Annotated in this window: 65 protein-coding genes and 1 pseudogene (2 of these 66 only partly in view); 32 read left to right on the top strand and 34 right to left on the bottom strand. The window is 59.1% G+C overall.

Going from position 1 to position 53743, the window contains the following annotated elements:
- The 3 genes from ACVILI_RS27685 to ACVILI_RS27675 all read right to left on the bottom strand — a co-directional run.
- Nucleotides 1-550: the start of a sugar ABC transporter ATP-binding protein gene (locus tag ACVILI_RS27685; protein ID WP_202358448.1), read on the bottom strand. It extends 1016 nt beyond the left edge of the window; 550 of the gene's 1566 nt are visible here — the first part of the coding sequence; the start codon lies at nucleotides 548-550; its stop codon lies beyond the left edge, outside the window.
- Between the two features lie 130 nt (nucleotides 551-680).
- Nucleotides 681-1805 (bottom strand): substrate-binding domain-containing protein, encoded by a 1125-nt coding sequence (locus ACVILI_RS27680; protein ID WP_096450523.1) that lies wholly within the window; start codon nucleotides 1803-1805, stop codon nucleotides 681-683.
- A gap of 79 nt (nucleotides 1806-1884) precedes the next feature.
- Nucleotides 1885-2718, bottom strand: coding sequence for a sugar phosphate isomerase/epimerase family protein (locus tag ACVILI_RS27675; RefSeq protein ID WP_202358449.1), 834 nt, complete (start codon nucleotides 2716-2718; stop codon nucleotides 1885-1887).
- Nucleotides 2719-2851: 133 nt separating this feature from the next.
- On the opposite strand from ACVILI_RS27675, the gene ACVILI_RS27670 reads away from it, so the two are divergent.
- Both ACVILI_RS27670 and ACVILI_RS27665 read left to right on the top strand, forming a co-directional pair.
- Nucleotides 2852-4255: an ROK family transcriptional regulator gene (locus tag ACVILI_RS27670; RefSeq protein ID WP_202358450.1), complete on the top strand. Its 1404-nt coding sequence runs from the start codon at nucleotides 2852-2854 to the stop codon at nucleotides 4253-4255.
- Nucleotides 4256-4554: 299 nt separating this feature from the next.
- Nucleotides 4555-5424, top strand: a complete 870-nt coding sequence (locus tag ACVILI_RS27665) for a substrate-binding domain-containing protein (protein ID WP_202358451.1) — start codon at nucleotides 4555-4557, stop codon at nucleotides 5422-5424.
- Nucleotides 5425-6296: 872 nt separating this feature from the next.
- Here the strand turns inward: ACVILI_RS27665 and ACVILI_RS27660 are convergent.
- The gene (locus ACVILI_RS27660) at nucleotides 6297-7739 is read right to left on the bottom strand and encodes a LuxR C-terminal-related transcriptional regulator (RefSeq protein WP_019859696.1); all 1443 of its coding nucleotides are present in this window, start codon (nucleotides 7737-7739) and stop codon (nucleotides 6297-6299) included.
- Nucleotides 7740-7936: 197 nt separating this feature from the next.
- Here ACVILI_RS27660 and ACVILI_RS27655 point away from each other — a divergent pair, with 197 nt between their 5' ends.
- Entirely contained in the window at nucleotides 7937-8311 is a 375-nt protein-coding gene (locus tag ACVILI_RS27655) for a hypothetical protein (RefSeq protein WP_019859697.1), read from the top strand.
- Between the two features lie 452 nt (nucleotides 8312-8763).
- Nucleotides 8764-9042 (top strand): DUF6538 domain-containing protein, encoded by a 279-nt coding sequence (locus ACVILI_RS27650; RefSeq protein WP_420871206.1) that lies wholly within the window; start codon nucleotides 8764-8766, stop codon nucleotides 9040-9042.
- Here ACVILI_RS27650 and ACVILI_RS27645 read toward each other — a convergent pair.
- The 5 genes from ACVILI_RS27645 to groES form a co-directional block, all read right to left on the bottom strand.
- On the bottom strand, nucleotides 9037-9285 hold the full coding sequence (locus tag ACVILI_RS27645) for a DUF982 domain-containing protein (protein WP_081295965.1): 249 nt from the start codon (nucleotides 9283-9285) through the stop codon (nucleotides 9037-9039). The two genes, ACVILI_RS27650 and ACVILI_RS27645, sit on opposite strands and share 6 nt — an antisense overlap.
- Before the next feature lie 25 nt (nucleotides 9286-9310).
- Nucleotides 9311-9631, bottom strand: a complete 321-nt coding sequence (locus ACVILI_RS27640) for a DUF982 domain-containing protein (RefSeq protein WP_019859970.1) — start codon at nucleotides 9629-9631, stop codon at nucleotides 9311-9313.
- An 84-nt stretch (nucleotides 9632-9715) separates the two neighbouring features.
- Complete coding sequence (locus tag ACVILI_RS27635; protein WP_019859969.1) at nucleotides 9716-9946, bottom strand: hypothetical protein; 231 nt, start codon at nucleotides 9944-9946, stop codon at nucleotides 9716-9718.
- Between the two features lie 58 nt (nucleotides 9947-10004).
- On the bottom strand, nucleotides 10005-11633 hold the full coding sequence (groL, locus tag ACVILI_RS27630; protein WP_064982207.1) for a chaperonin GroEL: 1629 nt from the start codon (nucleotides 11631-11633) through the stop codon (nucleotides 10005-10007).
- A 55-nt stretch (nucleotides 11634-11688) separates the two neighbouring features.
- Nucleotides 11689-12003 carry a co-chaperone GroES gene (gene groES, locus ACVILI_RS27625; RefSeq protein WP_027047173.1) on the bottom strand — a complete coding sequence of 105 codons (315 nt, stop codon included), beginning with the start codon at nucleotides 12001-12003 and terminating at the stop codon, nucleotides 11689-11691.
- A 340-nt stretch (nucleotides 12004-12343) separates the two neighbouring features.
- Here groES and ACVILI_RS27620 point away from each other — a divergent pair, with 340 nt between their 5' ends.
- The 4 genes from ACVILI_RS27620 (at nucleotide 12344) to ACVILI_RS27605 (ending at nucleotide 14359) form a co-directional block, all read left to right on the top strand.
- Nucleotides 12344-12688 (top strand): hypothetical protein, encoded by a 345-nt coding sequence (locus ACVILI_RS27620; RefSeq protein ID WP_020628966.1) that lies wholly within the window; start codon nucleotides 12344-12346, stop codon nucleotides 12686-12688.
- Between the two features lie 23 nt (nucleotides 12689-12711).
- Nucleotides 12712-12981, top strand: coding sequence for an usg protein (locus tag ACVILI_RS27615; RefSeq protein WP_240565520.1), 270 nt, complete (start codon nucleotides 12712-12714; stop codon nucleotides 12979-12981).
- A 223-nt stretch (nucleotides 12982-13204) separates the two neighbouring features.
- Nucleotides 13205-13513 (top strand): DUF982 domain-containing protein, encoded by a 309-nt coding sequence (locus ACVILI_RS27610; protein ID WP_019859961.1) that lies wholly within the window; start codon nucleotides 13205-13207, stop codon nucleotides 13511-13513.
- 624 nt (nucleotides 13514-14137) lie between these two features.
- Nucleotides 14138-14359, top strand: a complete 222-nt coding sequence (locus ACVILI_RS27605; RefSeq protein ID WP_064982205.1) for a hypothetical protein — start codon at nucleotides 14138-14140, stop codon at nucleotides 14357-14359.
- Between the two features lie 244 nt (nucleotides 14360-14603).
- Here the strand turns inward: ACVILI_RS27605 and ACVILI_RS27600 are convergent, their stop codons facing one another.
- Nucleotides 14604-14855 (bottom strand): hypothetical protein, encoded by a 252-nt coding sequence (locus tag ACVILI_RS27600; RefSeq protein ID WP_120145507.1) that lies wholly within the window; start codon nucleotides 14853-14855, stop codon nucleotides 14604-14606.
- Between the two features lie 238 nt (nucleotides 14856-15093).
- Here ACVILI_RS27600 and ACVILI_RS27595 point away from each other — a divergent pair, with 238 nt between their 5' ends.
- The 4 genes from ACVILI_RS27595 (at nucleotide 15094) to ACVILI_RS27580 (ending at nucleotide 18314) form a co-directional block, all read left to right on the top strand.
- Nucleotides 15094-15561: an Hsp20 family protein gene (locus ACVILI_RS27595; protein ID WP_240565540.1), complete on the top strand. Its 468-nt coding sequence runs from the start codon at nucleotides 15094-15096 to the stop codon at nucleotides 15559-15561.
- Between the two features lie 79 nt (nucleotides 15562-15640).
- The gene (locus tag ACVILI_RS27590; RefSeq protein WP_064982201.1) at nucleotides 15641-16150 is read left to right on the top strand and encodes an Hsp20/alpha crystallin family protein; all 510 of its coding nucleotides are present in this window, start codon (nucleotides 15641-15643) and stop codon (nucleotides 16148-16150) included.
- A gap of 139 nt (nucleotides 16151-16289) precedes the next feature.
- Complete coding sequence (locus tag ACVILI_RS27585; RefSeq protein ID WP_240565472.1) at nucleotides 16290-16589, top strand: DUF982 domain-containing protein; 300 nt, start codon at nucleotides 16290-16292, stop codon at nucleotides 16587-16589.
- 1314 nt (nucleotides 16590-17903) lie between these two features.
- Complete coding sequence (locus ACVILI_RS27580; RefSeq protein ID WP_202361908.1) at nucleotides 17904-18314, top strand: hypothetical protein; 411 nt, start codon at nucleotides 17904-17906, stop codon at nucleotides 18312-18314.
- A gap of 209 nt (nucleotides 18315-18523) precedes the next feature.
- Here the strand turns inward: ACVILI_RS27580 and ACVILI_RS27575 are convergent, their stop codons facing one another.
- Nucleotides 18524-18688 carry a hypothetical protein gene (locus ACVILI_RS27575; RefSeq protein ID WP_019859952.1) on the bottom strand — a complete coding sequence of 55 codons (165 nt, stop codon included), beginning with the start codon at nucleotides 18686-18688 and terminating at the stop codon, nucleotides 18524-18526.
- Here ACVILI_RS27575 and ACVILI_RS27570 point away from each other — a divergent pair.
- The 4 genes from ACVILI_RS27570 (at nucleotide 18687) to ACVILI_RS27555 (ending at nucleotide 20507) form a co-directional block, all read left to right on the top strand.
- A complete protein-coding gene (locus ACVILI_RS27570) occupies nucleotides 18687-18992 on the top strand; it encodes a hypothetical protein (RefSeq protein WP_240565470.1) in 306 nt (101 codons plus the stop codon). The two genes, ACVILI_RS27575 and ACVILI_RS27570, sit on opposite strands and share 2 nt — an antisense overlap.
- Before the next feature lie 108 nt (nucleotides 18993-19100).
- Entirely contained in the window at nucleotides 19101-19916 is an 816-nt protein-coding gene (locus ACVILI_RS27565) for a class I SAM-dependent DNA methyltransferase (protein ID WP_457102662.1), read from the top strand.
- A gap of 69 nt (nucleotides 19917-19985) precedes the next feature.
- Nucleotides 19986-20207, top strand: coding sequence for a DUF768 domain-containing protein (locus ACVILI_RS27560; protein ID WP_038648766.1), 222 nt, complete (start codon nucleotides 19986-19988; stop codon nucleotides 20205-20207).
- Nucleotides 20208-20282: 75 nt separating this feature from the next.
- Nucleotides 20283-20507, top strand: a complete 225-nt coding sequence (locus tag ACVILI_RS27555) for a hypothetical protein (RefSeq protein WP_019859949.1) — start codon at nucleotides 20283-20285, stop codon at nucleotides 20505-20507.
- Nucleotides 20508-21140: 633 nt separating this feature from the next.
- Here ACVILI_RS27555 and ACVILI_RS27550 read toward each other — a convergent pair.
- Nucleotides 21141-21332, bottom strand: a complete 192-nt coding sequence (locus ACVILI_RS27550; protein WP_027047172.1) for a hypothetical protein — start codon at nucleotides 21330-21332, stop codon at nucleotides 21141-21143.
- A 526-nt stretch (nucleotides 21333-21858) separates the two neighbouring features.
- Between ACVILI_RS27550 and ACVILI_RS27545 the strand changes: the two genes are divergently transcribed.
- Entirely contained in the window at nucleotides 21859-22140 is a 282-nt protein-coding gene (locus ACVILI_RS27545) for a hypothetical protein (protein WP_019859945.1), read from the top strand.
- Nucleotides 22141-23182: 1042 nt separating this feature from the next.
- Here the strand turns inward: ACVILI_RS27545 and ACVILI_RS27540 are convergent.
- The 3 genes from ACVILI_RS27540 to ACVILI_RS27530 form a co-directional block, all read right to left on the bottom strand.
- A complete protein-coding gene (locus ACVILI_RS27540; protein WP_457102661.1) occupies nucleotides 23183-23404 on the bottom strand; it encodes a hypothetical protein in 222 nt (73 codons plus the stop codon).
- Between the two features lie 331 nt (nucleotides 23405-23735).
- Nucleotides 23736-23951: a hypothetical protein gene (locus ACVILI_RS27535; protein WP_038653168.1), complete on the bottom strand. Its 216-nt coding sequence runs from the start codon at nucleotides 23949-23951 to the stop codon at nucleotides 23736-23738.
- 319 nt (nucleotides 23952-24270) lie between these two features.
- Complete coding sequence (locus ACVILI_RS27530; protein ID WP_457102660.1) at nucleotides 24271-24666, bottom strand: SOS response-associated peptidase family protein; 396 nt, start codon at nucleotides 24664-24666, stop codon at nucleotides 24271-24273.
- 99 nt (nucleotides 24667-24765) lie between these two features.
- On the opposite strand from ACVILI_RS27530, the gene ACVILI_RS27525 reads away from it, so the two are divergent.
- A complete protein-coding gene (locus ACVILI_RS27525) occupies nucleotides 24766-24897 on the top strand; it encodes a hypothetical protein (protein ID WP_020628965.1) in 132 nt (43 codons plus the stop codon).
- Between the two features lie 27 nt (nucleotides 24898-24924).
- Here the strand turns inward: ACVILI_RS27525 and ACVILI_RS27520 are convergent, their stop codons facing one another.
- Together ACVILI_RS27520 and ACVILI_RS27515 are read right to left on the bottom strand one after the other, a co-directional pair.
- Nucleotides 24925-25941 (bottom strand): ATP-dependent DNA ligase, encoded by a 1017-nt coding sequence (locus tag ACVILI_RS27520; protein ID WP_038648763.1) that lies wholly within the window; start codon nucleotides 25939-25941, stop codon nucleotides 24925-24927.
- A 126-nt stretch (nucleotides 25942-26067) separates the two neighbouring features.
- Nucleotides 26068-26700 (bottom strand): outer-membrane lipoprotein carrier protein LolA, encoded by a 633-nt coding sequence (locus tag ACVILI_RS27515; protein WP_038648762.1) that lies wholly within the window; start codon nucleotides 26698-26700, stop codon nucleotides 26068-26070.
- Nucleotides 26701-27110: 410 nt separating this feature from the next.
- Between ACVILI_RS27515 and ACVILI_RS27510 the strand changes: the two genes are divergently transcribed.
- Nucleotides 27111-27335, top strand: coding sequence for a hypothetical protein (locus ACVILI_RS27510; protein ID WP_027047171.1), 225 nt, complete (start codon nucleotides 27111-27113; stop codon nucleotides 27333-27335).
- Between the two features lie 371 nt (nucleotides 27336-27706).
- Here ACVILI_RS27510 and ACVILI_RS27505 read toward each other — a convergent pair whose 3' ends face one another.
- From ACVILI_RS27505 to ACVILI_RS27485, 5 genes are all read right to left on the bottom strand, one after another.
- A complete protein-coding gene (locus tag ACVILI_RS27505) occupies nucleotides 27707-27868 on the bottom strand; it encodes a hypothetical protein (protein ID WP_240565271.1) in 162 nt (53 codons plus the stop codon).
- 48 nt (nucleotides 27869-27916) lie between these two features.
- Nucleotides 27917-31126 carry a GAF domain-containing protein gene (locus tag ACVILI_RS27500; protein WP_038653165.1) on the bottom strand — a complete coding sequence of 1070 codons (3210 nt, stop codon included), beginning with the start codon at nucleotides 31124-31126 and terminating at the stop codon, nucleotides 27917-27919.
- Between the two features lie 1058 nt (nucleotides 31127-32184).
- Nucleotides 32185-33246 (bottom strand): YihY/virulence factor BrkB family protein, encoded by a 1062-nt coding sequence (locus ACVILI_RS27495; RefSeq protein WP_038648759.1) that lies wholly within the window; start codon nucleotides 33244-33246, stop codon nucleotides 32185-32187.
- Nucleotides 33247-33389: 143 nt separating this feature from the next.
- The gene (locus ACVILI_RS27490; protein WP_148307415.1) at nucleotides 33390-33575 is read right to left on the bottom strand and encodes a hypothetical protein; all 186 of its coding nucleotides are present in this window, start codon (nucleotides 33573-33575) and stop codon (nucleotides 33390-33392) included.
- Nucleotides 33576-33601: 26 nt separating this feature from the next.
- Nucleotides 33602-33784, bottom strand: a complete 183-nt coding sequence (locus ACVILI_RS27485) for a hypothetical protein (protein ID WP_010915337.1) — start codon at nucleotides 33782-33784, stop codon at nucleotides 33602-33604.
- Between the two features lie 661 nt (nucleotides 33785-34445).
- On the opposite strand from ACVILI_RS27485, the gene ACVILI_RS27480 reads away from it, so the two are divergent.
- The 3 genes from ACVILI_RS27480 to ACVILI_RS27470 all read left to right on the top strand — a co-directional run bounded on the left by ACVILI_RS27480 (nucleotide 34446) and on the right by ACVILI_RS27470 (nucleotide 35322).
- Nucleotides 34446-34655, top strand: a complete 210-nt coding sequence (locus tag ACVILI_RS27480) for a hypothetical protein (RefSeq protein ID WP_027047169.1) — start codon at nucleotides 34446-34448, stop codon at nucleotides 34653-34655.
- A gap of 43 nt (nucleotides 34656-34698) precedes the next feature.
- Nucleotides 34699-34920, top strand: coding sequence for a DUF768 domain-containing protein (locus ACVILI_RS27475; RefSeq protein WP_038648757.1), 222 nt, complete (start codon nucleotides 34699-34701; stop codon nucleotides 34918-34920).
- A 192-nt stretch (nucleotides 34921-35112) separates the two neighbouring features.
- Nucleotides 35113-35322, top strand: a complete 210-nt coding sequence (locus ACVILI_RS27470) for a hypothetical protein (RefSeq protein ID WP_019859928.1) — start codon at nucleotides 35113-35115, stop codon at nucleotides 35320-35322.
- Nucleotides 35323-35375: 53 nt separating this feature from the next.
- Here the strand turns inward: ACVILI_RS27470 and ACVILI_RS27465 are convergent, their stop codons facing one another.
- The 3 genes and pseudogenes from ACVILI_RS27465 to ACVILI_RS27455 all read right to left on the bottom strand — a co-directional run bounded on the left by ACVILI_RS27465 (nucleotide 35376) and on the right by ACVILI_RS27455 (nucleotide 38142).
- The gene (locus tag ACVILI_RS27465; protein ID WP_027047168.1) at nucleotides 35376-35579 is read right to left on the bottom strand and encodes a hypothetical protein; all 204 of its coding nucleotides are present in this window, start codon (nucleotides 35577-35579) and stop codon (nucleotides 35376-35378) included.
- 305 nt (nucleotides 35580-35884) lie between these two features.
- On the bottom strand, nucleotides 35885-36184 hold the full coding sequence (locus tag ACVILI_RS27460) for a DUF1236 domain-containing protein (RefSeq protein WP_038648754.1): 300 nt from the start codon (nucleotides 36182-36184) through the stop codon (nucleotides 35885-35887).
- 687 nt (nucleotides 36185-36871) lie between these two features.
- Nucleotides 36872-38142: pseudogene (locus tag ACVILI_RS27455) on the bottom strand (IS256 family transposase).
- Between the two features lie 128 nt (nucleotides 38143-38270).
- Between ACVILI_RS27455 and ACVILI_RS27450 the strand changes: the two are divergent.
- Nucleotides 38271-38555, top strand: a complete 285-nt coding sequence (locus tag ACVILI_RS27450) for a low affinity iron permease family protein (protein WP_457102659.1) — start codon at nucleotides 38271-38273, stop codon at nucleotides 38553-38555.
- A gap of 123 nt (nucleotides 38556-38678) precedes the next feature.
- A complete protein-coding gene (locus tag ACVILI_RS27445; protein WP_038648751.1) occupies nucleotides 38679-40079 on the top strand; it encodes a phospholipase D family protein in 1401 nt (466 codons plus the stop codon).
- Nucleotides 40080-40128: 49 nt separating this feature from the next.
- Here the strand turns inward: ACVILI_RS27445 and ACVILI_RS27440 are convergent, their stop codons facing one another.
- Genes ACVILI_RS27440 through ACVILI_RS27430 form a run of 3 tightly spaced genes read right to left on the bottom strand, consistent with a single transcriptional unit; the run spans nucleotide 40129 to nucleotide 42589 of the window.
- A complete protein-coding gene (locus ACVILI_RS27440; RefSeq protein ID WP_038648749.1) occupies nucleotides 40129-40938 on the bottom strand; it encodes a metallophosphoesterase family protein in 810 nt (269 codons plus the stop codon).
- Nucleotides 40939-40953: 15 nt separating this feature from the next.
- Entirely contained in the window at nucleotides 40954-41871 is a 918-nt protein-coding gene (locus tag ACVILI_RS27435) for a diacylglycerol/lipid kinase family protein (RefSeq protein WP_457102747.1), read from the bottom strand.
- 13 nt (nucleotides 41872-41884) lie between these two features.
- Nucleotides 41885-42589: a phosphatase PAP2 family protein gene (locus ACVILI_RS27430; RefSeq protein WP_240565270.1), complete on the bottom strand. Its 705-nt coding sequence runs from the start codon at nucleotides 42587-42589 to the stop codon at nucleotides 41885-41887.
- 214 nt (nucleotides 42590-42803) lie between these two features.
- Here ACVILI_RS27430 and ACVILI_RS27425 point away from each other — a divergent pair, with 214 nt between their 5' ends.
- The 3 genes from ACVILI_RS27425 to ACVILI_RS27415 all read left to right on the top strand — a co-directional run bounded on the left by ACVILI_RS27425 (nucleotide 42804) and on the right by ACVILI_RS27415 (nucleotide 46492).
- On the top strand, nucleotides 42804-44291 hold the full coding sequence (locus tag ACVILI_RS27425) for an ATPase domain-containing protein (RefSeq protein ID WP_457102746.1): 1488 nt from the start codon (nucleotides 42804-42806) through the stop codon (nucleotides 44289-44291).
- Nucleotides 44288-45328: a sensor histidine kinase gene (locus ACVILI_RS27420; protein ID WP_457102658.1), complete on the top strand. Its 1041-nt coding sequence runs from the start codon at nucleotides 44288-44290 to the stop codon at nucleotides 45326-45328. The genes ACVILI_RS27425 and ACVILI_RS27420 overlap by 4 nt, the downstream gene beginning before the upstream one ends.
- An 87-nt stretch (nucleotides 45329-45415) precedes the next feature.
- The gene (locus tag ACVILI_RS27415; protein ID WP_038648744.1) at nucleotides 45416-46492 is read left to right on the top strand and encodes a histidine kinase dimerization/phosphoacceptor domain -containing protein; all 1077 of its coding nucleotides are present in this window, start codon (nucleotides 45416-45418) and stop codon (nucleotides 46490-46492) included.
- Nucleotides 46493-46653: 161 nt separating this feature from the next.
- Here the strand turns inward: ACVILI_RS27415 and ACVILI_RS27410 are convergent, their stop codons facing one another.
- The 4 genes from ACVILI_RS27410 to ACVILI_RS27395 form a co-directional block, all read right to left on the bottom strand.
- Complete coding sequence (locus ACVILI_RS27410) at nucleotides 46654-46842, bottom strand: baeRF12 domain-containing protein (protein WP_084791644.1); 189 nt, start codon at nucleotides 46840-46842, stop codon at nucleotides 46654-46656.
- Nucleotides 46800-47024, bottom strand: coding sequence for a hypothetical protein (locus ACVILI_RS27405; RefSeq protein ID WP_038648741.1), 225 nt, complete (start codon nucleotides 47022-47024; stop codon nucleotides 46800-46802). Before ACVILI_RS27405 ends, ACVILI_RS27410 begins: the two co-directional genes overlap by 43 nt.
- 193 nt (nucleotides 47025-47217) lie before the next feature.
- Nucleotides 47218-48036: a DUF1365 domain-containing protein gene (locus tag ACVILI_RS27400; RefSeq protein WP_083246848.1), complete on the bottom strand. Its 819-nt coding sequence runs from the start codon at nucleotides 48034-48036 to the stop codon at nucleotides 47218-47220.
- The gene (locus tag ACVILI_RS27395; protein ID WP_019859911.1) at nucleotides 48033-49379 is read right to left on the bottom strand and encodes an NAD(P)/FAD-dependent oxidoreductase; all 1347 of its coding nucleotides are present in this window, start codon (nucleotides 49377-49379) and stop codon (nucleotides 48033-48035) included. The genes ACVILI_RS27400 and ACVILI_RS27395 overlap by 4 nt, the downstream gene beginning before the upstream one ends.
- A 145-nt stretch (nucleotides 49380-49524) precedes the next feature.
- Between ACVILI_RS27395 and ACVILI_RS27390 the strand changes: the two genes are divergently transcribed.
- The 5 genes from ACVILI_RS27390 (at nucleotide 49525) to ACVILI_RS27370 (ending at nucleotide 53282) form a co-directional block, all read left to right on the top strand.
- Nucleotides 49525-50175 (top strand): sigma-70 family RNA polymerase sigma factor, encoded by a 651-nt coding sequence (locus tag ACVILI_RS27390; protein ID WP_120145501.1) that lies wholly within the window; start codon nucleotides 49525-49527, stop codon nucleotides 50173-50175.
- Nucleotides 50172-50825: a ChrR family anti-sigma-E factor gene (locus ACVILI_RS27385; protein ID WP_038648739.1), complete on the top strand. Its 654-nt coding sequence runs from the start codon at nucleotides 50172-50174 to the stop codon at nucleotides 50823-50825. Before ACVILI_RS27390 ends, ACVILI_RS27385 begins: the two co-directional genes overlap by 4 nt.
- A 9-nt stretch (nucleotides 50826-50834) precedes the next feature.
- The gene (locus ACVILI_RS27380) at nucleotides 50835-51659 is read left to right on the top strand and encodes a DUF1295 domain-containing protein (protein ID WP_038648736.1); all 825 of its coding nucleotides are present in this window, start codon (nucleotides 50835-50837) and stop codon (nucleotides 51657-51659) included.
- 2 nt (nucleotides 51660-51661) lie between these two features.
- Entirely contained in the window at nucleotides 51662-52690 is a 1029-nt protein-coding gene (locus ACVILI_RS27375; protein ID WP_038648734.1) for an SAM-dependent methyltransferase, read from the top strand.
- A 61-nt stretch (nucleotides 52691-52751) separates the two neighbouring features.
- Nucleotides 52752-53282, top strand: coding sequence for a hypothetical protein (locus ACVILI_RS27370; RefSeq protein ID WP_240565269.1), 531 nt, complete (start codon nucleotides 52752-52754; stop codon nucleotides 53280-53282).
- Here ACVILI_RS27370 and ACVILI_RS27365 read toward each other — a convergent pair.
- Nucleotides 53264-53674: a DUF2177 family protein gene (locus ACVILI_RS27365; RefSeq protein ID WP_019859902.1), complete on the bottom strand. Its 411-nt coding sequence runs from the start codon at nucleotides 53672-53674 to the stop codon at nucleotides 53264-53266. The two genes, ACVILI_RS27370 and ACVILI_RS27365, sit on opposite strands and share 19 nt — an antisense overlap.
- A 33-nt stretch (nucleotides 53675-53707) precedes the next feature.
- Nucleotides 53708-53743, bottom strand: partial view of a cryptochrome/photolyase family protein gene (locus tag ACVILI_RS27360; RefSeq protein WP_038648730.1) — the 3' portion only. Its footprint extends 1398 nt past the window's final position; the window shows 36 of its 1434 coding nt (coding positions 1399-1434); its start codon lies off the right edge, out of view; it ends in the stop codon at nucleotides 53708-53710.

The raw sequence follows: 53743 nt of genomic DNA, 5'->3' as shown, positions 1-53743 counted from the left end.
GCTCGACTTCGTTCTGCGACAGCGCAGTGGTTGGCTCGTCCAACACCAACACCTTGCACGGTTGCGAGGTCGCCTTGACGATCTCGGTAAGCTGTCGGTGTCCAGCCGGAATGTCGGAGACCTTGGCGTTGGGGTCGATCTCGACGCCCATGCGCGCGAAAAGCTTTCGCGATTCGGCCGCCGCGGTTCTGTCGTCGATGAGCCCGGAGTTGGTCCTGATCTCACGGTTGAGGAAGACATTCTGCGCCACCGTCAGCGTCGGAATCAGGCTCATTTCCTGGAACGCCATAGCGACACCGGCATTGCGCGCTGCCTCGGCGGTGAAGGTGGCTAGCGGCACGCCGCCGATCTCGACCGTGCCGGAGCTTGGCGGTTGCACGCCGCGCAGAATCTTCAGGATTGTCGACTTGCCGGCGCCGTTCTCACCGAGCAGTGCGTGCACTTCGCCCGGGCTAACGTCGAGATGAACGTCGTCAAGCGCCCGGACACCGCCGAAACGCATGCTGACATTTCGCATTCGGACGGCTTCGGCTGCGTTGGCAGTGTTCATGACAACACCCTAGGGCAAAACAAAGGTTGCGTCGGGTGGGACGAATGGTTCGGCCTGCCGGACAGAAACGTTGCGCTTCTGCTCGAACTCGGCCGAACCCATCTCCACCGGGAGGACCTGTCTGCGAAGCCTACTGCATGCTTTGCTTGATCTTGTCGGTGACCGGCTTGTGGTAGACCTGCTGCCAGGCATCGGCGAGATTGGCCTTGGTTACCGGCAGTGCCGGCAGCGCGACATAGGCCGGCGCCTGCTTGCCAAGCAAACCGTAGCCGGCCAGCATTGCCTCGGTCACGCCCTGGTCGTAGGGCCGCTGCGCTGACAGGCCCTTAACCGGACCGCCGCTCGCCATGTTGATGGCGACGTTTTCGCCGAGGTCGCAATTGACAATTACCAGGTCGTCCCGGCCATTGGTGAGAGCGGCGGAGATGACGCCTTCTGCGGGCACATCCCACACTGCCCAGATACCCTTGATGCTGGGGTTGGCGACGAGCAGGGCGCCTGCCGCCTTCTCGGCATCGCCTGAGAAGTCGGGACCGCCGATGCCTTGCTCGGCTACGACGTGGATGTCCGGATAGTTCTCGGCCAGCGTCTTCTTGACGGCGTCGTAGCGCTGCTTGGTGACGAAGAAATCGGCTGCATGGAAGATCAGTCCGACATCGCCCTTGCCGCCAAGAGCCTGTGCCAGCAGGTGCGCGGTGGCGACGCCGTTGCCGTAGTTGTCAGCCGAGACGGAGCTGACGTAGTCCTTGCCGGCTACGAAGCCTTTCGGCACGTTGTCCATGAAGACGAGCTTGGCGCCTGCGTCGGCCGCCGCTTTGTAGGCCGCTGCGGTCGCGACCGGGTCGGTCGGAATCGACACGATGATATTGGGCTTCTGGGCCATTACGGTCTCGAGGTCGGACACCTGCTTGTCGGGCTTGAAGCCCGCGTCGGTAACGGCGACGACTTCGATACCCATGGTAGCGAACTGCGCCTTTAGGCCTTCGATTTGCGCCTGCGACCAGTCGTTGCCGGCATAGTGCATGACAATGGCGGCCTTTGCGTGCATGTCCTTGATCTTGGCGAGTTCCTCATCGGTGAGCTTCACGCTCGAGGCGGCTTCCGGCTTCTCGCCGTTAGGTCCGAGGCTCATCACATGCTGGCCGATCTCAGTCAGCGCCTGGGCAGGATCGATGGCATAGGCGGCGTTCGAGGCGAGGCCCAGGCCGAGCGTCAGACAGATTGCCGTCGACCGAAGCAAGGTTTTCATGCGCATGGTGTTTTCTCCCTGATATTGTTTGGTTTTCGTTATTGCAGTTACAGACGCCTCCCGGCGGCAACGCCGGTCGGCAAATTCAGACTTTCGCCAGTTCCGCTTGCACAAAGGCGTGGCTTTCCCGCGCTCCGGCGGCAGGATCGGCCCAGGCGTCGAGTTCGTTGCAGATCCAACCCGTGTAACTGATGTCCTTCAGGGCCCGGATCACGGCGCCATTGTCGCAATCGCCCCGGCCGACCGGCACGAAGGCGAACGGGTCGCGCTGCCATCCCTTGAGGTGGACGTAGGAAATGCGTGACGCGTGCTCGCGCACCATAGCTGCCACGTCGCCTCCGGCAGCGGCCAGATGCGCGGTATCCGGACAGAACCCGATCGCGGTCTTGCCGAAGATCGTCCGAACCTCGTCCGGGTTCTCGACGATGGTGGAAAGGTGGGGGTGGTAGTGAGCTTTCAGGCCGTGCTGCGCAGCGATTGCCATCACCTTGTCGAGCGCCGATGCCAAAGCATCGTAGTCGCTTTGGCGCGTCCCGTCGTGGCGCCGCGCGCCGCCGCCAACAACCAAATGCTCGGCGCCGAGCGCCCGCGCTGCGTCCGCCGCCTTGGTGACGCGCGCCAGTTCTTCGTCAAGGATGTCCGTGAAGATGAAGTTGCCGCCGGCATAGATCGAGACAAGCGACAGGCCGGTGTCGGCGAGGATATTGCGCATGGCGGCGTAATCGTCGCCTTCGTTTTCGACGACATTGCCGTCGAAGAACTCAATACCATCATAGCCCGCTGCTGCAATATCGCGCGCGGCCTCTGCCATGTCCCCGAACGTCCGGTAGGCCAAACGGTTGATGGAGGTCACACCAACGGCGTCGCCCCCAAGCGGACCCCAGCAATTGGCGTGATAGGCCAGCTTCCAAGCAGTCATGGCGTCTCCTCCCGACACGGCCCAAATGCTTTTGTATTTGCAAACGTATCTTTAGTTGATAAAATGCAAAAGTCAATTAAGTTTTCTGTGTCAGCGACAAAATAGGCATTGCGTCTTCCGAAAACGCTCGTCCATGGTGGACAAGAAGGAGCAATCGGCCGTGGCAAGGACTGGTTTGGGAGGCACCGCAGTTGCGGATGCAGATCGATCCGGGGAGACTGGTTCTCCAGCGGCGGCCGACCGCGTGAGGGCCCTTGAAGCCGAACGCCAGAGTCTTGTTTCGCTTCTTAACATTCTGCGCTCCAGTGAACCTTGCACGCGTCTCGACCTCGAACGAGAGGCCCGGCTCGGCCGCGCCGTGGTCACGGACCGGCTGTCGACGCTTGCTGCCTTCGGCCTTGTTGACGAAGGCGGTGTCGGGCGCTCAATAGGCGGGCGCGCGCCGCGTCTGGTGCGGTTCCGATCGGAGGCCGCGCGCATTCTGGTCGCCAACATCGACGGCGACACCATCGGCCTTGGTCTCGCCGATCTGGACGGGCGGCTCATCCTTGAGCACTACGAGGATTTCGACGCCGCTTCCCCAGCGCAGGCACTGTTCGATCGGCTCGAGGCGCTGTTCAACTGGTCGCTCGGCAAGGATGGTGCTCCGCTGTGGGCGATTGGTCTGGGAGTGCCGGGCGCGGTAGAGCAGAAGGACTCGAACAGCCTCGCGATCCCTAAGCTTGGCGCTATGCCTGCGTGGGACGAGGCGAAGCTTCTGGAGCGTTTGATACAGAGGTTTCAAGCGCCAGTCTGGGTGCGGGGCGCCGTGCAGATGGAGACAATGGGGGAACTAAGCGCCCTGTCAGCGGAATCCGGGCGCGACATGCTCTATGTCGACCTTGGCTCGGATATCACCGCCGGCATCGTCGTCGACGGCCGCCTGCATCGTGGCGCGCAAGGCATAGCCGGACAGATAGGGCATGTTTACGCCGGCGAGCCGCACAAACGCATTTGCGGTTGCGGCAATGTTGGCTGCCTGCAAACCGTCGCCGGCTGCGATGCCATTGCTCAGGCCGGCCTGCTAGCGGCAGAACAGGGGCAAAGTCGCCTTCTCGGTGAAACGCTCGCCGCTACCGGGACGGTGACGGCTGCCGACATTGGCACAGCGGCGCGCCTTGGCGACCCGTTCTCGGCCGATCTGTTGGCGCAATCCGGACGGCTGATCGGCACCGTCCTGGCGACGCTGGCCAATATCCTCAACCCGTCGATGATCGTTCTTGGCGGCGAACTGTCCCAGACGGGAGACATCTGCCTGGCTGCGATCCGCGAGGGAATATACGGGCACGCGCAGCCTCTCATCAGCCGCGATATCCGTATTGTCCATTCGCGCATGGGGCGGTCGGCTGGACTTGTCGGCGCCGCAGCTGTCGCCGTGACTGAACTGTTCGCCCCCGCGTTCCTCGGTGAATGGATCGTATCGGGCACGCCGCTAGCCCACGCCGGAGTCACCAACTTGCTGGCTGCTGTCGAGAAGACGGCGACAACAGGCAGTTGAGCGTGCAGCCCACCCGACTGGCTGTCGCGCGGTCGCCGCGATCAGCCGCGGCGCTTGCAAACCCCAACCACCTGCGGTAGGTTGATTCAATACAGCTGCCCGCAGAGGTGGCGGGCGGGAGGAGCAACGGGATGCTGAGAACTGATGTGGCAATGCCACCCGGATGTGTGTTGCCGGTTTCGTCCATCGCGCGTCCGCTGGTGGCAGGCCTGGGGCCACATGGCGAACGGCCGGCATCTCCCGAATTGCTGCGCCTGTCTGCCGACATGCTGGAGCGCGCCAGGGAAAGAGCCTTCCGCGTGGCGATCGTGCTGCATACGACCGCTTCGGACTGGGCCCAGCGTCAGATCGCGGGCATCAAGGCAGGCTTGGAGCAGGCGGGCGCCATCGTCGTCGACATCGTCGATTGCGGCTACGACGCGGCCGCCCAGATCGCAGCGATCGAACGGCTGGTGCAATCGAAGCCCGATGCCGTGATCAGCATCCCCGTCGGAAGCACGGCCGTGGCCGCAGCTTTCCGCAAACTGGCGGCTGCCGGGATCAAGCTCGTCCTACTCGACAACGCGCCCTCCGGCCTGCTTCAGGAGACCGACTATGTAAGCGTCATATCGTCGGACAATTTCGGCCTCGGCCAGATCGCCGCCAGTCTGATTTCGCCACACATCCGGCGTAACGGCACAGTCTGCGTGGTCGCCTACAATGAAGACTTCTTCGCGACGGCGCAGCGCGAGATCGCTTTCGGCAAGTGGATGCGGCACGAGCGCCCGGACATCACGCTGACGCAGCTGAAATTCGAGGTGCCGGCAAATGCCGGAAGCGCAGTCGGCCCGTACCTCGATGCCAATCCCGATCTTGACGGAATGTTCGTCGTCTGGGACGAGCCAGCAGTTGCATCGCTACCGGCTTTTTCTGGCCGCTCCCGGATCCCGGTCATGACCACGGTTGATCTCGGTAGCGCGATCGCTGAGGCCCTTCTCGGAGGAAAGATCGTCAAGGGAGTTGCCGCGCAACGCCCTTTCGAACAGGGCGAGATCGCGGCCATGGCCGCGATTGTCGGGCTCAGCGGCAATGCTGTGCCGCCGTGGATTGTGCTGCCGGGGGTAGCCGTGACCTCTGGTAATGTCGCGGAAGTCTACAAGCATGTTGGCGGCGCTCCCAATTTCTATTGAGCCGACGTTACGAGAGGTTAAACGAACGCCTCATGCAAGCCTGTCGATGGCCTGAAAGATCATATCGATGCAGGCGCGGTTGAATGGTTTTCGACGTCTGGCACTTCGTCGGGAGCAAATCCGACCTTGGGTGTCGAGAACAATTTCACGGCACTGGATCCATTCCGGCCACCTACGACGGGCCGCTTGAACTCCAGCCTAGTGTACCCGTCAAGGCAAGTTGCTATGATCGCAAGTTCCCCGGTGACGGCGAGTTCCCGAACGCACGTTTCCGTACTGGCGCCCAATAATGGCCTGAACCAGATCAGGCACGAGGTCTTCTCGGCCATACTAGCGGATGAGTGCGGAACAGGTCAGCCGCATCAGTGCGGGCTACTCTGAGCGCCGCTGGCCCTAATATGCCCGCGATGGCATTGCCATGACCACTATCCGCGCCGATGCGCGATTGGGGTAGCTGCGCTTCTGTTGGCGGTGCCTGGCATCCGCTGTGCCGCTGTCGTAATTGCAAGGGAAGCGTGCATCAGGGCGGCGAGGTCTCGGTAGCAGCGCATGGTTCCAAAAACCCTTGTGAAACTTTTGCGGTCATTGAGTCGGATGAGATCGGATATTTGAGAAGGGCGCGGTCTGGATGGCGGCTTTCTAAGCGACCTAGCCAAAAGCCGTCCGTCTGAAGTCGGCCCCAAAGCTGCCCGTCAGGAAAGCGCCTCAAGTCGGTCTTAAAGGTGAACTCGTCTCCGCCCAGAAGCAGACGTCGTGGATGGCCATGCTGTCGGTAGTAGCCGCGCCATCAGCGGACATTCGACTTGAGGCAACAAATGTTGGATCTAGGCCCGAGCGAGCTATCACGCGTCCAGTGTTGACCAGGAATGAAGCTACGCCAAACCAGCGCGACGGGCGCCTTCTCTGATCGCAGCAATGGCGACAGGATTGGTAACCGGATAGGTGCTGATGAACACCTCAGCCGTGAAGGTCGGGAATTCGTCCTTTAATCGCGCATTGATCCTGGCGACCTGACGCGTTTCATTGAGCATTGCATGAGCCATTGCCAGAAATAGAAGTGTGGCGGGTGAGTCTGGCGCAGATTGACGTAACGCGACCAGCGATTCCCGGTGAAGGCCAAGAACGTAGCTGCATCGCGCAAGCATTCCATAATACCAGGGAACATAGGGATTTAGCCGGACCGCTCGCTTGGCCAATTCGTAGCCCCGCTTCGGATCGCTTCCAACAAGAGCAAGGCTACCTGCAAGAAAGGCAAGTGAGTCAGCGTCATTCGGAGCCGCCGCCAACACTCGGTCATGCTCTTCGACGGCAGCTTCGATATCGCCCTGCAATGCGCGAAGATCAGCAAGCATTATGCGGGCGTAGATATCGGCCGGATCGAGCGCCAGCGCTTGCTTGACACATTTGCTCCAGCTCTCGATCGAGCCGGAAACGTCGTCGGTAAACCCGTTGATGGCGTCCACAGCATGCGCAAGTGCCAACGCGGTCCAGGCTCTTGCAAGACCCGGATCGAGTTCGATTGCGCGCGCCAGCAGTCGTATCGCCTCCTTGTTCGACTCACGGGTGAAAAGGTGTTTCTGCTCGAGCCCAAGCAGGTAGCAATCATAAGCCTGCAAACTTGCTGGTGGCTTCCGCCGAGCCGCATCGCGTCGCAGATTTGCGAGCTGACCGTGACAAGTTGCAAGGACATTGATGACGTTCTCGGTCACGCTGTCCAGCATCGCAAACAGGTTGTTCGCGGACCGATCGTAACGCACGGTCCAGACATCGACCCCTGTGTGGGCGTCGACGAGTTGGACGCGGATGCGCACCATCTGCCCGTCCACTTGAAAACTTCCCTCGATCACATAGTCCGCATTCAACTCTCGTCCGAGGTCTCGCACGTCAACATGCCTTCCCTTGTAGGAAAGCATTGTCTGACGGGCGATCACCGCAAGGTCGCGGTAACGGGCGAGATCAACTATGAGGTCCGCCGACAAACCATCGGCGATACGGGTCCAGCGTTCTTCTCCACTTAGATTGTCGAACGGGAGAACCGCGACGACTGGTGGGCCTGACTCGTCCGTCGAAAGGCTTCCGGGTAGTGCCTGGCTGAGGTCCTGCTGGCGGTGATCGGCAAGGAACGCAGCAAGCGTCACTTTGCTGCGAACATCGAGCTTCCGATAAACGGCCGAGAGATGGGTCCGGACCGTGGTCGGCGCTATGAACAGCGTTTCACCGATTTCGCGATAGGTCATTCCCTCCGCGAACTTTGCCGCGACCACCAACTCCCGATCCGACAAGCCGGCGAGAGGATTGCCTACGGCGCGAAGCATCGTTCCAATTTCCTTCCGCTGCCGACCTGCGGCCAGAACCCGATGACCTTACGTCAGGGTGAAAATACTACAGATGCGACATCGAAAATACTGCATTTGCACGATTCCATCCGACGGGTCAGCATCCTAGCCTCCGCAGGTCGGCAGGATGAGGTCGCTTGGCAGGCCTTGGTCGATTTCAGAACACGGAGTCCTCCATGACAAAGTTGTCTGTCTTGACCGCAGTACTGGTGCTGTCGGTGTCGGCGAGGCCATGCTTGTCCGAAGGCACCCAAACTAACGGCAAACTGATCTCCGAAGAAGCGGTGAAAGCTGCTAGCGCTGAACTGTATTCCGACATCCTCGTGCGAGCATGCAGGAACGGATGGCGGTATCCGCGCAGCTATATCGAAATCGGATTCAGCCGCCACCTGGCGGAGCTGAAACTGCAGCTTGTCGATCAGGGTTACACTGTCGTACCCGACATGACCGCGAATGATCCGCAGGTCTACGGAACGATATCGGGGGCCAAACGCCGTCTGGTTGGCTCGCGCCAATTCAGCTGTTCCCACCCATATTGGCGCGATGAATGACCTTCCCACCCGACGATATGGAATCCGAAAGGCTGGTTTCAGTCCGTAGACCGTCATGGAGCGAACGTCCGAATCCGGTCAGATCCTGACGATGCCCACGCCGCCCATTAATGTCCGCTCACGAAAATTCGCAGCCTGAAGCTGCCAGTCCGCAACCGGCCCCATTTCGGTCATTCACTACTAGGGAGTTCCTGGCGACCTGCGGCTACATCGGCGATATCTCGAGCCTGAATTACTCGCGGTCATCATCCTTAGGTTCGCCAGACCATACGAGAGAATACGAAGGAAACGGCCTGGCGAACCATCCGCTAACGTATTGATTTTCTGTAAAAAACGCTGACCCTCCGGGCCCACCATCGTCCTCTAGACCCTGTGTAAATCCTACAAACTGCTGTTTCCAAAGCGCTTTCCGCCCTGTATGGTTCCAACATCGGCTCCAACATTTTGGTGGTTTGCGTGGCAAAGTCGCTGGTCTTGTACGAAAGAAAAGCGCCTATTTTTACGTGCGCAGGATACCCGAAGAGGTCCGCTCGCTGCTTGGCGGCAAGCAACAGGTAACCCGGAGCCTCAACACCACGGACTTTCGTGTCGCTTCCGATAGGGCGAGGAGGAAGGCAGCGGAAACGGACAAGGTTTTCGCTGATGCGCGTCTGGGCAAAGCGCCAAGCGCGGCGGCAAGCCGTCGCGTCACGCGCGAACAGCTTTGCGATGCTGCCCGGCTGCACCTATGAGGCCTGGACCAAACCTGCACGACGGGCCGCTTTCAAAAATGCCCTTCTTGCTTGTTGCGGAGCCCGCCATCCGTCCAAGGAGTCGCGGCAAGTGCGGCAGGCAGCTCGATAGCTTGGTCCTCTCGCCCATTCTGGCCATTGGTCATGAAGGCACTCAAGTGCTTCCCAACTGCTGGCAACCACCCGCTCCCTTGAGGGTCTCACGCGCAGTCTCACTGGTTCGGAAAATCGAATATCCCTCATAGCTTTCTCCGCTCCCACGGACCGATTACATCGGCTTGTTGTAGGGGCTTGTTGAAGCGGCTCCGAAAGTGTCGACTGCCTTGGCCGCGACGATGTCGCCTGCGTCCGGTACAAGCAGATCCATGCGGCGGGCGAAGGCAATAAAAGTGCTGCGAGCGGTTTCGGCATCCACCTCGCCGGCGAGGGCTGCCCGACAGGCATTGAGCGCCACGCCATGAGCAGGGTTTCGCTTCGATGGCGGCCATTCATCCAGCAGGACAAAGGCGTCTTTTACGCTTTGAATGTTGGTCGGAAACCCAAGACCCACGAGCACCCTCACGGGATGCTGAAATTGATTGTGTTCCATGCTTTCCTCCGTTTCACGTGATTGGCTCAGTCGATCGGAAGCCGTTCCCACGGCGCGTGCGCGATAGATTGCGTGCGTCGCGCCTTAGCCTGCCGAACTCCCGTTTCCAGGAGGGCCTTTGCTGTCGGTAAGATTCCGCGCAGCCAGAAACATCACAGTGTATGCCGCTTTGCGCCGGTCCCAACCCGCGGCCTCTGCTCTGTCGAGCAACTCGACCAGTATCGGGTCAAGCGCAACCTTCAGGTCTGCTTCGTAGTTCAGATCGGTGGCCGCACGCGACGGCGGGGGGATTACGTTCAAGTTCATCACGTTCATGGCTCTACCCATTTGTCAGGGTGTCCGCGCCCACCGGGCGCGGACACAGCCGTTACCATCAGAAGTCCATGCCACCAGCCGGCATTGCCGGAACGGCGGGTTCCTTCTTCGGCTTCTCGGCAACCATCGCTTCCGTGGTTACCAGCAGGCCGGCAACCGATGCCGCATCCTGGAGTGCGGTCCGCACCACCTTCACCGGATCGATGACGCCCTCGTTGTAGAGGTCGCCGAAGGCGTTGGTCTGCGCGTTCCAGCCCCAGCCGAACTCCGGTTTCTCACGCAGCTTGCCGACGATGATCGAGCCTTCCGCGCCGGCGTTCTCGGCGATCTGGCGCACGGGCGCCTCGATCGCGCGGCGCACGATCTCGATACCGTGTTTCTGGTCCTCATTCTCGGCCTGCACGCCGTCCAGTGCCTTGGCGGCGCGCAGAAGCGCCACGCCGCCACCTGGCAACACACCTTCCTCGACCGCAGCGCGCGTCGCATGCATGGCATCGTCGACGCGATCCTTGCGTTCCTTGACCTCGACCTCGGTCGAGCCGCCGACGCGGATGACGGCGACGCCGCCGGCGAGCTTTGCCAGCCGCTCCTGCAGCTTTTCCTTGTCGTAGTCGGAGGTGGTCTCCTCGATCTGCGCCTTGATCTGACTGACGCGGCCCTGGATCTCGTCCTTCGAACCGGCGCCGTCGACGATGGTGGTGTTCTCCTTCTCGATCGACACCTTCTTGGCGCGGCCCAGCATGTTGAGCGTGACATTCTCAAGCTTGATGCCGAGATCTTCCGAGATCGCGGTGCCGCCGGTTAGGATGGCAATGTCCTCCAGCATCGCCTTGCGGCGGTCGCCGAAGCCGGGCGCCTTGACGGCGGCGACTTTGAGGCCACCGCGCAGCTTGTTGACGACCAGCGTCGCCAACGCCTCGCCCTCGACATCCTCGGCGATGATCAGCAGCGGTTTGGACGACTGCACAACAGCCTCCAGCACCGGAAGCAGCGCCTGCAGATTGGACAGCTTCTTCTCGTGGATCAGCACATAGGGCTCTTCCAGCTCCACGCGCATCTTGTCCTGGTTGGTGATGAAGTAGGGGCTGAGGTAGCCACGGTCGAACTGCATGCCTTCGACGACTTCCAGCTCAGTTTCCGCGGTTTTCGCTTCCTCGACGGTGATGACGCCCTCATTGCCGACCTTCTGCATCGCTTCCGCAAGGAAGCGGCCGATCTCGGCATCGCCATTGGCCGAGATGGTGCCGACCTGGGCGATCTCATCATTTCTGGTCACCTTGCGGGCGTTGGTCTTCAACTCCTGGACAATCGCCTCGACGGCCTTGTCGATGCCTCGCTTCAGGTCCATCGGGTTCATCCCCGAGGCAACGGCCTTGGCGCCTTCCTTGACGATCGCCTGCGCGAGAACGGTCGCGGTCGTGGTGCCGTCGCCGGCGATGTCGTTGGTCTTCGAAGCGACTTCGCGGACCATCTGCGCGCCCATGTTCTCGAACTTGTCCTCAAGCTCGATTTCCTTGGCGACGGTGACGCCGTCCTTGGTGATGCGCGGGGCGCCGAACGACTTGTCGATGACGACGTTGCGGCCCTTGGGGCCGAGCGTCACCTTCACCGCGTCGGCGAGGATGTTGACGCCGCGCAGCATGCGCTCACGGGCGTCGGAATGAAATTTCACTTCCTTGGCAGCCATTGGATCACTCCTTCAATAGGCAGCTTCATTGACTGGATTGCGGTTGAAGCCTCGGTCAGGCGGCCTTCTTGACCGCCGCGATCTGCTCGATCACGCCCATCACGTCGCTTTCCTTCATGATCAGCAGGTCCTCGCCGTTGAGCTTGATCTCGGTGCCGGACCATTTGCCGAACAAGATGCGGTCGCCGGCCTTGACATCGAGCGGCGTGAGCTTGCCGCTCTCGTCGCGCGCACCCGGGCCGACGGCGATGACTTCGCCCTCCTGCGGCTTCTCCTTGGCAGTGTCGGGGATGATGATACCGCCGGCCGTCTTCTCTTCGGCCTCGATGCGGCGAACCAGGATACGATCGTGCAATGGACGGAACGTCATGTCGTTCTCCTTCAGGACAAACAGATTTTTGAGGTTCCTCCACACCGGACCGGCAATATCGGACCGGTGCAGGGCGTCGCGACCCCTTTCTCAGGCATCGCGCGCATATCGAGCTAGTTTTGGAATTTTCGAGTTTCAAGGGCTCGCCAGAAAAATTTTGGCGCTCTGCATTCGAGAGTGCTAGGGACATGAATTCATGAAGCTATTTTCGCTGGGACGCGCGATTCCAGGTCTTGAAATTCGACCCGAACTCATCGAAATTTTTTGCGGTTGGAGTCCCGAAAGGGATCACTGCAACACCAACGGTGCCAAGGAGATTGTCAGGAAACGGAGACCATCGATGGAACGAACCTTGTCGAAAATGCCCTTGATCGCCCCTGAGGCCTCTGATCCTTCGCTTGACCGCCTGCTGTTTCCGGCGCGGCACTTTAATCACCCCGATGAGGTGGTGGACGACCGCACGCTCGACACTCAGGAAAAGCGCGCCATTCTTGCCTCATGGGCATCGGATGCTTGCGCTGTCGAATCAATGCCCGCGCTGCGAAAGCCACCGGGTGCTCCTTGCCCGGTGACGTTCGACGCCGTCATGGATGCACTTCGCCGACTGGACGATAGTCGCGCCGAGCTTGCCAGTGACTTCAAGGAACGGCGGGACCGAGAACGCCCGCAAAACCTTGACGCCTGAATGCAACAAGGAAGGAGAGACGCATGGTCAGCAGGGAATTCCGGCTGCAGATGGAGGGCTACGGTCTCACAACCGCGGAGATCCACTACCATCTCCCCGATCATCCAAGCCTTTTGCAGCTCTACGTTTGGCAGGAATACGATCTCGCACCGGAATTCCCCACTCTGAAAGGGTTTCTGAATTACTGGGAGCGCGAACTCGAAGGCGCGCTCCATTCCGTGCGCGTTGCCCATCACCGCTTGATCCGGCCTTCCGAATGGCAGGCGTTAGACGGCATTTTTACCATTCAATAGCCGGCGCCCAATCGTGGCGACCAGCGCCACCCGTCCGGCTGCCGACACCCCTTGAACCCAAAAGAGGTCTTTCCAATCTCTTTCTATGTCGAGCGCAGCTTGGCGGATGTCGGGCAGAATTCCGTCTTGTTTGCTATGGCGTCCAAGCTCGTCGACTTGCCGGATCCTTGCCACGCAGAGGCGAGGCAGGATCGGTTGCCACACTGTTTGAAGGGAGGTCACCATGGAAGATGGAATGTTCAAACAGGCGATCTTCGTACGAGATGATAGCTTCGCTCTCCGAAGGATCGCTTGTGTCATGGATGCGATAGAGTTTCTTGAGGAATGGCCGCTCGAAAGGCGCGGCCTGCTTCACGCAGCGGCGAGTGACACTTGCTACTCCGCATATGATGGTCGAAAGTCCGTCGATGCGGCACACAAGACATTTACGACTTGGGCACGCAGGGTCGGTGTCATTGAGGATGTTCCCGCGGCGCCGCCTTGGATGACAGGGCCCAAGATTGGCGGTGCAGGCCGTCGCGCTGACGGTTGATCTCGCGTGTGGCGGCGGTCGTGCCGCGCACCCGATCGATAACGTCAGCGGTGCCACGGGGTGAGGAATCGACCAGGATCCTGGACGATTGTGGGCATCTCCGATCGATAGGCAAGCTGGACATCGAAAGCTGAGCGAACTCGCCAAACTCGTCGGCAGTTTGCCCTTCGCCTCATGAACACGAGCGGAGACTACGCCATTGCCGTTTATTCGCTTGATCATCATTGTCCTCACGATGGCATGTTTCGCGCTCTTGTTTGCGAAACTGGTCCGGCAGACTGACAGAGAAGGCAAATTTCAGATCGTTGCCTGATACCTCGCGCTGCGGCGAACCTGTTGACTGTGTGCCAAAGCTGCCCCCGACCAAGGATTAGTAGCTGGTCTTGCGATCGTGCTTGCTGCTGAAGTGCCAGCCGGATCGAGGCAGGCCACTGCTACAGCACGGCAGGGCGACGGATGAAACGCTCCCGTTGAAGCGCATGATGGTTCCGGTCGTTGCCCCAAGGCGTGTCACCCCTGAGGCCTGCGCGATGCGTCGGGTCTTGATGTCAAAATGGCGCCAAAATCGTTGGCGATCAAAATGCAATGTGCCCTTTTTGGGCTGGCATTGAATGGAGGTTAGCAATGATCCGCAAAGTCGCAATCGCCAGTGCTCTTGTCGCCATTTTCAGCATCCCTGCATTTGCAGCCACGGAGTACTGGGTGGCTAAGGATGCCGCGACCAAGAAGTGTGAGGTGGTGACCAAAAAACCGGACGGCACAAAACTGACCGATGCCGGCAATAAGACGTATACAAGCAAGGCCGATGCCGAAAAGGCATTGAAGGAACTGGCTGCTTGCAAATGAACTGATGGCTAGTGAGGGCCGCTCTGGCCTACTCCTGGGCGGCCTACACTGTCGGCCAATAGTCGTCTTCGCAGTCTTTCAGGAATAAGGGCTGGCAAGACACTTGCAGCGACGGCCTCGCGAACTGTCATGCCAACGACACACCGTTGTCGGGCGAGGCCGTCCAAAATCTGCGAGCATCCTCAAGACCTTAAACGGCGCGCTTGGAATCGTTGGAATAGCGCGGCGATCCATGCATCTCTGATCAACTACCGACGCCCGGATGCGCCCGGGCCGGATCTGCCACGTCGCCTTCGTCATCGGGCTCGATCAGGTCGATTAGCGCTGCCACCCGTGTTCCCGGCAGCGGTCGTCCCTGGCTCATCAACGCCTCGTCACCGAAGGCCCAGGCCCATGCCTCTCTCAACTCCTCAAGCGAGGCACCGGACGCGATGATTTCCGCAATCGTCGCGTTGTCCACGGGTCCGAGAACCGAGACAACGTCTTGGCGTGTCATGGGCATCCTTTTTCCTCCGTTCGAAATACCAGCGAAGCAGATGGGTATTCGATGGAGCGCTTGCCACCAGCCATTTCGAAGGCGGTCGCGAAACTGCCTTGGCGGTCCCTCTTGACGCAGCGGAAGTCAATTCCCAACTCATTTCTCGTCGGTCGCCGCACAAGGGGCCGATGTGTCAGGGAGCGCCATGCTTCTTGGCGTTCCCTCGTACCTATGTTGCTCCAAGGAGGATGTAGTTATGAGAACGAACCTGGACTTTTCCCCCTTCTATCGGTCGAGCATCGGCTTTGACCGCATCTTCAACCTGCTCGAAAACGCCAGCCCGCCACAGAACGCGGACAACTGGCCGCCCTATGATATCGCCAAGCTCAGCGAAGACACCTACCGCATTGTCCTCGCGGTCGCCGGTTTCGGGGAAGATGAGCTTACGATCACGCAGGAGCCAAATATGCTCGTGATCGAGGGCGCCAAGACAGAGGACGACGAGGTTCAGTACCTCCATCATGGCTTGGCGTTGAGGTCGTTCGCGCGCCGCTTCGAACTAGCCGATCATGTGACCATTGTCGGGGCAAAGCTCGAAAACGGTCTGCTGATCATCGACCTCAAGAAAGAAATTCCCGAGGAGATGAAGCCGCGCCGCATCGCAATCAATGTCGAGACCGACAAGAAGGCGGCGTCCAAGCGCATTGAAAGCGCGGCGGCCTGATCTTTGGCGGTCGGCCCGCACCCCGTCCTGTCGTGGGTGGGGTCCGGGTGCGACCCAACACGGAAAGGAGAAGGATCAAATGAGCGTACGTGACTTGATTCCCTGGAGCCGTGGCGGCAGCCAGGCACCGAGCATTTATCGCGGTGACGACATGGATCCGTTCCTGTCGTTGCACCGCAATGTCAACCGGCTATTCGACGAGGTGTTCCGCGGTTTTGACACGCCTTCGGCGCTGGGCCGCATGGCCCCTCTCAACGGCACTTGGCCAAGCGTGGAGTTCTCGGAAACCGATCAGGAAATCCGGGTGACGGCCGAAATCCCTGGCCTCGATGAAAACGACGTCGAGGTCATGCTGGATGATGGTGTTCTGACACTTCGCGGCGAGAAGAAGGCGGAGACCGAGGACAAGGACCGCCAGTTCAGCGAACGCTATTATGGGCGTTTTGAGCGGCGCTTTAGTCTCGGCCGTGAGGTTGAAGACGACAAGGTGGCGGCGACGTTCAAGAACGGTGTGCTCACCGTGACATTGCCCAAGTCCAAAAAGGCGCAGGCAAACACCAAGCGCATCGCAATCAACGGCAACAAATGACGGTCGCGAAGCAAGGCCGGGGCTCGATGAGCCCCGGTCCTCGCAGATGGCGAGGAACGTCAAATGACGTCCAACAGCCTCAAATGAAAGAGCCGTCATGGGATGCTGAATCAACCTTGCAACCCCAGGGAGTTAACAAATGACCAGTCTGGCTTTCCTTGCCCCCGTGCAGGTTAAGACCGGTGACGTGATACACGACATCGGATCGGTGCGGGAGGCGCTCGTATACTTGAATCAATGGCCAAAGGCCCGTCGGGGGCCGGTATACAACTGCGCGGTGAGGAGCTGCAACGCCGCAATCGCCGAGCAGATGACAACCGAAGAGGCGCGACAGGCATTTGTCAGCTTTGCCAGGATAGCCGGGGTGCTGGCCAGATCCGATTTTTCGCCACTGGCCGGGGCTGATCAAAAGCTGTCCGTTTCTGGGCGCAGTCTCTGACCTTCTGTTCAGGACTTTTCTAGGGCGCGTATAGGCCAGTGAAATTAGACTGGACGGGGTCGATAACGGAATCACACGGAACGATACGGGAAGATTTCTGATTTTGGCCCACGAAAAAGCCAATAAAATCAATGATCTTAATATGTCCTCCGAGTCCACCAATTCTATAACCGTCCCGGTCTAACCGGGGCGGTTTTTGTGTTTCAAAGGACCACCGCCTGGGTGTAATTTAGTCTGGGGAACCTGGATTCGACCAGGACTAAGAAGTCAGAGTGTCTTGATATTCTTTGATTTTAAACGCTAATCAGCCAATCCGTTGCGTATCTGTTGCATGAAATGCGTCGTACAGGCTGCACTAGGCGGCAATCAATCGACTTTCGATGGCTTTCATGGCAGCGCCATCGGCGGACTTCCGGCAACCATCAGGGCTTATAGTGTTTGAAGGAGACGCCCTACCGGTGTTCGTCCTATTGCTTAGTCACCTTGCCATCCTCGCCGGGCTCTAAACTCGGCCCAGAACGGGGAACCCGCGTTTCTTCGGCGATCACCACAAGCGCCTCCAATGTGACTGCGATTCCAGACATCAGCGCGGAAATATCCGTGTTCCCACCGGGCAACGCTAGTTCGCTAGCCCTGCTTTGCATGCTCGCACTCAAGTCCTTGATCCATGTTTACTCTCCGGTTTAGGCCCTCAGAGGAACGCGCTTATGAGCAACCAGTTCCGTTGATTTGTGGCGTTGTGAGCTGTTCAAACCCGCGTATTTCCAGCGGTGGCACTTGAGCCTGAAACAGGTCAACCAAGTGAGCCCGAGGATGCCCCTGACCCCTGCGCGGAACAAATTTGGCCCATACAAGTTAGGAGGTGGTAGTTACGGGGGATTCCGCGATGCTTCTTGCCTTGGACGACGCGAGATCGACGGCTGTATTGGCCGGCAAAGGAGCAGATGCGGAAATCTTCGGCGTGATCGATCTCACCAGTAAAAAGGAAACACGGATCGGCGGCATCAGCTTGGGGTGCGCTATCCAATTCGTCGCCAACGCGTCCGTGCTTGGCTACGATGTTCGCAGTGCAATGGTCCTGTACGGGGAACCTGGAACGCCTAGCTTGAGGGTATGGGACTGCGAACATCTATGGACGCAATATGGTGGCGCTCTGCTCCAGCCATCCGAGCCAGGGAAGGGGCTTGGACAGGCCTAGGCGCGGTTGCGCAACAGCACGCACCGCCGGATTGGCGTTGTTTTTGATTGCATTGCTATTTTAGTAGCCCCTTAATATCGCGCGTTGATTTTCAGCGCTTTTTGGGGAGAAGTGTCATGCCTAAGGTTTCGAATCTCTTTTTTAAAACGGCCGTTGTGTGGCTTATCCTGGGGATCGGCGCCGGCTTGCAGATGGCAATCTCCGGCGACCACGGTTCCTTCCCGGCCCATGCTCACATCAATCTGCTCGGATGGGTCACCAGCGCTATATTCGGTGGGTACTACGCGCTCAACCCGGCTAAGGCGGAGCGGAAAATCGCAATGATCCACTACGGTCTCTATAACGTTGGACTGGTGATCATGCTGCCTGCGCTGTATCTGATGCTGCATGGAGGGTATTCAGCGCTTGAGCCGGTCGTCGCTGCCGGCTCGCTGTTGGTGGCTACTGCTGTGCTGATATTTGCCTTTGTGGTTTTCTCCAGCACGAGCGTGCGATCGGTGTCGGGGCTATCTCCAGCCACCCGCTGAGGTCGCCAGAAGCGGCTTGAGCGACGATGCTACCCTTTGGCAACCAACCCTTCGCTGCCGTTGACCTATGATGGGTTGATCCGTAGCCAGCTGTTGGCCCGCCCTCGGTTCCCATTGCGGGCGGGCTCTTTCTTTGCCCTGTGATCGGCGGCACCCGGCTTGTTACTTCTTTCGAGAAAACTCGAGAATCGTCGCAACGGTTTCGGGGTCTAGAGGCTCGTGCCCTCTTCATGCCAGAAGACTTGGCGTAAGTCGCGCTGATCGACCTTCTGGCCGCAGTTCGGGCAGTTGTAGAAATGGCCCTCTTCGCGGATGAGGACGCCACCGTGCAGCTGGCCGGGAATGAGTGGCACAAGGTCTGATAGCTTCGTCATGGCGATGCCGACCCTCGACGAATACGAGCTGCTCGGCGTCGAGCGTGAGGCCGGCAAGCCGGCATTTGCCCTGATGGCCGATCGCAAGACCGGCTGCTATGTCGGCTCGGCTTTCATCAACTCCAGCCGCGCCATCCGGGAGCGGCTGTGGAAACGTGTCCAGGAGCACGCAGGGCCGGCGCCAAAGGGCATGAAGCGGCCAGCGACGCAGTGGGTTAAGCCCGGGTTGATCGGCCGTGTGAAGCATCTGCGGGGGGAAGACGACCTCCGCCACGCCTCGCTGCAGGACTTTCGGGAGGAATGAGCACGCGAGGTAGCAATGATCCACCATCCATAGTCGGAATTCTGCTCCCTTTCCTTACATCTTTGTAAGGTCTGCGTCATGTGAACGGATGACGATCGATCAGGACGAGTGAAATCTATTAGCAAGCCCAAAACGGAGGTTGTTGTGATGGGCGGTTCTCATGGTGATGTATTGACCGAGCGGTCACTCGAGGGGAGCGCTTATACCGATTACCGATCGAGCCATCAGAAGCCAGGCTACGGCACCGATTACGCCGAAACCTTCCGTTCCGGCTACTATGCTGCCTTGTGGTCGCGGATCGAACGCCCCCTGGTGGAAGGCATTCTCAGCCCTCTTGGCGGGCCGGTTCGCAGCTGCCTCGACTTCGCGTGCGGCACTGGCCGCGTCGCAGCTGTTGCAAGTCCATTGTTCGGTGAGGTCGTTGGCGTTGACGTCTCTCAATCCATGCTTGCTTGCGCGCGGGTCCCGGGCAACGTCAAGCTGGTGAAAGCCGATCTGACGGTTGCCCCCCTTTCGAAAAGATTCGACGTGGTTACAGCTTTTCGATTCTTCTTGAACGCTGAAGACACTCTTAAGCGGGACGCACTGTCGGCAATTCATGAGCATTTGAACGACGGTGGGTTGCTGGTTTCGAACATCCACATGAACGCAACCTCGCCGATGGGGCTGGTCTACCGCTTTCTCAACCGATTTCAGGGGCGCGTGGTTCGCAGTACGTTGAGCATCCACGCATATCGCCAAATGCTCGTTTCCAACGGGTTTGTCGTCGAACGGGTCATCGGTTATGGGTTTTTGCCGCGACCCGGGTGGCTGTTGCCGACGCTTTGCGAAATGTTGGTCGGGCCTGTTGAGACGATATGCAGGAGAGCTGGCGTCCCAGCACGCTTTGCTCAGAATTTCTTAGTGGTCGCTAGAAAACGATAGTGAAGCTCGCCAGGAAGATCATCGAAATCGACTAACGGAACCGAAGACCGCTCGCGAGCTTAATTCTCGATGAGCTCGCGCGGAATCAACTTCCTAGATCAATGGCTGGCCAACAACGTCCCTGAGACGACCAAGGCCGACGTCATCTCGGTCGACGAACTGACCAATAAGCTGATCGCCGACGCTAAGGCGCTCGGCATCAAGCGGGCAGAGATCCACGAAGAGGTCGACAGCCTCTACCGCACTATCCTCGACGCGATTGTGCATTACGACCCCGGCCTGACCGACTAGCCCTTGTCAGAGAGCTCGATCAGAGGAATATAATCCTCCCGTTGCGGCGACCCTTCATTCAAACGGAGATCGCCAATGGCCAGAACCAAACCTTCCAAGCAGTTATCCCAAGCTGAAATCGAAAGCTTCCTGGTAGCAGCGGAAGCGCTGCACAAGAGCATCGTGAAGCCGCTCATCTCACCTACATGCGATCACTACCGCGCAACGCGAACCCTGCATGAGGTGCTGTTGAAGACGGTGCGAGAAGTGACTGGGAAAGAAGTCGAGTTCGTCCGCTGGTTTGGGGGCGGCTCGGCCTAAGCGTTTTAGCGCCGCCCACTTGAATCAGAATACATCAGTTTTGGCTAAAATACGGAACGTCCAACGAATGTTACCGGAACCAAAGTGGTAACGTCAGACCTTCGCTGGGCAAGGAGCAAGACCTTAGTCTTGCCCATAGATCACCGCTCTTCTGGGGATAGAGGAAAAAGCCCGGCGCGGGGGGCGCAACCGGGCTTTTCCTTCGGTGCACGACAGTGGCGCCTACGATCTTGGCGCCGACGGTCAAATATTAAATTAGAAAGTCTGAATAAGCCGTCGCAGGTTGAACCCCTCGCACGGCACACATACCCTCGAATATTGGCGAATGAGGCGCGCTATCGTCTCCGGGAACATTAGCTGTCTCTGAAAGTTGATCAGCGCGGCAGGTGGGGTGCCCTCAATCGCCTTCTTGCCGAAGATCGGTATCCGATCGGCCCGCGCTCTCTCCGCCAGAGGAGTGCGGGCTTTCGACGTTACGGGGCAGCGATGGTCGACAAGCCTGCAACGACAAGACAAGCCGCAACGCTCGATACGGCGAAGGAGATCGGCGACAAGGTGCGGGTCCAGGAGATCACGTCGAAGCCAAGGGCAGTGCTAGGCTAAGCGGTGGTAAGATCTTCCGGCGGCGTGAAATCACCGTTGTCTTAGGTGGCGTTCGAACATCGCCAGCTTGTATTCGTAGCCAATGCGCACCTTCGCCTTGCAGCCGTCGCATTTGAAACTGCCGATCGTTGTTACCCACGAACCCATTTTTTTCGTCGAGTGTGAACAGGCCGGACATTGAAACTCTATCGCCACGTCGCGCAGTTCATTGGACAGGGGCATCGCATCTCTCCGATTGACGAACCGCCGCCCATTTTACGGCAGCGGCAGACGGCCAAGGATCGCGGGACTTGCTGAAGTGTTGGAACGCCGCCCGCTCTGGCAACCTTTAGCGAGGTCTAATGTTCCAGCGCCTCGGAACCAAAGCCGCAACACCAGACCTTGTTAACTGCTTCTCTATGACAACCATGCCGTTTTGCCTTCTTAGCGAGTTTCCACCCCAGCAACGCGCCGCGCTTCAACGACCCCACATTTGGCGAGGGCACTCGATCCGACCTGCTCGCTCGTTCTGGCTTCTAAGGCAGGCCCGGCCGGCCGATTTCACGATCAAGCTTCGTCCCGCTGGCGTGAACTCAGCGTGATTTTGACAGGGGACACCTAAAGGCGGCTGTCTGCGGCGACCAACCGGCAAGCGTTGGCGCGATTAGTAATTGCCAATTCGTAAGGGCGCAGCCGGGAACCGGTTCGGGCAAATGGACGTTTCTTTTATAGGTCACGTCTTGTTGAATCGTGACAGGAGGATACTCAGATGAACATCAAGATGCTCACAGTGGGCGCGATTGCGCTTTCCATGATGACCGGTTCGGCTCTTGCCGCTGGCAACACATCTGCACTCGACGATCCGGCAAAGATGTCGCCGTTCTTCACCGATGCCGGCATGAAAACATTGAAGACGGAAAAGGATTTCAAGACCGCATGGGCGGCCATGAAACCCGATGAACAGAAAGCGGTGTTGAAAGATTGCGGCGATACCACGCTCAACAAGTCGCACGCAGATTTCTGCGCCATGGCAAAGAAGATGGGCGGCTGAATCTAGCCGGACGTCGAAGGCGGGCCCAAGGTCCGCCTTCGAGCAATAGCAGAGGAAGCGCTGCACAAGAGCATCATGAAGCCGCTGATATCGCCTACATGTGATCACTACCGGGCAACGCGTGTTCTGCATGAGACTCTGTTGAAGACGGTGCGAGAAGTGACCGGCAAGGAAGTCGAGTTCATTCACTGGTTTGGAGGCGGTTCGGCCTAAGGTATCACCGGCGACGATCCTCCGTTCATCCGATGGAATGGGAACAGGACCTGGCGCGGCCGCCTGCGGCGTAGGTCAACAGGCTTAATTGCGGGATGGCTTACGTAGGGGTAAGTCAATTACGCGGGGAGGAACCCGAGCCCCCACCGCAATGGCCGGTGCGGTGTCCGTCGTGCCCCAACGCCCCCACCGCACCGGCCATTCCCCAACGTTGGCTACAGCCGATCGGAGACAGGAAGCCCGAGGCGTCGTCGTTGGCCTTCGGCGTACGCCAGGGCGAACGAATCCAATTCGAATGATCGGGTCAGTTCTTCGTCGCCATCGACCACACGGACGAACCACTGCCGGAGGCTTCGATCAGCAGGAATCAACCAGAGAAACATCTCAACGAACCAGCGGTTTATCGTTTTCTCAGGTGGCGCTCAAAAATCGCCAGCTTGTCTTCGTAGCCAATCCTCACCTTCGTCTCGCAGCTTTCGCATTTGAAGCTGCCGACCGTTCTCAGCCAGGATCCCTTTCTCACCGTCGGATATGAACAGACCGGACAGTGAAACTCGATCGCTACATCGCGCAGTTCATCGGACAAGGGCATGGCACTTCGTCTCTTCCACTCGGGCAAAACCGGTGCTCAAAACGAATGGAGGAGCCGATGGGTTTCATCGGAATCAGAATTTTCGTACAAGCACTCGCACCAGCCAAGTAGATCGGCGACAGGTGCGGGTCGAGGAGATCAAGCCGACGCCGAAGAAGCGTTGACGGTGCGCGATGGAACATTCGGCGCCGCGTATGGTTTCTGATGCGGCCGAGGCCACCCGCGTCGGCAAGAGCTTCAATCGCCGCCCAGCCTTGAAGGGGCACTTTTGCCGAACTTAGGGTTTTGGTCGCTTGGTACGCCATTGAACGCCGAGCCGGGGCTTTCTTCCGTCTGACTGTTCCATTGCGTTTTTGGCAGTTCGATGAACAATTCAAAAAAAACGGTAGCCGCGATGATTGGAAGGATGCCCATCCGTGGGGGTTTCTCTTCTGAACCATCGGGGGTTATCGAAATCACACTCTGGTCCTGCCACCAACCAACGGATGCCGTGTTAATCCAGCACGCGTCGAAATGTTCCAGGGGGTAAGCTAAAGGCTCCCTTTCGGATGCGCTTGACGATTTCAGGCAACTTTTTGGAGGGCGGGCTCGTAAAGCAATTTAGTCGCCCTGTTATGTCCCTCATGCCGGGGCGGCTGGCTCGCTGAGATTTCGTTGGGGTTATTCTCGGCGAGCCTACATCTCGCATTTTTCGATGATGCCTGCTTCACCGTCGGGAAGCTTGTGGCCCGGCTCCTTCCTAAGCCTCACCCCAGCACCACCGCCATTCATCGGAATCCCGATTAGGACCCTAAAATGGCCTGCCGGCGCGCATCATGGCCCGAGCGATTGCGAGCTGTGTTTCCGTCCTCGCGTTCCCTTTCTGAGTCATATTGTCCGCTGCGATCAGCCGCTTCAGTGACCGCAGCATGCAATCAACGATGGCCTGGAAGCCGGGCTCCATCGCCTCCTGGCAGTCGATGACTCGGTCTGGATAATCGTTCGCTTCTCTTGGTCGACTGATCATCTCACCCCCCGCCAAATAGCTGTCGCCGTGTTCGCGATGTTCGAAACAGACCAATGTGATGGTTGTCGGCTTTGCAAATCCGAACGGCGCGCGCTTCCCGCACACGTCAAACTCGCAGACATGATTTTCGATCCGTCCACTTTGCCGCGCCGCCGTCATGCCTTCGGCAAGCTTGATGGGTTCGTCGCTCATAGCGGATTGATCGGTCCGACCAGGGCAGGGTGATCATTCGGCTGCCTGTTTATGACGGTCGAATTGACGTCGCGCCCAACTCGGTTGAACTGCAACTGGCCGTCGATGTCGTGGCTGAGGATATCTTTCAGATTCCTTCGGCGTCCCCGGGTCGAGCCATGCGTCGTAATAGGCCTGGTCGCGGATTTCCGGCTGCCGGTCGTGGGTTTTTCATTCGGCTCGCCGGCCGGCTGGGGATGATTGTGCAGCTGGCGACATCGAGATTAGTGTTATACGCCCAGAGCCCGACGAACGAAAAAGGCGCGTAGTCCGGCAGGTAGATGTGCCAAGGATCTTTCTTGCCGCCGGCCAACGAGATCGTCCATTCGTAGAAGCCATCGGCCGGGATCAGGCAGCGTTTCGACTTGAATACGTCCTGGAAGGCCGCTGCGGTATCGATGCCTTCAATCCTGGCGTTGAACATGGCCGCCTTAGGCATCTCTTTTGCCCAGAACAGAACAAGCCACCAGCGGCCCTCGCACAAGCTATGGCTGCCGTTTTCGACGGCGGTGACCTCGACTCAAACGATTGGAACATTAGCGATCCTTAAGGGTTGTCTCGGAGAACCCTTTTGGTGGAACCCATGGCCGAGCTGACATTCGCTTTCGTTTATTATTTAGGGCTGACGGGCAGCGATATGGTCGGCGCTGCCGTGTCATTAGCCGCGGGCCTGCTTGTCTATAACGCCATGCGCGAAGATCAGCCACATCGATAGTGCACCCGGCGCACGAGTAGGCTTCGACTATTCTATCTGCCCAAACGTACATTGGCTTGGCTCCTTGTCCGGGCGCCAGCGCAAAAGCTTCGTTCCATGCCGGAAGCGGTTGCCGGTGACCTGGTCGAAGCGAACCTCCACGACCAGCTCCGGTCTGACCGGCTCCCATTCGCCACTACGCTCGGTGCTCCAGCGGCTCGGGCCGCCCGGCGCCTTGCCGGTGAAGCCGGATCCGCCAAGCAGATGTCCCAGCCTTTGCGTCAGCACCGCACGCTCGTCATTGGCGATGGTTGATGTGAAGCCGACATGGTCGAGCAGACCATCGCCATTGTATAGCCCGAGCAGCAGCGATCCAACCTGTCGTGTGCCCTTTTGATAGCGGAACCCACCCACTACGCAGTCGGCCGTGCGCTGGGGCTTTACCTTCACCATCGCACGTTCGCCCGGCTTGTAGGGATCGTTGAGCAGCTTGGCCACGACGCCGTCCGTGGCACCGCCGGTACCAGCACCCTTCAACCACTTGTCCGCCGTGGCCAGGCTCGTGGTGGCCGGCGAAAGCCGCAAGGTCTTGGTCTTTGCCTTGGCAACCAAGTCTTCAGCTTCTGCGCGCCGATCGTGCAATGGCAGTTCGACCAGCAGCCGACCTCCCGGGGCCACAAGCATGTCGAAGACGACCAGCTGCGCGGGAGTTTCTCGACTGAGCTTGCGGATGCGGCTCTCTGCGGGATGAAGCCGCATCTGCAGCGCGTCGAAAGAAGCACGGTCCTCGATCTCCACTATGATTTCACCGTCGATGACGAATTCGGTTGCCGCAAGCGCACTCAAGGCCGCCATCAGTTCGGGAAAATAGCGACCGAGCGGTTTGCCGGATTTTGCCCTGAGGTCGACAGCCTTGCCGCTCTTGAAGCCGATGCAGCGGAAGCCATCCCATTTCGGTTCGTACTGCCAGAGACCGTCTTCTCGCGGCAACGCCTCCGCCGTGCGTGCCTCCATAGGCTGCGTGTTCAAGGGTAAGGGAAACTCGACGTCAGATGCCGTTACCATTGCTCTTCCGTATTGCGATGGGGCAGGTTGCCGACGCCCGCTTTTCGTTCCATTGACTGGCTGTCGAGCGATTTCGGCGGGCCTCTCCTCGATCGACGTGGAGTGACAAGCGCAAAAGACTAGCAGCTATTTCGTTGTGGTGTTGAATTCACGATTTGCAGCGTAGTCGATCATGAAGGTGCCTGGGGGGGCACGAACGCCTTCGCTCACATTCGAGAGAGTGACTGTCGTGCTCTGTCCTCTTTCGTCAGTGATGCTCCATCTGCGCAGATCGAGTGATTTCCTATCGAAGACCATAGTGATGTTCGAGTTTCCGAAGGCCGACTTGTCGGCCAGCTTGATGGTAACCTGGGCGCCATCGTCTTTGATGCCTTTGAGGCGATTGCCAGAGAATTTGACCTTGTCGTCCAGTAGAAGCTTGAGCGGCGTCTTCGAAAGAGCATAGAGGCGCGATGTCTTCAGCTTTTTGTTATAGATTACGACGGATTGTCCATCTGCGATTAAGCTGATCCCTGATTGGCCGGTATAATTGAACCGAATCTTTCCCGGGCGTTGGAGAAAAAATCTACCGCTGGTCTTTTCACCTCTTGGGTCAGACTGGACGAAGTCCCCGGACATGGACTTTACGGATGAGAAGTGGTCGGCAATCGCCACCGCATCTACAGGCGCGGCCGAGACCGCAGGGGTAAGTTCGAAATTTATCGCGCTAGCGCTGACGACCACAAAGCAGAAAGCCAGCAATCTCCTGATCTTTTCCATTCACGTATCCAACTTCAAGCGGGTGCTTGATCGAAACAGATGGGGCTCCAGCGCAAATCTGGTCTTGCCGATTGCGATACAATGCCCGGCTTCGCTGGCGTGCCGAAGACAGCTGGATGGCTCTCGGACCGCTCCGCCAGCAACCGCCGCCTATTGAGCCGCCGCCCTGCTGCGGACCCGAGCTCCCGGCGAACATGGTGACCAGCGCCATGGAGTCGGTTTCGTGCTGCTTTCGTGGCCGCTCCACTCACTAAATCGTACGTGCGTGATGCCCGGCTCTCCAGTTTGAGAGCCGGGCCAAAAGGCTTCGGTCAATATCCGTTGTTGTCCTCCTGCTGAATGACAACGTGGCGGTGACGATGGTGCGATCTATCCATCGGCCCTCGGATAATGACTGCGTCGGAGCGGTGATGACGGCGGCCGTGGTCGTAGAATGCAATATCCCCATGGCGGCGGTGATGGAGACGATGTCCTTCACGGTAGACAACCACGCGGTCATTGTTCCAGTGATGGTGTCGGTGATGTCGATGAGTCTGGACTACGATCGCGTCGGCCGAGGCCACGGACGGTACGAGAAGGCACAGTGCCAAAGCACCAAGTATGACGGCTTTCATTTAAGATCCTCAACTAATTAAGACGGCCCTTCGCCTGCTTAACATTGTGCGATCGCTTTGGTTCCGACATGAAAAGCATGCGCAGGCTGTTCTTGCCGAACTTTGGATGCTCATGATGGAGAGCCAAAACGCGGAGGCCTCTTAACAAGCTGACTTATGAACAGCAGCGTCGAAAGTCCGTCTGCGGTAACTGTGCCGAGACAAAGATTCCTGTCGATTCCCCCGCCGAAGCGAGGGCAATCAGTTTGGATCACCGTTTCAGCAGAAACCGTTGGAGAGCCGCCACGTAGCCCGGCGTTTTATACCCGAGTCACACACGCAATTCCGGCCACTCAAATATTGCAACATTAGGCACTCGGCGTCGGGGGTGCCGCGGAGGCGTTCCTGCCAGATCACTGGTTGATGGAAACGAGGACCGCCTTGCAGAGATCTTGAAGGGCCCGTGGCAAGACATCAAAGCTGTTGTGCAAACATTCCAGAAGCTGGCTCAGCTTCCAGGCTTCCTCGGTCACGATCCGGCACTGTTCGGGCAATGGGAGATCGCCGGCGGCCATGGAAGCGCCGAGCGCGTCAAGCTTCGAGATCTGCTCGGCTGGTGGGCACTATGAAGGATCGTCGAGAATCGTCCTCACCTTTTCGGCAAGGTCTTCAAGGCTGAAAGGCTTAGGCAAAAGCTGCGTTCCAGGATCGAGGATTCCGTTGTGAACGATGGCGTTGCGCGTGTAGCCCGTGGTGTAGAGAACCTTGAGCTTGGGATTGCCCCTGCGCAAGATATCCACCAACTGACGTCCGGACATCTCCGGCATAACCACGTCGGTGAAGAGCAGGGACAATTGCTGTCCAGCTTCAATCATCTTGATCGCTTCGTTAGGACCACTGGCTTCGACGACCGTATAGCCAAGTTCGCGCAATGCTTCGGCCGATACTGCGCGGACGCGATCCTCGTCTTCAACCACCATGACGATTTCGCTTGGCACGCCGCCATCTATCGACCTTGATTTGAGCTCGGGAGAATCCTGCTCGGTGCCGCCATAATGCCGTGGCAGATAGATCTTGATCGTCGTGCCAACGCCGGGCTCGGAGTATATTCTTACGTTGCCGCCCGATTGCCGGACAAAACCGTAAACCTGGCTCAGGCCAAGCCCGGTGCCCTTGCCAACGCCCTTGGTCGTGTAGAAGGGATCGAAGGCCTTGGCGAGGACGTCCGTGGTCATACCCGTGCCGGTATCGGTAACTGCAATCAGCACGAATTGTCCGGCCGCAATGGCGGACTCACGAGCGTATCGCTCATCGACATAGGCGTTCGACGTCTCGATGGTCAGCTTACCGCCGTTGGGCATGGCGTCGCGTGCGTTGACCGACAGGTTGAGCAGGGCACTTTCAAGCTGACTGGGATCGGCCTTGACCTGCCAGAGGCCGGCTCCGAACGCCGTCTCGACCTTGATCGTTTCCCCAAGTGTGCGCATCAACAGCTCGGTCATTCCGCCGACCAGGCGGTTGGCGTTGATAGGCTCCGGCTTGAGCGGTTGTTGTCGTGAGAAGGCCAGCAGCCGCTGGGTGAGGGCGGCGGCGCGGTGGGCCCCATCCATGGCGCCTTCGACAAACCGACCGACGTCTGTCTCACCTTTGGACAATTTGCGCTGAAGCAGATTGAGCCCACCGATGATGACGGCAAGCATGTTGTTGAAGTCGTGCGCAATGCCACCTGTCAACTGACCGACCGCATCCATCTTTTGAACCTGCCGCAGCTGTTCCTCTGCCTTCGAACGTTCCGCCACTTCGTCGATGACGCGTTGTTCCAGCGTGGAGTTGAGCGTCTGCAGTGCGGCCTCGGCACGCCGCCTTTCAGACAGCTCGCGTTCGGCTGACTGGAAGAGGCGGGCATTGTCGATCGCGGTTGCGGCATGGCCGGCGATGCCCAGAAGGGCACTTTCGTGTTCAGGACCAAACTTGCCGGTCTCCGCGTGTCCGAAGAACAAACCGCCTAGAACTTCGCCGGAGTTCGACACGACTGGCACGGCCAGATAGGAGCGAACCGGGAGATGGCCTTCCGGCATGCCCTTGTGCGGCGCATTCTTGCCGTACCGCCGATCCTTGAGGATATCGTCCGACCGAACGACGCCTTTCCCGAGGAAAGTCGGTTCGAACACCGCGGTCGCACGTGGCATGGGGTAATTCTGGAAGGCCGAGCGCGGAGCGCCTGACAGGGCATAGAGCATGTAGCTGCCGCCCTGAGCGTCGAGCACGTTGTAGAAGAAAGCCCCAAACTGGGCTCCGGAAAGCTCGACGCCGGCATCGGTGGTGATTTGCACGATCTTGTCGAGATCGAGTTCCGCAGCGACCGCCGCGCCGGTATCGTTCATGATCTTGAGGTGGCGCTCTGCTTTTTTGCGATCCGAAATGTCGATAACCGTGCCGATAAATCGAACGGCCTTGCTGGCTTCGAAAATGGCATGGCCGCTCGCCGCCACCCAACGCTCTATCCTGTCCTCCAGGCCAATTGTTCGGTACTCGATGTTAAATCCTTCAAGACTGTCTGGAGCGATTGCTCGCCGGACCGCCTCATCTGCCCGGATACGGTCATCTGGATGGAGGCCGGCGATGAAGGAGCCCTCATAGGTAACCTCATCGTCCGACGTGATGCCGAACAACGCCCGGCATTGTGCGTCCCACCGCAAATGGTCAGCGACCGGGTCGTAATCCCAGATGCCGATTGCGGCCGCCTGGGTAGCCAGGCTCAAGCGTTCCGCGGTCTCGGCAGCGCTCTGATCCGACCTCACCCTTTCTATATGCGCCCACGACCGCTCCGTTACCTCTGTGAGAAGTGCAAGCTCATTCTGAGTCCAGACCCGCGGAGCGCTGTCGTGGATCGCCATCAGCGCGGTCAGGCGCCCCTCCTTGACAAGGGGCATGCAGATGGTGGCGGCGATGCCGATGTCCTGGAACGTCGCGGCTTCTTCGAGCGGCAACTCGACGTGATTGTCGTTGATGATCAGAGGCAGGCCCTGATGGAGCTTGCCCACGGCGAGCTGGCCAAAATCCCGAAGACTGTAGTAGCCGACGATGCTCGAAGACCCTTGCCGGTGCCAGTCTCCCCGGATCGTGAAGTGGTCCTGGTCAGGCTCCATATCGGCATAGGCACAGATTGCGACGCCGAGATACTCGCCAAGCATCCTAGTCGTGATCTCGAGCACCGCGTCCGCGTCCGAACTTTTCGAGGTTTCTTTCCCCAGTGCGTCGAGGAAGCGCAAGCGAGCTTCATTCTGTCGCAACTCCGCCTGCGCGCGCCGTCGTTCGACTGCGGTACGCGTTCGCTCCGCCATCTCGCGAACGAATTCGATCTCTTCTGTCGACCAGGATCTGGGCCTGTTGTGATTGAGGTAGAGCAGGGCCACAAAGCCAGCCCGTTCGGTGACCGGCATGTTGATCAGGGATTGAGCGCTGATCGCTTTCAGTGCCTCTGGGTTCTGGCTTGTCCGCGGATCTGTGTCAGCATCCTCAAGGACAACAGTGATGCCGCGCTTCAGGTCATCGATATACGTGCCGTAGTCGCGGAAATGCAGCACCCCGGCCAAACTCTTGATCCCCGGGGCGTTCCAGTCGCGTTCGATGGAGATGGTCTCGTTCGCGAGATCGATCGTTCCATATCCGGCCCGGCTTACATCCAGTTCCCGTCCAATGATTTCGGCTGCGGCGTAGGCCAGGTCGTCAGGGTCTTCGACCAGCCGCACGAGGTCCCCAAGCTCAGCGAGCGCAGCACTCCGCTTTCTCGCACGAAATGTCTCGGTGACGTCAAACCCTTCGCAGAATATCCCTGTGATGAGGTTCCCGCCGTCGTAGAGGGGAGCGTAGATAAACGTCAGGTGGCGCGTCTCCTCCGGACTATCCGCCGAGCGGCGAAATCGGACCGGAAGGCCCTGCGCTTCAAACGTCGTACCGCTGCGGAAGACGTCGTCGAGGCGTTCAAAAAAACCTTGTCCCTCCAGGCTGGGAACGGCATCTCGAATGGGTCTCGAGAGCCAATCACCGCTGTTGAAAACCTGGCGATGGGCGTCATTCACGAATTCAACGACATGGTCGCGACCGCGCATGATAATGATGAAGCCTGGTGCTTGTTCGAACAGATGGATCTGACGTTCAGCAGCGAGGCGTTCGCGCTTTTCGGCCAGAAATCGATCCGTGGTTTCCGTGCAGACGCCAAACAGACCGCCGGTCGTCCCAGTCTCCGGCTGCGTTATGGGGTTGTAGGAGAACGCGAAATGGGTCTCTTCCGGCGCACCGTGCTTGTCGATTCGGATCTCAATGTCGTCCATATGTACAGATTGGCCCTGGTAAACCAGATCAAACATCGGGCCGATCGTCTCCCATGCCTCTGCCCAGACCTGTTGGCTGGGCAGCCCGAGAGCGGTCGGGTGCTTGCGGCCAAGGATAGGGATGAAGGCATCGTTGTAGAGCCAGATGCGGTCCTGGCCCCAGACGACGAACATAGGTTGTGCAGAGCCTAGAATGAGATCGACGAGTGTCTTCAGCTCTGTGGGCCATGAAGAGACCGGCCCGATAGATGTAGCGCCCCAACCAAACGAACCGATACGCTCAGCCATGTCTCCGGCGCTGCGAAACGCGGCGCTCGCCCTGTCCTTGCTGGATGGTCCCAAGATATCCCCCGAAATATCGAACCGGACAAAACGGCGGAACTCGGTTTTGGTTGCACGGCAAGGTAGGGCAGCGGGCGCCGCATGAAAGCAGACGCGGTATCGACATCGCTGTTCAATTTTTCCTTGAAAGCACGTTGTCTCAGGTGACCCAGCAGACCAGGCGCTGACAGGACCCGAACACGCATTCTCGCTGACAGTGCGTGTTCGTTAGATAGTCAGTCTGCGGTTTTGCCCAAAGTGTCCGCTACCACGGCACCCCGCTTGCCCATGGGCAGTGGAGGGCCGGTGGTCGAGTCCACCGCTGTCTGGTGCTCCATCTCGGCATTGATGGCTGCGCCAGCAATGAGGATGATGACGGAAATCCACGTCCACATCATCAAACCGACAACAGCGCCGAGCGACCCGTAGGTGGCGTTGTAGTTGGCAAAATGCTGCAGATAGAACGAGAACAGCCACGACGCTGCGAACCATGCTGCGGTCGCAATCAAGGCGCCCCAACTCAGCCAGCGCCACTTGGCGCGTTCGCGGCTCGGTCCGAAGCGATAAAGCAGGGATATTCCGGTCAGCATCGCGGCGACCAGGATCGGCCACCGGGATACTGCGACAAGCGTCTCTGTCCACGCATCAAGATAGAAATAGCGCAAAAGTGCGGGAACGACGCCCACGGTCAGGAGCAGCACGATGCCGATAAGCAACGCTCCGACGGTGAACAGAATCGACATCAGGTTGAGCGTGATGAAGCTGCGTTTCTCCCGTTCCTCATAGGCGATGTTCATCGCATCAAAGAGGGCCTTCATGCCGCTGTTGGAACTCCACAATGCGATAGCAAGGCCGATGAAGAAGCCTATGCCAAGAGCACCGGGCTTCTGCATGGCCAAGGCTTGCAGCTGACCTCGAATGAGGTCCAGCCCCCCTGACGGAAGCAATCCGCCGAGATATGCGACATGGTCCGCAACCGTAACCGGGTCCGCGACAAAGCCATAAATTGAAATGAACGCAGCCAAAGCGGGGAAGAGCGCCAGCAGCAAGTAGAACGTGGCACCGGCCGCGACGAGCAGAACCCGGTCCTTGTTGAATTCCTCCCACAGGCGCCAGAAAATATCCTTCCAGCCTAGGGCTGGTATCTGGGATGGCCACGCCGCGTCGCGCCCGCGATCGCCATCCTCTGATCTCAGAGCCGCCTTGCTCTGTTCAGTTGTTGATGCAGCGCGACTTGCGGCTTCTCCGTCGATCAACGACGCATCATTGCCGGGTGCTGTCCTCACTTTGCGCCACATTCGGCCAGAACTCTATGGCGAGCGACCAGTAGGCTGCCACGACCCGGGCCTGGGTTGCGGTCGAGCGCTTCCACCAATTCGCCTCCTAATGCCCTGACTCATGTCCTCAACGTCGTGAGCGGCAAAGCTGTTCCCGCTACGCCTCAAAGAGCGACCACGTCGTCGGGCTGCAGAATGATTTTCGGCAGGCGAGCATCTTTTTCAGACAAATCGACGTTCGAACAAGTGCCCATCAGAGGATAAAAGTTGAAAGCGTTGAGTGAAGCCGATCTCACATCGAGGCGGTGCTCGAGGAAGCTACCGCTCAGATCGTCAACCGAACGGCTCACTTTTTCGGCGCGTGAAACATCCGCGGTCAGTTGGCGGACTTCTTCTTGGCCGCCGCTGGATTTTGACCGGTCGCCGCCGACGTCTTGGCGTCCTTGGAATGAGCCGCGATAGCTGGGCCGGCGCCGGTTGCCTTGCGCATGTCTCCACTCGATTTGTCGGCTGGCGCCTTGCGACCCAGGCCGGAGAAGAATCTGCTGAAAAAGCCCATGTCATACTCCTGTTCGCGCCCTGAGACGCCGATGCGTTGATTGTTCGGATGAGCCTGGCGAACAATTGACCGAGGCTTCTACAACGCGATGAACCCGTTAAGCCGCATCTGCTGCGACGTTGACCGCCGACTCCGCGAGCTTGGTAAGCGCGACGTGCGTCCTCCTGGTTTGTTGCCTTCTCAATCAAGGCACAGGGGGAACTTCACGCTTGCCGACTGGTTCCGGCATGAAAGCCAAAAAGCGACGTCAGGATGTTGAAGCGGCCCATCCAACCGACGCGCCTTTCGGACAGCTAGGTTGACGGGAAGTCAAAGGCAGGCAGGAATGACTGTGAGTTATGAACTAGGATCACATACGAGCGGTGCGTGAGTTGCTCTCCAGGGGAGCAGTCCATAGGAGGGAGGAGCTTTGAGGCAACCGATCCTGGTTTCGGCATCCTGAAGCGTAAATTTGTTTGGTGATCTGCGAGGGTCATGTCGGCTCATGCTGCGACTGGGCGCAATCCCAATTTTCCCGTGCGTCGACCGAGCTTCGGGCTATCGTCGCGTGGGATCCACAATGCAACACTGGCGGACCAGCGGGCGAATGTTCTGGTGAAACACTTGCGTGGCGAACAGGTTTTGCGGCACGCTTCCTTGCAGGGTTATTGGGAGGAGAATGATGCCAATTCGGAGAAAGGCGACTGAGGCTGGTATTTTTGATCCGGCCGAAATGGCTCTGCTGGGCCGGGTGTTCGAGCAGCTGAAGCTCGAAAATCAATCACCCGACGAGCGTGACGCAATCGCCTCCAGAATTATAGGCAACTACATGGCAGGCGTCGTCGATGAGGATGAGCTGGTTTCGCTATCCAGGCGACCGTTGGGCCGTTAGAGGAAACGCGGAACTTAAACCTTGCGGTCGAGCTTATCGCTCCATGAGTGCACGCGGAATCGACTTTCTGGATCAATGGATCGCTAACAATGTCCCCAGGACGATGAAGGCAGATGTCCTCCTGGTCGATGAACTCACGCACAAGCTAATAGCGGACGCCAAGGCGCTCGGGATCAAGCGGGCCGAAATCGATGAAGAGGTCGACAGTCTTTACCGCACGATCCTCAATGCTATCGAGCATCCCTTGCCTGATTTTCCCAAGTGACCCGTCACGGTTCGCAGCGGTCGATGCGTGCGACTTTCGATCCGCTGGTCTGGAACATATGTGACTTCCGAGGGTTGGTGATTGCGGCAGGCAACGCTCCCTCGCGCCACTGCTGAAGATCGGGCCAGAAACCTTGATCGGCCCGCATTCTTCGCTAAGGCGCGGGCTTCCCCTTTTTGGAAGAGATCGCGCATGTCCCAGACCATTCAACCGCCGATATTGCCGGAAGGAAGTCCGGATCGGGCGGTCAACTGTGAGGTGGCCCTGGAAGCGGCGTTCGCGGCCTTGGTGGCTGAATCAGAGGCCCAGGGATGGACAGCGCAAGAGACTGCGGAAACCCTGCTCAAAATTGCGACCGAACATATCAATCTGCTCGGAGCGGCCGTCGATCCTAAGGCCTAAGCAGAGGTCGCGCCAAAGGAGGCGTTGCTATGCCCGGCCTTGACCGCCTTGCGCTACTCGGCGGATCCATTGATTGTGAATGGTGAAGCGCTGGGGACGCACTGCAGGGTCCAGCCCGTCGACGTTGGCTGCTTCTGGTATTCGGCAATGGCGGCCGTGCATTGTTCCCGCTTGTCGAAAGTGCTCGGCAACACCGCCATGCCGCCCTGCGGGCCGGCAATTACCAGATACCAGATCAGCGCTGCTGTCGAAGTCATGGCGTTTCCTTGTTCCAACCCGACGCCATAGCCGCTGGCGGCCGGATCACCTTAGGCCAATGGCCAGGAATGGGCTAATCGCGATTAAGATAAAGGCGGCGATCAGGTCGGCGCCGTCAATCAGACTCCGCCATCACCGATGCGACCTTTCGAAACACCTTCATGTCGCCGCGGTAATGTTCACGTCCGTGAACTTTGTTCTCAGCTTTGCAGCAGGCGTTTCCAAAGATGAGATATTGCATCTTATGACCGTCAGTTGGAACCCGTCGCCGGGAGAGGCGACGGGCTTTGGCCGGCAAGGCCGGTCAGTCGTAGATTTTGATGATCTTGTGGGTGGTTGGATCGACCAGAACGGTCCGGTTGTCGATCACGACGTAGCGGTATTTGACGTTGGGAACTTCGCGAAGTTCGACCGTGTCAGGCAGCGCCGTGCCGATGTTGAGTTCCACTCCGGGAACCTTCACCGAAGCAAGCGGCTGCTTCTTCACATATTCACGGATAACCGTTTCCTGCTCCGGCTGAATGATGATGTCCTCGGCCGCCGCGACGCCGACGCCTGCGAGCAGAAAAAATGCCGCGGCTGCGGCAGACAGATGCAATTTCATAATCTTACTCCTCGTGAGATTGGCTCCGATCGGTGGTGTCGAAGCTCAGCTGCCAACTTGGCGTGGATGCAATCGTTCCCTTGGGAGGACTTCAGTCGGAGGAGGTGGTTGGACCAAAGTCCGGTCGAATTCCGCAATGGTCTTGCCGTCGGTGCAGCTTGGAACGGTCATCTGTCGCGGAAGTTGTCAGCCACGGAACTGAAGGAAAGAATTCATGGACAGAAGTGTTGGTCAAGCGCGTTGGTTGCTGGCGCCAGTTTTCGTCTTGGCCATATCCCTGCTCGTCATCGGAATATCCCATGGCTGAACCTGGACAGTCCACATTTCAAAATCCGCGCAGCTATGTCCCTTCCTGCGTTGATAACGGTTCGCTCGCTGCTTTGGCGGCGAGCGAACCCGTCAACTTCAATTTAGCCAGCGACGGGTGGTTGGATGTTCAATGACAAAAAGACTCGCCTCATAGAGGCCGGTTTCCTCCTGGCAGTGCCCATTTGCGTGGCTCTGACCGCGCTGGTAGCCGTATTCGCTCTGGCCAGGATATGATGGTGTGGTTGTATCCACTTCGGCGTTTGGCGCAGGAACGAGCCACGGCTTCACAATCATGGAGCCGTTAGAATGAACCGGATCCTGTTTATGACGGCCGACTTCCTTTCCCGAGCTATGCTGGAATTTGGGTGACGAGGCTGATCAAGCGGCGCTCTGCGGCTTCAATTCGATGACCTCGATTCCATCTTGGAATCTGGCACCTGCGATGAGTTTCGGCAACTGATTTTGTCCTTTCAATCGTCGCCATGTCCTGGCGGCGGCCATGACCAGTTTGAAGACCATCAGCCTTGCGGTCTTCGATGATAGGGAGCCTTTCGTGCGCACCGTGCGATGGCGAACGGTGGCAAAAACGCTCTCGATGGGATTCGATGTCCGCAGATGATCCCAATGTTCGGCGGGGAAATCGTAGAACGCCAGCAAGGCATTCTGATCTTTGGTCAGGCAGTCGACCGCCTTGCCGTATTTCGCATCATATTTCTCGACAAAGACGGCAATCGCCGTCTCGGCTGAGGCTCGGTTCGGGGCGGAAAAGATTTCGCGCAGATCTGTCTTCATGCCGGCCTGCATTGAGTTCGGCACCTTGTTGAGCACGTTGGCTGTCTTGTGCACCCAGCACCGCTGGTGCTTGGTGCCGGGAAGGACCTCATCGAGCGCGCTCCAGAAGCCAAGCGCGCCGTCGCCGACGGCAAGATCGGGCGCGATTTGCAGGCCACGACGCTTCACGTCGACCAGCAGCTCGCGCCAGCTCTGCGCACTCTCACGAATCCCTGTCTGGAAGCCGACGAGTTCTTTTTTGCCCTCAGGCGTGGCGCCGATCAGCACCAGCATGCATTCGGCATGGTCTTCCATGCGCGCCTGGAGATAGACCCCGTCCGCCCACACATAGACATAATGGCGCGCCGAAAGATCGCGCTTTTGCCAACGCTCGTATTCGGTGGTCCACTCTGCCGTCAGCCGCGTGATCACCGAGGGTGAGAGGTTCGCTGCCTCCTTGCCGAGCAGGGCTGCCAGAGCTTCCTGAAAGTCGCCCGTCGAAACGCCGCGCAGGTAAAGAACGGGAAGCAGCGCGTCCAGACTTCGCGTCCGACGCGCCCTCATTTGGGTAGGATCGATGAGGAAAACCGGACCCGGTCCGCTTCGCCGGTCGCGCCGCGGTCCCGGACCTTCACCCGGCTGACGGGCACCGGCCCGATCCCCGTCTGGATGCTCCGCTCCGGGCCGCGACCGTGCCGGACCAGCCGCTCACGTCCGTCCGGCAGCTTCAGATCCCGCATCTCGGCAAGAAACGCTTCGGCCTCCATCTCGATCGCCTGCGCCAGCAATTTGCGCGCGCCGGTGCGGAGCACATCCGTCAGGGGATCATCGATCTCGTCGGGCTGACGAAGGCGAACAATGTTGATAGTCTCGTTCATGGCGTATCGCTCTCCTTGAGAGGTTCTGGCAGGCTTCAATCACCCGCCTCGATACGCCGCCCTTCTCAAACCGTCATCACCCATTTTCCGCCATAGCTCTCCTTTCCCGGCCGCCAGGCTTCTACGTCATGATGGTCGCAATGGTATTGTGCACCGCGCTGGTGCCATTCGGACTGACCAACGCGGTCACTTATGTCCTTTCGGTGGCCGCCATCGTGATCACTGGTGTTGTCCTGATACAGGGCTATCGCGATACCGCGGCCATTCACGCTAAGCTCGATGAGATCGTCGTTTCGCTTAGGGAGACCAGAAACGACGTGGTCGGCCTGGAGCATGCCGAGCCGGAGGAGATCCGCGAAAAGCTTGCCATGCTCGAACAAGAAGCAGCGCAACGAAATGGGCGAGCCACCTGAATATTAAACGCCAGCTTTCTTCGACTATCAGCAGGCTCAAGGCCCTCGTGCAACCAGATCGGCGCTCGCGGGTTCTTGACCTAATGAAACGGCGCCTCGATCTCCTCCGAAACCGGTCAATTCATGGACGTCTCGATTACGCAAACATCGGCCGATAAAATCAAAGCAGGTAAGAGCGGCCTGCTGCTGATTTCTGACAATTACGATGCGTTCGCCGCGCGTGTTTTGGCGGCAAGGGGCGCGGCTCGCACTCTCGATCTCATGTACTATCTCTGGCATGACGACCACACGGGGCGCTTGCTTTTGCAGGAAGTTGTCCGGGCGGCCCAGCGAGGCGTACGGGTCAGAATGCTGCTCGACGACGTCAATCCGCGCAAGAGCGATGCCGCCTATTTGGCGCTGAGCAACCATCCAAACATCGAACTCAAATTGTTCAACCCGAGCGGCATCAGAGCGCGCGGCCTCATGCGCGGCGCGGAAGTCCTCTTGCGGCTTTTTGCATTGACAAGGCGGATGCACAACAAGGCGTGGATTGCCGACAACAACATCGCAATTGTCGGTGGGCGCAATGTCGGCGATGCATATTTTGACGCGGCGGAGACGAATTTCCGTGACCTCGACATGCTGCTTCTCGGTCCCGCCGTCCAGCAAACCGCACAGATCTTCCAAACTTTCTGGGTATGCCAGGACGCGAAGCCAATAGCTGAACTCGGTGCAGCCGCTCCAGGCTCGCATACCCCCTATTTCGAGGGAAGAGAGGAGAAAACCGAGTCGACGCTTCTGAGCGGGGTCAGGGACAAGGGCTCCATCGCCGAGTTCATATCGGCGAGCAGCAACGTACATTGGGTCGAGCGCGTGCGCGTGATCTCCGACCCTCCGGAAAAGGTCCGAGGCTGGAGACCGCGCGGTTGGCTGATGAAGGAGTTGCTCCCAATCATTCAGTCGGCGCGCAAGCGTGTGGAAATCGTGTCCCCGTATTTTATCCCCGGCAAGAAGGGATCAAAAATCCTCGGCGACCTCGTCGACGACGGGGTGCAGGTCGCTGTGTTGACCAACTCCTTGGCCGCGACCGATGTCGCCGCGGTCCACGGGGCATACGCCAACTATCGCAAGCGCTTGCTGAGAATGGGCGTGCAGCTTTTCGAGCTCCAACCCTTTAGCCGGCAGCCCAAGATTTCCGTATTTGGATCCAAGGGCGCCAGCCTGCACACCAAAGCGTTCAGCGTCGACAACAGGATCGGTTTCGTCGGATCTTTTAACTTCGATCCTCGGTCCGTATCCCTGAATTCGGAAATGGGAGTGCTTTTTGAAGACGAAAATCTGGTCGCGGAACTGCAGCATAGGTTCAAATCGGAGATAGCGCCGGAAGCGAGCTACCGGCTCGAATTGAAGAACGAGGTTCTTCGCTGGCATGGCAGCGATGAAGGCAGACTGCAAACCTATACGCGCGAACCCGAGGCAGCATGGTTCCGCCGCATCCTGGCCGCCCTGGTCAGGCACCTCCCCATCGAATCTCAGCTTTAGCCGTACGTCGGCAGATTCTGGAAATGTAGACGCTCTCTCCCAACGCAATTCAAGCGGGTTCCCATCCGCCTGAACCTTGCCGAAAGGAATAACTGGCTGAGGTTTCGAACCCGGACTGCAAAGACTGCCATGCCCGACATTCGATAGAGATCCTCGGGTGCTCGATGCGAATGATGTTAAACGAATTTGCAGCTTGTCGTACCCGCGAAGAAACCGCCGTCCCCGCTTGAACAAGCAGCGCCGCATAGCCGTCGATGAGGTAGCGCCGTGCGCTCGAACCAGCGCGGTGAAGATGCTGGTGCCCAGACAATATGACATCTACGCCGTTGCGCGAGAAGGCATCCATTGCCAGATCGGCGCGGCCCACGATGCCGTCGTCGTTTTCCAGGTCTAGCCCTTCGAAAGGATGATGCGTGACCACTATCCGGGTAACGTCATCGGACATATGTGCGAATTTTTCCGTCGCCGCCTCGAGTTGACGGACGTTGATCCTGCCGTCCTTGATCGTCAGGGATCGTGCTGTGTTTATCCCGACCACAGCGACTTCGCTATCGGCGTAGAACGGGTCCGTGTCCGCCTCGATGTAGCGCCTGTAACGCGACAGAGGCGTCACCGCACGCGCGAAGACATTCCAGAGCGGCACGTCGTGATTGCCTGGCACTACGATGCGGGGGCCAGGGAGGGAATCGAGAAAGGCGCGCGCCTGCAGGAATTCGTCTTTCCGGGCGCGCTGCGTAAGATCCCCCGAAACGACGAGCAGATCAGAGTCGACTGCAAGAACCTCTGCCGTGATCGCGTCCACAAGCTGGCTCTCTGTCTTTCCGAAGTGCAAATCCGAAAGATGGACCAGGGTTCTCACTGAAGTTCTCCGCTTTCAGCTACGGTCGCCGGTTTTGTTCGTTCTGGCTGGTGCGATGACTTTCAGGGCCGCCGGCCGAACCTGAAAATTCAGGGGCGTGTCCATGCTGACGGCTTCGCCGTCCAGAGAAACCAGCATGGCGTGGCGATGCGATGTGATTTGCAGCGAGTTGGCGCGATAAATTTCAAGATCTCGGGTCGCGTCGATCATGCCGAACGCGATTTTGAACGGAAGCAATGCCAGCCCAAACCACGACTGCTGCTTGACGACGTAAACGCAGAGTTCCTTTGAGGAGAGGCTGCGGCGATGGCCAAGATCGGCGATGTCGTAGAAATTGTTGCCGACGAACACGCAAGGCGTCCGCAGCCTCTCGCGGGTGCCTTGGGCAGCGACGTGGACAGCCTGCCACGAGGCGGATCTCAACGTTCTCATCAGGGCGGGTCCGATGGCGGCAAGCTTGCCGAACCCGCGGCGGCGCTGTTCGGTTGAACGCTTTGCAACAAAGAACGGATAGATCCCAATCGATGAATTGTTGAGAAAGACTCGGCCGTTGACCTCGGCGACATCGACCGTGACAGGCATGCCGGTCGCGATTGTATCGATCGCCGCCGTCAGGTCGAGCGGCACACCCAAATCCTTGGCAAAGTGGTTCAATGTGCCGAGCGGAAGGACGCCAAGCACCACACCCGTCCCCGCCAGCGCCGAGGCCGCGCTGCCGAGAGTGCCGTCGCCACCGCCCACCACCAATATCGATCCATGGCCGGACCTCGACTTGTTTTCGGCAACGAAGCGCTGAGAGAGCTCTCCGATCTCACGCCCTTCCACCAGTCGCACATCGGCCTCGACGCCACGTTCGGCGAACCCATCCCGCACGGTTCTCTCGATGTCGCCCTTGCGCGCCACGGCGCCGGCACTTTTGTTGATGAGCGCCACAACCTTCAAGTCTTCAGTCTCCGCTCCGGCCATTCCTGAAACCATAAGCGACCATCCAACACAGGATCGCCCAGCCAGAACCAATGCACCATCCGGCCAAGACATCCGTCGGATAGTGGACCGCGAGATAGACCCTGCTTACGCCAACGGCCAGCGTCAGAAAGACGGCGAGGGCCATGAAATACACTTTGAGGCGGAAATCCTGATTTGCGTGTGAAAGAAGGGCGCCCACGGTCAGAAACGTGATCGCCGAAAGCATAGCATGGCCACTCGGGAAACTTGCAGTGAACACCCGCGTGACATGAGGAATCTCCGGCCTGGGGCGGTTGAAGCTTAGCTTGAGGATCGTGCCGAGCAGTTCCCCGCCGGCCACCGCCACTGCCATCCAAATGGCCAGAGCCCGCTTGTGGACAAGAAGCAGATAGGCAACCCCTGCCATCAACACGAAGCCAAGAAACACCACGCTGCCGATCGAGGTCACATCTCTGGCCGCTTCCTGAAGCCATGGCGGACCGATCGGGTAGGCCTGATCGGCCCCACGCAGGGTCGACATGATCGCCAGATCAAATTTGGTCGTATCGCCTTCCAGGACCTCCTCGGCGAGCACTCCGAAGCCGAGAACGAGGCATGCAACGAGCATCCCCACGATGAGCCTGTTCTTGCCTTGCGGAGAACGCCCGAAGGGCCGGCGCTCGATATCTGGGACTGGTTCGCTCAAGCGCCGGACCTCATTGGTGAGGCACAACGGCGTCGCGAGTACGAGGTTCCCTCAGCCATCACTGCGGTCAGGACGGCAGAAATCTGCGGCGGCGCTTCGCGACAGCCCCGACGACACGACGTCGTTGGAATGGCCGTGAGAGCCTCACTTCTTCAAGTGGGAACCATTGAAAATTCTATCCGTTGAAGTGTTCACGAAAAGCAAGCGGGGCAACGTGGATCAAGACGACGCTTCACCAATATCATCTGGCGTGGAAGGCCTCGACTATGTCCTGCGAGGCGGATACGCTAAATTCCGTTCACATCTTGTAGAGGGCAGGCCTGGTTCAGGTAAGACCACACTTGGGCTGCAGTTTCTGATCAAAGGCGCGTCGGATGGCGAGAAATGCCTCTATATAACGCTGTCCGAGAGCAAGCGTGAACTGCACTCAGTCGCGGAACGGCATGGATTTTCTCTTCACGGCATCGAAATCCTCGAGCTGGTGCCACCGGAGTTGAGCCTCGACCCATCGCAGTTACAGACTCTGGTTCACTCGTCCGATCTTGAACTCGGTGAGACCGTGCAGTCCGCGCTCGCCGAGATCGAGCGCATGAAGCCGGATCGCGTGGTGTTCGATTCCCTGTCGGAAATTCGCCTCTTGTCGCAGGGCTCGTTACGCTATCGGCGGCAGGTTCTGGCTTTGAAAAGCTTTTTCCTGCTCAACAATGCGACGGTGCTTCTGCTTGACGATCTCACCGCTGAACATGACGATCTAAACCTGCATTCCATCAGTCATGGCGTCATCCGGATGGAACAGCTTTCGCCGATCTATGGCGGAGAGCGGCGGCGGCTGCGCATCATCAAGATGCGCGGCGTTCAAATTCGCGGCGGCTTCCACGACTTCGTCATTAGACCGGGCGGCGTGATGGTGTTTCCGCGCTTGGTTGCCTCCGAACATGAGATGGCCGAGCATGGAACGCCGGCAACCGGTAATGGATCTGTCGACACACTCGTGGGTGGCGGGCTGGACCGCGGCACCAGCACTCTCCTGATGGGACCTTCTGGTGTCGGCAAGTCGACCATCGCGTGCAGCTATTGCCATGCGGCTCTCAAGCGCGGCGAACATGTGCTGGTGCTTTTGTTCGATGAAACCAAGCGGATTTTCCTGGCGCGCGCGTCTGGCCTCGGCATGGATCTGGGGCCATTCGCCGTCAATGGAAGTTTGCTGCTGGAACAGGTGGATCCGGCAGAGTTGTCGCCTGGTGAATTGTCTTCGCGCATCCAGTCGGCTGTGGAGCGCTCAAGTGCAAGGATCGTCGTCATCGACAGCCTGACCGGGTATCTCAATGCCATGTCGGAGGAGCAGCATCTTGTGCTGCAGATGCACGAGATTCTGACTTACCTTAATCAAAAGGGCGTTGTGACGATCCTGTTGTTGGCCAATCATGGGCTGATAGGTCAGATGTCTGCCCCCGTCGACATGACCTATCTCTGCGATTCCGTAATGCTGCTGCGCTTCTTTGAAAGCGGCGGCCGTTTGAGACGAGCTATTTCCGTGGTGAAAAAACGCGTCGGGCCGCATGAGGACACCATTCGCGAATTCAAGATAAGCGCGACCGGCCTGGCCGTCGGCGAACCACTAGAGGAGTTCCGAGGGATACTGACTGGCGTGCCCACCTACGAGGGTAAGCAAGGCAACCTGCTGCAAGACAAGTCATCGTGATGCCTTCAGACCGCAATGTGCTCGTGCTGGCGCCGGTCGGGCGCGACGCGAAGGTCGCGTCTGCAATCCTCACGGAGAACGACATCAAGTCCCACATCTGCGCCACGCTCGACGAAGCAGTTCCGCTGTTGGACCAAGCTCACTGCCTTTTGGTTACAGAAGAAGCCTTGATCAGTTCCAATCGAAATCAGTTTGCATCGTGGCTCAATCATCAACCGACGTGGTCGGATTTTCCGATCGTGTTACTGACGATGCGAGGAACGGAGATCGACAAGCGACTCGCCTTTCTGGATCGCTATCTGATCGTTCTCGAGAGGCCTTTCCTGGCGTCGAGTCTTGCAAATTCGGTGCGCTCGGCTTTGCGAGCCCGCGCCCGTCAACTCGAGGTCAAGTCATATATCGAACAGAAGCAAGAGGTCGCCGACCGGCAAAAGCTGCTGATCAGGGAACTCCATCACCGCGTCAAAAACACGCTCGCAAATGTCCGGGCGATGATGGGGGCAACCGCCAAATCGAGTGGTAGCGTGGATGATTTCGTGCGCGATTTCTCTGCCAGGATCGTCTCGCTCGCCGACACGCATTCGATGCTCACCGACGACTATTGGCAGATGGCTTCCTTGCACAAGCTGCTGGAGTCGGACCTGCGCCACTACGATACGACCGACAAGTCGCGCGTAGTGCTCGAAGGGCCGAACGTCGCGCTGGTCGCCGATATCGCGATCCCGATCGGGATGGCGTTTCATGAACTCGCGTCCAACTCATCGAAATATGGCGCGTTGTCCCGCCCCACAGGGCGTCTCGAAGTCCGGTGGTCGGTGAGCAATTCGGAAGGAGAGCGAATGCTCAATCTGGATTGGCTTGAAAAGGGCGGGCCGAAGGTCGAGCAACCAAGACGGCGCGGCTTCGGTACGACGTTGCTGGAGAAAGTCGTCGCCGTGCAGTGCCAAGCCAAGGTTGAGTTGAACTATCATCCTGACGGTCTGCGGTTCGCAATGGCCTTGCCGCTACGCGACACGAGGCTTGTCCCCGCCTACTGACCTCAGCAAGGTGGCGCTCCGCTTCGGTGGTGGCCTATATGCTCCATCGCTGATACTGATGACCTTTCCTTACAGCGTAGGCGTAAAATGATATCGGATACAGGGAAGCCCGAGGCGGTCGAGCAACTGCTCGATACGCCCGAACTCGCGACCGCGCTGGAGAGCGAACAGTTCAAGAAATTTCTCGACCAGGTGCCTATCGCGATTGCTGTTTCAGACCTGATCGAAACGGAGCGCGTCGTTTATGCCAATCCGGAATTCGAAAAACTCTCCGGCCTGAAGGCCGCCAATCTGGCGCGAAAAAACTGGGCAGCGCTGTCCGGGACTGGGATCCGTGAGCAGAAGGACAAGGCGCTGGCCGAGAGCGTTATCAATGAAACGGATTTCGTCGGCACTTTCCGGCTGGAGCGCGGCGTCGGGGGACCGGCAGTCGTTGACGCCTACTCAAATTTGATTGTGGACGATGATGGCAAGACTTGTTTCCGGCTGGTCGCCTTGGTGGACGTATCCTCTCACGGCGAGGAGGCGCCCTCGGTAGAGGAGCGTGTCCGGGAAAAGGATACATTGCTGCGGGAACTGCAGCACAGGGTAAAAAACAATCTGCAGATGATCACCGCACTCATCCGGCTGGAGACCCGCAATGCGGCGGAGCCCGACCAGAAACGGTTCGAGAGGTTGGCCGGCCGCGTCGACGCTCTTGCGATACTCTACCAGGCGCTGTCGAACGACGAGCAGAAGGATGAGATCGATCTTGGTATCTATCTCAGCCAGATAGCATCCGCGGTAATGGCTTCGCATGCGGTGGAAGGCATACGCCTGGACATGAAGGTGGATACCTATCCCGTGTCGATCAACGTTGCGATGCCCACGGGGCTGGTTGTGAACGAATTGCTGACCAATGCGCTCAAACACGGCTTCAAGGGACGAGAAGGCGGCACGATAACGCTTCACAGCGTGGTCGATGGCGACGGATGCCGCATCACCATCGCCGATGACGGGGTTGGTTTGCCGGAGGGCGAGACATGGCCGAAGCCCGGCAAGCTCGGTGCTCTCATCGCGCGCTCCTTGACCGAGAACGCCAAAGCGCAATTCGAAGTCAAATCCAGCGCCACTGAAGGGACCAGGGTCACCATCGTTTTCAAGCGATCGGCAGCGACGAGCTGACGATGTTCTATGCTGCGGTTTGAGTGGCTTGGGCGGCCCAAATAGACGCCGACCGTGCAAGGCGATTTCGATGGCGGCTCTGTTCATGGCGACTTGCTCGTCCATGCGACTGTCATGCTTGGACCTGACGTCAATATCGTGGCTCCGGCTGCAGGCCGCGGCTAACTAGGTGGCGGCACTACATTTTCTATCTCTTGTGCTGAACGCCTCGTAAGATCCTTTGGGATCTCGCCTACCAGCACGGCCGAACGTTTCTGGTGGTAATGCTTGCGAAGTTCACCAAGCGTGCGTGGGGCAGCGATGACGATCAGATTGGCAATTTGATCGCCGAGGACCTGACGATTGAGCAGATCGGCGGTACCGGCCGCAAAAGCCGCGTCTTCTCGTCCACCGGCTTGAACACGGGCGGAAGGAACTGATGCCGCAGCCTGATCGTATCCATGACGTCACCAACTACGGTGACGAAGAGTTCGTTCTCGAACAGCCGGTACATTTCGGTCTCGTCGTCATAGAGGCGCTTCGATGCGGTCATGAGGCCTGACTCCAACCGGTCGTGGATTGTGTGTTGTGGGAAGGCCCTTGGCCTCCGCGGATCCGGCAACAACGCCACTCAATGTCCTACCCTTCATTCCGACGGCAACCCGGTCTTGTTTTGTTCTACAGTCCGTTCCCTGGCAGCGAGGAAAATGCCGCACCATAGATCGACCTTTGCCCTTGCCTCAGTGTCAAATGACATCAGGCTCGGCCTTTCTCTGTAAACGTCCATGCATGGCGACGCGGGTGATGGAGTTGTCGGGCGGGGCAGGGCGCTCCTGAAGCCGAATGCCCTTTGCCCAGAGCCGCAGCGCCTCCCAATGGATGCCGGCGGTCACCTTGAGTGTCAGCAGAGGATACGAGATGAATGCGCGCAGCAGACTGGCATCGCTCAGCGCCCGCCGCTTGCCGGCGAAGCTTGCCACCATCAGCGGCCCTTGGTCGTCGCTGGCAGTGATGTGTATCGCGACGTTTTCGCCGGGGAGGCCGATGCGGAAGCGATAGTTCAATCCCATGGCCATGAAAGGCGAAACGTAGAAGCGCTTGTCGCAATGTTGCCTGACAGTCTCGTCGTGCCGCTCGCCGACAGGGATCAGGTAGCTGTGGCGCTGCCCAAAGGTGTTGTTGACTTCGTAGAGGATCGCGACGAGGTCGCCCTGCCGGTTATGGCAGAAATAGATGCTGATCGGATTGAAAGCGTAGCCGAGCGTGCGCGGCATCGAGAGCAGTCGGATTGGCCCCGCATCCGTCTCGATCCCTGCCGTCTCAAGCATATCTTCGACATAGGCTTTCAGCGATCCGCCCGAGCCATCGCCGTGATCCGCGTCAGCGAAGCCAAACAGATTAAACCGGTTGTGTGACAACAGGCGAAGCCGCTTGCTCATCGCATCGATCTCGTCGAGGTCGAGCAGAAGGAAGAAAATGCGGTAGGAAAGGCGGTGCCGCCGCGGCTTCAGCCGCTGGTGCATTACTTTGCCAGCGTAGAGGGCCGATTTCAGCTCCGGCATCACGCCGCCTCGAGGTTGCGCCGCGCCACGGCGTCGATGATGTGAATGCGCGCTGACTCATTCGCGACGCTCCAGGGCCGGCGTACACCGCCAAGCGCCTCAGCCACCGCAAGCCCGGCCTGCAGGCCGTCCTCGTGGAAGCCGGCGCCGAAATAGGAGCCGCAGAACCAGGTTCTTCGACTGCCCTGCAGCGACCACAGCCTTTGCTGCGCGCGCATCGCTGCGGCGTCGAAAGCCGGATGTTCATAGGTCTCGCGATGCAGAACGGTATTGGCCGCCGGTTCCACGACAGGATTGAGGGTGACGAAGAGCTGCTGGTCATCGGGCAACGATTGAAGCCTGTTCATCCAGTACGAAACAGACAGTTTTCGGGTTTCACCCTGGCCCTGTGTCAAATAGTTCCAACTCGACCAGGCGCGCTTACGCCGCGGCATCAGGCGCGCATCTGCATGCAGCACCGCCTCGTTGCGGCTGTAGCCAAAACTGCCGAGCAGCCGCGTCTCGTCGTGGCTCGGATCGTCAAGAATGCGCAGCGCCTGGTCGGCATGGGTGGCGATAACGACGTGGTCGAAGCGGTGCTCGACGCCTTCGCAGTCGGTAAGCCAAGCCGCGCCCCCGCGCCTGGAAATCAAGCGCACGCCGCGCCCGGCATATGAACGGCCGGCGACGCTCCTCGCCAGTTGCTCGACATATTTGCGGCTGCCGCCATCGACTGTGCGCCAGGTTGGCCGGCCTGCCAGCTTCAGCAGGCCATGGTTCTGGCAGAACCGGATGAAGGCGGTCGCTGGATAGTTGCCGACATCAAGCGCCGGAGTCGACCATATGGCTGCCGCCATAGGATAGAGATGATCCTCGCGGAATGCGGCACCGTAGCCCCTGGCATCGAGATATTCGGCCAAGCTGATCTCGCCGATACGCGCGATGTCGTGGGGGGCCTCTCGATAGAAGCGCAGCAATTCCTTCAGCATTTGCCAAAAACGCAGCCTACCGACATTGGACGGCTGTGCGAGCAGCCCGCCCAATCCGGTTCCCGAATACTCAAATCGTCCGCCGTCGAGCGAGACGGCAAACGACATGTCCGACGCCTTAGTGCGCACGCCGAGATGCGAAAACAGCGCCGTCAGGTTGGGATAGGTTACTTCGTTATAGACGATGAAACCGGTGTCGACCTGTGTGCCGCCGACATCGACGGTATTGCTGTGGCCGCCGAGCCGCCGGTCCGCCTCGAATAGCGAAACCTTGTGGCGCGTTGAAAGCAGCCATGCTGCGGACAGGCCGGAGATGCCGCTGCCGACGATGGCGATGTCCATCGGCTTGTCCGCTTCGAAATAGCCGCCGATCGTCATTCGTGCCCTCCGATTTGCTATGGAAGGGACTGACGTCCTCCCCTAGGTTTAATTTCTACGCAGCGGTGCGGGCTGTGGATCACCGTGTGCAGCAATCGCTGCGCGGCCAGTGATCCGAAAGGGATTGCCGCGCGTAACAGGGCTTATGAATGCAGGACATCATTTCATTGCCGACAAAGCGCTTCTTGCTTTCGATCTCGCGGAGAGCGGATTGGCGGTGACCATACGCGACGAGGGGAGCCTGTCGGCGCCGGAAGCGACCCGTTTGATGGCGGCAGTCGCGGCGAACCGCGATCGAGTGGCATTCGCGGCACTGTTCGGCTTCTACGCGCCGCGGCTGAAGGCTTTCCTGAAGCGTTCGGGGATGACGCCGTCCGCCGCGGAGGACGTCGTGCAAGAAACCATGCTGCTTGTCTGGAAAAAGGCATCGTATTTCGATCCCGCGCGTGCCGGGGTGTCGACCTGGATCTTCACCATCGCCCGCAACGCGCGCATCGACCGGCTGCGCCGCGAAAGCCGGCCGGCGGTCATTGCCGAAGCCTTTGATCCGTCCGATCAGCCTGATGCGCCGGTTTCGGGCGAGCAGGCGATCATCGCGGTGGAGCGCGAGGACCGGGTGCGGGAGGCGCTCGATCTTCTGCCGCGGGAACAGGCCGATATCCTGAAAATGTCATTCTTTGGCGAGGTAACGCAATCCGAGATCGCCGACGCGATCGGTATCCCCCTCGGCACCGTCAAATCACGCGTGCGGCTGGCCCTTGGCCGGCTGCGCCAAATCCTGGACGACCTCAAATGATCAAGCATCATCCGAGTGATGAGACGCTCTTCCGTTATGCCAACGGCTCGCTCGAATCCGGGCCGCGCATCGTCGTGGCCGTCCATGTCGGCGCCTGCACGGCTTGCGCCGAGCGCATTGCCGGATTCGAAGCGCTTGGGGGCTCCCTTCTGCACGATATCGAGCCGGAGGACATGGAAGCTGGGGCCCTCGATCATGTGATGGCGATGATCGACACCGGTGAGGCCGGTCGCGGCAAGGCCGCGCCGGCTCAGAGGCTTCCGCGCGCCGATGTGGGCATCCGCTTGCCTGAGGTGCTTGACGACTGTGGCATCGGGCCATGGCGCTGGATCGGGCCGGGCGTGCGCTGGAGCCGCGTGACGCTGCCTGATGACGACAGCGCCAACGTCATGCTGCTGAAGGTCGTGGCCGGCCGCAAGCTGCCGGAGCACACGCATGCGGGCTATGAATACACCCACATACTGAAAGGAGCCTTCTCGGACGCGCGCGGCCGCTATGGCCCGGGGGATCTCGACGAGGCCGATGACGACGTTCAACATCAGCCGATCGTCGACAAGGACGGCGAATGTATCTGCATTGCCGCGCTCGAAGGCCAGATGAAACTGAGCGGCTTCTTCGGCAGGCTGATCCAGCCTCTGTTCGGCGGCTGAGGTCCGGCAATGAGCGTCGTCTCGGCTATCGTTCTAGCGGCGGTCGCTCTTTGTGCCACCATGGCGGTGGCTTGGCTGGTCGCGATACGGACTGGCAGCTCCGGCTGGGTCGATGCGATCTGGTCTTTCGCCGTCGGCATCATCGGTGCCTTCCTGGCGCTCGTCCCATTTGTTGAAGGCGACAACGATCATAGGCGATGGCTGGTCGCGCTTTTGGCGCTGGTCTGGTCGCTGCGGCTCGGCGTTCACATCGCTGGCAGGACGATGGGCGACAGCCGCGACGATCCGCGCTATCGCCAGCTCAAGCAGCAATGGGGCGCCAGTTCCTCAAGCCGGCTGTTCTGGTTCCTTCAGGTCCAGGCGGCCGCGGCTTTCCTGCTTGCAATGTCGATCATGGCTGCCGCCCACAAGCCGGCTCCGGGGCTGGGGCCCGGCGACTGGATCGGAGTTGCGATCTGGGTGGTGGCGATTGGTGGCGAGGCGCTGGCGGACAGGCAACTGAATGCTTTTCGAGGCGATCCTCGCAACAAGGGCAAGGTCTGCGATGTCGGCCTGTGGCGCCTATCCAGGCATCCCAATTACTTCTTCGAATGGCTGGGCTGGCTGGCATACATGGCCTTCGCGATAGGCTCCCCCTCGGCCTATCCATGGGGCTTCGCCGCACTTGCAGGCCCCATATTGATGTACTGGCTGCTGGTCCATGTCTCCGGCATCCCGCCATTGGAGGCACACATGCTGCGCTCGCGTGGGGTACAGTTCCGCCGTTATCAGGAGCGCGTAAACGCGTTCTGGCCGGGCGTGCCGATGGCGGCAACAACCCGGGAAGGGACATGACAGTGAGCCTGATCTCATCCGCAATCCGTGCCGTCGAGAGCACGCCGATTCCCGATACCGCCACACGCTTTGGTATCGGCGTCCTGGTAGGAAAAACGCGCCGGCGGCTTGCCAAGGCGGGGTCGGTCGACGCGAAGCGGTTTGCTTGTGCCATGGCGGACTATTCCATCGCCGAGCATGCGCAAGCCGCAAACGAGCAGCACTACGAACTTCCGCCCGAATTCTTCGCGCTGACGCTCGGTCCCAATCGGAAATACTCCTGCTGCCTCTATCCGAATGGGGACGAGACCTTGGCTGAGGCCGAGATCGCGGCGCTGGAGCAGACTGTCGAACATGCCGGCCTTCGCGATGGCCAATCCATTCTCGAACTTGGCTGCGGCTGGGGTTCGCTGACGCTGTACATGGCTAAGCGTTTTCCGGCCGCCCGCATCGTGGCGATGTCGAATTCGACGCCGCAGCGCATGCATATCGAAGCGGAAGCGGCGGCGCGCGGGCTGCGCAATGTCGAGGTCATCACCGCCGACATGAACGGCTTCGAGCCGCGAGAGCGCTTCGACCGCATCGTGTCGGTCGAGATGTTCGAGCATATGTCCAACTGGCGCGACCTGCTTCCCCGTATCCGAAGCTGGCTGGAGCCCGAAGGCAGGCTATTCGTCCATGTCTTCAGCCACCGCCACAGTCCCTACCGCTTCGATCATCGCGACGACGCCGACTGGATCGCACGGCATTTCTTCACCGGCGGCATCATGCCGAGTCACGGGCTGATCGGTCACTTTGCGGACTGTTTCGCCATCGAACGCGACTGGCGTTGGAACGGCATGCACTATGCGCGCACCGCGCAGCAATGGCTTTCGCGCTTCGATGACAATTACAAGCGCATCGGCGAGATCCTTGCCGATGTCTACGGGCGGGATGCGGCGCTTTGGCGCCGGCGCTGGCGGCTGTTCTATATGGCCACCGAAGGTCTGTTCGGTCACGATCAGGGCAGGGAATGGGGCGTCAGCCACTATCTGCTGCGGCCGGCCTGGTAACATGGAAGGACTTGCACGGCTATGGCGCCGGGTCGCCGGTTACGCGGCGCATCCCGACCCCTTGACCAGCGCGGCCAACTGGATTGCACTGGTCGTTGCCTGGAACCAGCCGTTCTACCCGCTGTACCTTTGGGCGGCGGTCGGCGCCGACAAGATAGCTCCTTCGTTTCTCACGTTCATGTCAACGCCGATCTTTATGGCTGTTCCGGCTGTTGCCAAACGGCATGCGCTGGCCGCCCGCGTCCTGCTGCCGCTGACTGGCATCGCCAACGAGATCGTAAGCACCAAGGCGTTCGGCGTTGGATCGGGCGTGGAGATTTTCCTGGTTCCCTGCGCACTGATCGGTGCCGCGCTGTTCAGGCCGTCGGAGCGGGCGATCGGGCTCTTTGTGGTGGGGCTTAGTGCGATAGCCTATTTCATCCCGCATCGCTTTTTCGGCGAGCCGCTGGCCGGTTACACGGCCGCCGATAACAGCGCCATGGCCGGCTTGAATGCCTTGAGCGCCGCGACGTTGATCGTCTTCATCGGCTGGCTGTTGTCGGGTGCTGTGCCGGCCCCGCAACAGCCTGGCGATCAGGCGCCGCGCAGATAGTAGCGGGTCACCAGGAAGCCCACAGTCGCCGCAACCGCGCTGAGCAGCGAACCCCAGCAGATATCCGCCACAGTGATGATCGTCGGCCAGCCGCGGATCGTGGCCTGGTTGGTCAGATCGTAGGTCGCGTAGGTGAAGAAACCATAGAGCGCGCCATTCAGCGCGGCTGTTGTCCATTTGCCGCTCGAAAAAGCCGGCGACGTTGCGAAGATTATGAGACCCACGACATAGATCAGGTAGAATGCCGCAGCAGGAACAGGGTTGAATACGTCAACCAGTATGTCCCCGACATAGCGGCGGTAAAGGCGCTGCGACATCGTCGTGAGCCATACCGCGTCAATGGCCAGGAAAGCGATCAGAGTGGTTGTGTAGGCGACGGCATACCGCATCATGAAAACCTTCCCGTTGTTGTTTGATCCACTGGCTCAATCCTTTAAGGACTGATAGACGATCAATGCCCT

Source organism: Mesorhizobium sp. USDA 4775 (assembly GCF_054062655.1).
The sequence above is the reverse complement of the archived record's forward strand: the minus strand, read 5'-3'. Positions and strand labels throughout refer to the sequence as shown.

Excerpts from the sequence above, each read along its gene's own strand:
- ACVILI_RS27680 (WP_096450523.1), bottom strand. The coding sequence starts at position 1,805 with ATGCGCATGAAAACCTTGCTTCGGTCGACGGCAATCTGTCTGACGCTC.
- ACVILI_RS27675 (WP_202358449.1), bottom strand. The coding sequence starts at position 2,718 with ATGACTGCTTGGAAGCTGGCCTATCACGCCAATTGCTGGGGTCCGCTT.
- ACVILI_RS27670 (WP_202358450.1), top strand. The coding sequence starts at position 2,852 with ATGGTGGACAAGAAGGAGCAATCGGCCGTGGCAAGGACTGGTTTGGGA.
- ACVILI_RS27660 (WP_019859696.1), bottom strand. The coding sequence starts at position 7,739 with ATGCTTCGCGCCGTAGGCAATCCTCTCGCCGGCTTGTCGGATCGGGAG.
- ACVILI_RS27655 (WP_019859697.1), top strand. The coding sequence starts at position 7,937 with ATGACAAAGTTGTCTGTCTTGACCGCAGTACTGGTGCTGTCGGTGTCG.
- ACVILI_RS27645 (WP_081295965.1), bottom strand. The coding sequence starts at position 9,285 with ATGAGGGATATTCGATTTTCCGAACCAGTGAGACTGCGCGTGAGACCC.
- ACVILI_RS27640 (WP_019859970.1), bottom strand. The coding sequence starts at position 9,631 with ATGGAACACAATCAATTTCAGCATCCCGTGAGGGTGCTCGTGGGTCTT.
- ACVILI_RS27635 (WP_019859969.1), bottom strand. The coding sequence starts at position 9,946 with ATGAACGTGATGAACTTGAACGTAATCCCCCCGCCGTCGCGTGCGGCC.
- groL (WP_064982207.1), bottom strand. The coding sequence starts at position 11,633 with ATGGCTGCCAAGGAAGTGAAATTTCATTCCGACGCCCGTGAGCGCATG.
- groES (WP_027047173.1), bottom strand. The coding sequence starts at position 12,003 with ATGACGTTCCGTCCATTGCACGATCGTATCCTGGTTCGCCGCATCGAG.
- ACVILI_RS27620 (WP_020628966.1), top strand. The coding sequence starts at position 12,344 with ATGGAACGAACCTTGTCGAAAATGCCCTTGATCGCCCCTGAGGCCTCT.
- ACVILI_RS27615 (WP_240565520.1), top strand. The coding sequence starts at position 12,712 with ATGGTCAGCAGGGAATTCCGGCTGCAGATGGAGGGCTACGGTCTCACA.
- ACVILI_RS27610 (WP_019859961.1), top strand. The coding sequence starts at position 13,205 with ATGGAAGATGGAATGTTCAAACAGGCGATCTTCGTACGAGATGATAGC.
- ACVILI_RS27605 (WP_064982205.1), top strand. The coding sequence starts at position 14,138 with ATGATCCGCAAAGTCGCAATCGCCAGTGCTCTTGTCGCCATTTTCAGC.
- ACVILI_RS27600 (WP_120145507.1), bottom strand. The coding sequence starts at position 14,855 with ATGACACGCCAAGACGTTGTCTCGGTTCTCGGACCCGTGGACAACGCG.
- ACVILI_RS27595 (WP_240565540.1), top strand. The coding sequence starts at position 15,094 with ATGAGAACGAACCTGGACTTTTCCCCCTTCTATCGGTCGAGCATCGGC.
- ACVILI_RS27590 (WP_064982201.1), top strand. The coding sequence starts at position 15,641 with ATGAGCGTACGTGACTTGATTCCCTGGAGCCGTGGCGGCAGCCAGGCA.
- ACVILI_RS27585 (WP_240565472.1), top strand. The coding sequence starts at position 16,290 with ATGACCAGTCTGGCTTTCCTTGCCCCCGTGCAGGTTAAGACCGGTGAC.
- ACVILI_RS27580 (WP_202361908.1), top strand. The coding sequence starts at position 17,904 with ATGCCTAAGGTTTCGAATCTCTTTTTTAAAACGGCCGTTGTGTGGCTT.
- ACVILI_RS27570 (WP_240565470.1), top strand. The coding sequence starts at position 18,687 with ATGGCGATGCCGACCCTCGACGAATACGAGCTGCTCGGCGTCGAGCGT.
- ACVILI_RS27575 (WP_019859952.1), bottom strand. The coding sequence starts at position 18,688 with ATGACGAAGCTATCAGACCTTGTGCCACTCATTCCCGGCCAGCTGCAC.
- ACVILI_RS27560 (WP_038648766.1), top strand. The coding sequence starts at position 19,986 with ATGAGCTCGCGCGGAATCAACTTCCTAGATCAATGGCTGGCCAACAAC.
- ACVILI_RS27555 (WP_019859949.1), top strand. The coding sequence starts at position 20,283 with ATGGCCAGAACCAAACCTTCCAAGCAGTTATCCCAAGCTGAAATCGAA.
- ACVILI_RS27550 (WP_027047172.1), bottom strand. The coding sequence starts at position 21,332 with ATGCCCCTGTCCAATGAACTGCGCGACGTGGCGATAGAGTTTCAATGT.
- ACVILI_RS27545 (WP_019859945.1), top strand. The coding sequence starts at position 21,859 with ATGAACATCAAGATGCTCACAGTGGGCGCGATTGCGCTTTCCATGATG.
- ACVILI_RS27535 (WP_038653168.1), bottom strand. The coding sequence starts at position 23,951 with ATGATCAGTCGACCAAGAGAAGCGAACGATTATCCAGACCGAGTCATC.
- ACVILI_RS27525 (WP_020628965.1), top strand. The coding sequence starts at position 24,766 with ATGGCCGAGCTGACATTCGCTTTCGTTTATTATTTAGGGCTGACGGGC.
- ACVILI_RS27520 (WP_038648763.1), bottom strand. The coding sequence starts at position 25,941 with ATGGTAACGGCATCTGACGTCGAGTTTCCCTTACCCTTGAACACGCAG.
- ACVILI_RS27515 (WP_038648762.1), bottom strand. The coding sequence starts at position 26,700 with ATGGAAAAGATCAGGAGATTGCTGGCTTTCTGCTTTGTGGTCGTCAGC.
- ACVILI_RS27510 (WP_027047171.1), top strand. The coding sequence starts at position 27,111 with ATGACGGCGGCCGTGGTCGTAGAATGCAATATCCCCATGGCGGCGGTG.
- ACVILI_RS27505 (WP_240565271.1), bottom strand. The coding sequence starts at position 27,868 with ATGGCCGCCGGCGATCTCCCATTGCCCGAACAGTGCCGGATCGTGACC.
- ACVILI_RS27495 (WP_038648759.1), bottom strand. The coding sequence starts at position 33,246 with ATGTGGCGCAAAGTGAGGACAGCACCCGGCAATGATGCGTCGTTGATC.
- ACVILI_RS27485 (WP_010915337.1), bottom strand. The coding sequence starts at position 33,784 with ATGGGCTTTTTCAGCAGATTCTTCTCCGGCCTGGGTCGCAAGGCGCCA.
- ACVILI_RS27480 (WP_027047169.1), top strand. The coding sequence starts at position 34,446 with ATGCCAATTCGGAGAAAGGCGACTGAGGCTGGTATTTTTGATCCGGCC.
- ACVILI_RS27475 (WP_038648757.1), top strand. The coding sequence starts at position 34,699 with ATGAGTGCACGCGGAATCGACTTTCTGGATCAATGGATCGCTAACAAT.
- ACVILI_RS27470 (WP_019859928.1), top strand. The coding sequence starts at position 35,113 with ATGTCCCAGACCATTCAACCGCCGATATTGCCGGAAGGAAGTCCGGAT.
- ACVILI_RS27465 (WP_027047168.1), bottom strand. The coding sequence starts at position 35,579 with ATGACTTCGACAGCAGCGCTGATCTGGTATCTGGTAATTGCCGGCCCG.
- ACVILI_RS27460 (WP_038648754.1), bottom strand. The coding sequence starts at position 36,184 with ATGAAATTGCATCTGTCTGCCGCAGCCGCGGCATTTTTTCTGCTCGCA.
- ACVILI_RS27450 (WP_457102659.1), top strand. The coding sequence starts at position 38,271 with ATGATGGTCGCAATGGTATTGTGCACCGCGCTGGTGCCATTCGGACTG.
- ACVILI_RS27445 (WP_038648751.1), top strand. The coding sequence starts at position 38,679 with ATGGACGTCTCGATTACGCAAACATCGGCCGATAAAATCAAAGCAGGT.
- ACVILI_RS27415 (WP_038648744.1), top strand. The coding sequence starts at position 45,416 with ATGATATCGGATACAGGGAAGCCCGAGGCGGTCGAGCAACTGCTCGAT.
- ACVILI_RS27405 (WP_038648741.1), bottom strand. The coding sequence starts at position 47,024 with ATGACCGCATCGAAGCGCCTCTATGACGACGAGACCGAAATGTACCGG.
- ACVILI_RS27395 (WP_019859911.1), bottom strand. The coding sequence starts at position 49,379 with ATGACGATCGGCGGCTATTTCGAAGCGGACAAGCCGATGGACATCGCC.
- ACVILI_RS27390 (WP_120145501.1), top strand. The coding sequence starts at position 49,525 with ATGAATGCAGGACATCATTTCATTGCCGACAAAGCGCTTCTTGCTTTC.
- ACVILI_RS27385 (WP_038648739.1), top strand. The coding sequence starts at position 50,172 with ATGATCAAGCATCATCCGAGTGATGAGACGCTCTTCCGTTATGCCAAC.
- ACVILI_RS27380 (WP_038648736.1), top strand. The coding sequence starts at position 50,835 with ATGAGCGTCGTCTCGGCTATCGTTCTAGCGGCGGTCGCTCTTTGTGCC.
- ACVILI_RS27365 (WP_019859902.1), bottom strand. The coding sequence starts at position 53,674 with ATGATGCGGTATGCCGTCGCCTACACAACCACTCTGATCGCTTTCCTG.